Genomic DNA, 55,879 nt, shown 5'->3' with positions numbered 1-55,879 from the left:
ACCATCCGGCCGAGCCTGAGGGTCACGTGGACGGCGAACGCGGCGATGAACACCCAGGCTCCGTAGAAGTGCAGGGTGTAGAAGGATCCGGGGAAGACGTAGAAGAGCTGGGCGTTGAAGATCCCGGTCACGAACTCGAAGATGACCCCGCCCACCAGCAGGAGCAGCGACAGGCGCTCCAGCGCGTGGGCGACCGACACCAGCGGCGGCCACGTGAAGAGCTTCGGAATGACCGACCACAGTTTGGCCAGCACCACCGGCACGAGGACCACGCCCAGCGTCACGTGGATGCCCTGGGTCAGCCGGTACAGCCAGGAGGGGTGGGTCGGCCAGTCGAAGAGATAGAACCCCAGCAGGCCCTTGTCCGGCGTCTGGTCGTTGATCGGCCCCAGGCCCGGGTTGTAAGCGGCATAGGAGAGCAGGCCGGTCACGAACATCACCGGAATGCCCAACAGGAGTACGAGACCGAAGGCCGATGTCAGCCACGGCCCTCGGATCGGACTGCGCCAGAATCCGGGCCGGAAGGGGCCCGGCGGCGCGGGGGCCGAACCGATCCGGTGCGCGGCCTCACCGACACGGACGGATGCCGAACCGATCCGGCGCGCGGCCTCACCGACACGGACGGATACAGCCGCCATGAAGTCTTTGCGGCGCTGCCGTGGCGGTGCCTGGGGTTCCCCGGGACGATCCGGCCCTCCAGCCGGGCCGCCCGGTGTCGCCTGTCCGCTGCCGCTCATGAACCGACCCTCCGCAGCCAGGGCGCGCCACGCATGGCGGCGGCCGTGATCCAGCCGTCCACACATATCCCGAGCTCGGCCGCAGGGCGCCTCGCCACCACCGCAGACAGCGAAATACCGACCGAAAAGGCGTGTGATCAGGCCGGCACAGTCGCGGCACCCGGAATATCCGGATTCCCCGTCGGGCCCCGACGCCGGGGCGCAGGACCTCGGGTGGCAGTGCTCTCAGGCCTGCTTCCCGACTTCGGTGTGGCTGCCGACGGGCCGCTGGTAGATGTCGGGGATGCCGTCACCGTCGGCGTCGGCGTTCTCCTCGGCGCACAGGCGCCGGTAGAGCCGGTTACGACGGTGCAGGAGCAGTGCGGCGAGGCAGGCCGATGCAAGGGAGGCGACGAGGACGGCGGCCTTGACGTGCTCGCCCTGCGCCGGGGTGAAGGCGAGGTCGCCGATCAGCAGGGCGACGGTGAAGCCGATCCCGCCCAGGGTGGCGAGGCTGAAGACGTCGGCCCAGCCCAGGTCGGGGTTGAGGCGGGCGCGTGTGAAGCGGGCGGCCAGGTAGGTCCCGGCGAAGATGCCGATGATCTTGCCGCAGAACAGGGCCATGACGACACCGAGCGGCTCGGGACGGGTGAACACCTCGCTGAGGGCGCCGGGAGAGACGGTGACTCCGGCCGCGAAGAGGGCGAACAGCGGGACGGCGACGCCGGCGGACAGCGGGTGCAGCAGGAACCCGGTGCGCTCGGCGGGGGAGGCGGTCTCGTCGTCGTCCCGGGTCGTACGCAGGATCAGGCCCATGGCGACACCGGCGACGGTCGCGTGCACGCCGCCGTCGTACATCAGCACCCAGATCACCAGTCCCAGCGGGAGATACCACCACCAGCCGGCCACCCGCAGCCGCTGCAACGCGTAGAAGACCGCGAGACCGGCCACCGCGCCCACCAGTGCCCAGGGGTTGAGGTCGGAGGTGAAGAACACGGCGATCACCAGGATCGCGCCCAGGTCGTCCACCACCGCGAGGGTGAGGAGGAAGGCCCGCAGGGCCGCGGGCAGATGGGTGGAGATGACGGCCAGCACCGCCAGCGCGAAGGCGATGTCGGTCGCCATCGGCACCGCCCAGCCCTGCAGGCTCCCACCCCCGAGCGCGGCGACCGTCACGTACAGCCCGGCCGGGACCACCATCCCGCACACGGCCGCGATGACCGGCAGCGCGGCGGTCGCCGGCGTCCGTAGCTCCCCGGCGACGAGTTCACGCTTCAACTCGATCCCCGCGACCAGGAAGAACACGGTCAGCAGCCCGTCCGCGGCCCAGTGCCCGACCGACAGGTCCAGTCCGAGGGCGGAAATGCCGAAGTGGAAGTCGCGTATCGCCTCGTACGCCCCGCGCCACGGACTGTTCGCCCACAGCAGCGCCACCACCGCGGCGGCCACAAGGACGAGGCCGCCGACCGTCTCCGTCCGCAAGGCGCGGGCGACGGCCCGTCGCTCCGGCCAGGGAAGCACGCCGAGGAACAGGGGGCGGGAACGAGGGGCAGCGGCCATGGAGCCGGACCTCCGGGACATCGGCGAACGGGCGCGCAGCCCCTGACAACGCCGACCAGACTTCCCGGCACACCCTGCGCCAACGTTTTGACGCATTGCTGACACCCTAATGGCGCAGCCTTGACGGGCCCAAGGGCATCCCCCCACGGGCGCTGAACCGACGGCGCCGTCCTGCCTCCCACCCGGCCCCGGACGCGGCGTTCCGCGCGGCCCGCGCGGCCCGCGCGACCAGTCGGCGCGGTGTGCTCGTGCTCGTCCACCGACCGGCGGACATGTCCTTGCTTCGGCAAATAGCCCGCTATACTTGCATCCGCAATCAGTTCCGGGTCCAGGGCAAGCACCGGACCGGGGAGTCGCGCCGCGACGACGATCCGCCCCACGGCGGCCGCGCCACGTGGCACAAGCACACAGGTGATCTCGATACCCATGCGCGTCCTCATGTTCAACACCCCCCTGACCGGCCACTTCCTGCCCCTTCTGCCGCTCGCCCGGGCGTTGCGGAAGCAGGGGCACACCGTTGCCTTCGTCTCCGCCGCCACCATGGCCGGCCCCGTCGGGGCGGAGGGCTTCGAGCTCATCCCCGCCGGTCCCACCGTCGACGTGGCGGTCGCCGAGGTGTCCCGCCGCAGCGGTGTCGACATGATGACCAATCCCTCGCCGGCGCTGGTCGCCGAGTTCTTCGCCGGGGCGCGGGTCGATCTCGCCGTGGACGAGGCGCTCGCCGGGGCCCGCGCCTGGGAGCCGGACCTGGTCGTGTCGGAGCACTGCGACTTCGTGGGGCCGCTCGTCGCCACCGTGCTCAAGGTGCCGTCCGCGGTGATGGGCATCGACCCGGCGCTGGAGCCCGAGGTGCTGGACGCCCTGGCCGCCACGGCGCACTCCCGTTACCTCGACCGCGGTCTGCAGGCGCCGCGCCACGCGCCGTCCGGCCGCTGGCTACTGGACATCTGCCCGCCCGGCCTGCAGCGCGACGGTGTTCTGCCGCCCCTGGAGCGCATCGCGCTGCGGCCCGAGCCCCACCAAGGCCCGGAGGGAACGCCCCGCGCGGCCAGGGTGCCCGGTACCGGCCGCCCCCGCGTGCTCGTCAGCCTCAGCACCGCCCGCGGCGCGGTACCCACACTCGGTCCGCTGCTGCGGTCACTGAGCGCGCTGGACGTCGACCTGGTCGCCACGTCCGGAGGCGTCCCGGTCGGGGACCTCGGGCTGGAGCCGGGCCGGGTCGAGCTGGTCACCTTCGTCCCGGCGGCGGAGCTGCTGGAGGGCGTGTCGGTCGTCGTGCACCACGGTGGTTCCGGCACCACGTTCGGGGCGGCGGCACGCGGGATCCCGGCCGCGGTCGTGCCGGACGCGCCGGGGCAGCAGCGCCAGGCGTTCCGGCTGCAGGCCGCGGGCGCGGGCCTGGCACTGCCGATCGGTGACCAGGCTCCGGAGTCGGTCACGGCCGCCGTCCGCCGGCTGCTCGCCGAGCCCGGGTTCACCACGGCGGCACAGCGCCTCCGTGACGAGATCGCCGCCATGCCGTCGGCCCCGGAGGTCGCCGAGCGCCTCACCGCCTCCGTGGCGGGATAGCCGGGAACGCGCGAAGGCCCGCCGGACGGCGGGCCCTCACCCCCTTGAGGCCACGAAGTGGTCAGCCGCGGAACAGCAGCACGATCGCGCCCAGCAGTACACCCAGGACGACCGCGGCGACGCCGTTGCCCACCCGGTGCGTCCGCACACCCGGAAGGTGCGGATCCAGCGCGAGGCGGCCGGGCCCGGCGACGGCCAGCGTGACGGCCACCGCGGCGATGAGGAGTTCGTACTCCACCCCCGCCGGGGCGAAGAACCCGCCGCCCCACTTCAGGGCGACGGCGTTGACCATGACGCCGACCACCGCCGCCGCGGCGAGCGGGGTCAGCAGCCCGAGAGCCAGGCCCACGCCCCCGAGGACTTCGCTGAGCCCGGCCAGCACGGCCATCGCCTTCCCCGCCGGATATCCGACGGAGGTGAAGACGCGTCCGGCGCCGTCGAGGCCCACCCCGGAGAACCAGCCGAAGAGCTTCTGCGCCCCGTGGCTCGCCATGGTCAGTCCGAGCAACAGCCGGAGGAGCAGCAGGCCGGCGTCATGGACGTACGGCGGAACGGCGTGCTCGTCGATGGCGTGGGAGCCGGAGCGGGACAGTGTGCCGGGAGGGGAAGCGGACATGTCTGAGGCCCTTCGTGGGGATGCCGGGTGCGGCCTGCGAGCCGGACCTCGCGACGGGCGGCTCACCGCACGCCGATCACGGCAGCAGCGTGACGTCATGCGGTGCCGTCCTGCGCGCGGCACGCCGGACATTAGGTCCATGGGGGTCGGATGCCCTGCCACCGATGGCCCCGTCCCTTTCCTGGCAGGATCTCCGGGTGACTTCTTTGTTCCTGATGGCCGGCCTGCCCGGGGCCGGGAAGACCACCGTGGCCCGGCGCCCCGCCGAGGAACACGGCGCGCTGCGCCCGAACCGGACGAGCGGATGATCCCGCCGTTCGGCGCGTCGGAGGCGGACGGGAAGCTTGACGTGCCGGTAGGCTGCTGCTGCGCCTCGCGCTGCAATCGCCGGCGCTCGGGACCGATGTGGTCCTGGACTTCGGATGCTGGCCGCGCGACGAGGGGTCGGCGATCCGCCGCCTGCCGCAATCCGCGGGCGGGTCCTGTCACCTCGTGTACGTACCGGTGGACCACGCGACAGCGGGCCCGTGTCGCCCGGCGCCAGGCCACCACCCCGGAACGGACCTTCCCGATGAGCGAGGCGGACCTCCTGCGCCGGTGGGCCCTGTTCGAAGAGCCCGCCGCCGAACTCGCCGGGAAGGACGTCGGTGCCTCTCCCGCCCGGTGGCCGGGATGGCGGGAGTGGGGCGTTGACCGGTGGCCGTCGTTCGAGTGACGGTCGCAGTGGGCTGCGCGACGGCGATCCCACGGGGACGCCCTCCACCGCGCCCCTGCCGCCGGGGACCGAACGGCGCCTGCTCGCGGCCGCCATGGACTGCGCGGGGCCCTCGCCGGGCTCGGCGGCGAAACCGCCGACCCTGCTGGGCCGAGGCCCGCGCCGCGTACGCCGCGGGCCGGACCGCGGGCGCCGAGGAGGCCGTCGCCGTCACCTGGTCCCGGCGTTCCGCGGAGTTCCCCCGCCTGATCCACCTGACGGGGCCCGCGGGGAGTCCCGCGACGGTCACCGTGGAAGGGCCGCGTCCTCACCCACCGCGGCCAGCAACTGGACCGGCCACTCGGGGTCGGCCTGGCCGACGGCCAGCCCGAGCCAGCGGCCGGTTGAGGGTAGCCTCCACACCCGTACGCTGCCGGCGACCCCGCACAGGAAGCTCATGGGCTCGGGTGCCACGACATCGGGACCGGCGTCGTCGAGCCCCAGGTAGGGCCAGAGGTCGACGACCTCGGGCTCGCCCCAGCGGTCCGTCAGAGCGGCGTCCAGCGCCAGCCGGGCATCCTCGATGTCCCGCTCGGCCGCCTCGACGATTTCCTCACCGCGGTCCTCCCAGAAGTCCTGACTCTCCTGGAGCACGGCAAGGTGATATCCGGGGCCGCTCCACTCCTTCCCCTTTCCCGGTGGTCGCGTCCGGTCGGGGAAGGCCGCCACGGTCAGGCGGTCGACGACGGCAAGGTGCGCGGCGGAGGAGGGCGTTTCACGGCTCGGCATGGCAGAGGCCCGGGCGCGGTCAGGCCAGGGCGGGCATGAAGCCGCCGCGGGCCACGCCGGAGGACAGCAGGACCGGCCAGTCGAGCACCTCGGGCAGCTGATCCAGCGACAGGACGACCGCCCCGCCGACCCGTTCGACGTCCAGGCACCAGTCGGCCATCCCGCTCGGTGCCGCACCACCGTCGGCACCGCCCAGCACCGGTGCGGCCAGGGCTGGGACGACGCATCCGTGGTCGCCGGGTCCGTCCACGACGCACAGGGTGAGCCGGGGGACGAGACTCCAGCCCTCGCACGGAGGCACCGCCCCGTCGGGCGCGACCAGGGGCGGCAGGGCGAGGTGGACGGGTGCGTCGGCCAGCACGAGCACAGGCGTGGCGCCACGGACGAACAGCGTCTTCTCGGGATCCAGGAGCACGGGCCCACTCTCGCAGGCCGGTTCGCCCGAGCGGCGGGCGGGTCCCGGCACATCCCCGACGGGTCGTGCACGACCTCACGAGATCTTTGACCCGGCAAGGATTCACTACGTACACACTCCAGCTCTGACTTCGGCAATGCCAGTCGGGTTCGTGGCGAGGCGCGCCACACGCAGGAGGAATTGACGTTGGCCTTCCCGTTCGACCCGGAACTGGCCCCGAGGATGGCCCGACACGCCGAGGCCGACGCACACGCGGAAGTCTCGCGGATGCGGGCGGAAGCGGCGCTGATGGAGGCCGGTCCTTACACCCCGCCGGTACCGGTGGACTTCCGCGAGGTCACCGTACCGGGCCCGCAGGGCGCTCCGGACGTCCGCGTGCACGTCTACCGGCCCGCGGGCCGGGACGGGAGGCTGCCCGGCCTGCTGTACCTGCACGGCGGCGGCTTCGTCGTCGGCCTGGTGGACTTCTTCCGCGACGAGACGACCCGCATCGCCGCCGAGGTGGGCGCGGTGGTGGTGCCGGTGGACTACCGCCTCGCGCCGGAACACCCCTACCCGGCGGCCCTGGAGGACTCGTACGCCGCGCTGCGGTGGCTGGCGGGGCACGCCGGCGAGCTTGGGGGCGACCCGGACCGGATCGGCGTGGCCGGGGAGAGCGCCGGCGGGAACCTCGCGGCCGCGGTCGCCCTGTACACACGCGACCACGGCGGCCCCGCCCTGAGCATGCAGTGCCTCGGCGTCCCGATCCAGGACGACCGACTGGCCACCGCCTCCATGCAGGCCTTCGCCGACACCTCCGGATTCAACCGCCGCAGCGCCCAGCGGAGCTGGGACCACTACCTCGGCGGCAAGGGGCTGCGCGGTGGCGGCGAGGTCAGCCCGTAAGCCGCCCCGGCCCGTGCGCAGAACCTGGCAGGACTGCCGCCCACGTACCTCGCGGCCGCCGAGTTCGACCCGCTGCGCGACGAGGACCTGGCCTACGCCCAGCGGCTGATCACCGCGAGCGTGCCCAGCGAGATGCACCACTTCCCGGGCGCCTTCCACGGCGCGGCCCAGCTGGCCCCGCGGACCGAGGTCAGCCGGCGCATGATCGCCGAGCAGCTCGACGCGCTCCGCCGCGGTCTGCGAGCGGGCGGAGCCGACGGCACGGGCGAACCCGACGACACGGCCTGAGAGCCGCCCGCAGCCGCGCGCCCTACCAGGCCCCGACGGTTTCCAGCAGACGGTGAAGGTCGTGGGCGGCTTCGGCGGTGGACAGGGTCGTGGCGGCGAGCACGGCCGTGGTGGCGGCGGCGAGCACCGGGTGCCCTCCGAGCGGTGGAGCAAGGAGGGCGGCGACGCGCCGGGGTACGGGGCCCGCTCCGGCCGGCCTGGGCCGGTGGCCGGCGCGACGGCCGGGACGCCTGCCGAGGATGCCCATGGCGGCACCCCGGATGCGGGCCGGGCTGCGGCGGGCGGCCAGGGCGGCCTTGCCCACGGATCGGGCGACCCGGGTGCGGTCGCCGGTGGCGGCGGCGGCGTTCTCGTCGGCCCAGCGCTCGATGGTGTAGGTGACGGCGGTGGCGAGCGGCCGCAGCAGGGGGTTGGCCGCGGCCCCGATCTGGGCCAGGGCGACGAACGCGTAGTGGTGGCCGGTCAGGTGGGCGCGCTCATGGGCCAGCAGTACGTCGTGCTCGGCCTCGTCCAGCGTGCGGAGCATGCCGGTGGAGACCACGACGCGACCGGGCATACCGGGGATCGCGAAGGCGTCGGGGGCCTCGTCCTCGACCACGACCAGCCCGTCGCGGGCGGGCATACAGGCGGCTTCCAGGGCGGCGGCCGCCAACGTGCGGGCACGCCGCCAGAGCATGCGGGCGGCCATGACGACGGCACTGCCGAGCAGCAGCCCAGCGATCAGCGAGACGGACAGTTCGGCGGGGTCGTCGCGCTGCGCGGCCTGGGCCGACCAGTGGCCGAGGCCGGCCAGTTGCGGGACACGGATCAGGCCGACGACGGTGAGCAGGCCCAGCGAGATCGTGCTCGCGACACCCAGGACGACCGCCGAGGCGGCGAGCAGCCAGGTCGCCAGGCGGGGTTCGCACCGCTCGGACAAGGGACGCGCGCCGAGCGGGGCGAGCAGCGGCAGCAGCAGCGGAAGGTAGACGGCGATGTGCATGCGGCGGCGCCTTCCTACTGGTCGGGGCCGAGCAGCTGGCGCAGGAGATCGGCGTCGGCGTCCGAGAGCCCGTCGGCGAAGCGGGCGAGGACGGCCTCGCGGTCGGGCCGCTCCTCCAGGACCGAACGCATCCGCCGGGCGGCGAACCCGGGGTCGTCGGTCACCGGGGCGTAGGCGTAGGCCCGGCCGCGCGGGGTGCGGGTGAGCAGCTGCTTGGCGTGCATGCGGGTGAGGATCGTCACCACGGTGCTGTAGGTCAGCTCGCCGCCGAGGCGTTCGGCGACCTCACCGGGGGTCAGCGCGCCGTCGGCCTGCTGGAGCAGGCCGAGGATCTCGGCTTCGCGCGCACCGTTGGCGCGCTTGGGACCGCGTCCGTGGGCGGGATCGCCCGTTGGGTTTGTCGTTCGCTCGCTCATCTTCTACATTCGTGTAGAACTTCTACGGCGGTGTAAAAGCCGTCCGCCCGAGTGTGCCATGCCCTCGCACCCGGGGACAGCCCTGCCCCGGTCAGGGCACGACAGGAAAGGACCCTCAGGTGCCTGTGGCCCTCAATCCCCTGGACGCCACGTCGCTGCTGACGGCGTTCGGCACGGCGGGCATCTTCCTGGTGCTGTTCGCCGAGACCGGGCTCCTGATCGGCTTCTTCCTGCCCGGCGACTCGCTGCTGTTCACGGCCGGGCTCCTCTGCACCACCGGGACGGACGGCCTGCACCTGTCGCTCCCCCGGGTGCTGGTGGCGGCCGCCGCCGGGGCGCTCCTCGGCGCACAGGCCGGCTACCTGATCGGCCGCCGCGCCGGACGGACCCTCCTGGGCCGCGCCCGCAACCGGCACCTGATCGACGGCACGGCCCGCGCCGAGGACCTGCTCGCCCGGTACGGCCACGGCAAGGCGATCGTCCTCGCCCGTTTCATCCCCGTCGTACGGACCGTGCTCAACCCGCTGGCCGGCATCGTTCGCGTACCCGCCAACACCTTCGCGCTCTGGCAGGTCACGGGCGGCCTCGTGTGGACGGTCGCCCTGGTGCTCGGCGGCTACGCCCTCGGGGCGAGCATCCCCCACGTCGACCGCTACCTGCTCCCCCTCGTCGGCGTGATCGTCGCGCTCTCCCTCCTGCCCCTGGCGCTGGAACTGCTGCGTTCGCGCCGCCGCGGCGACCGCACCGGCACGGAGACGAGCCGGGAACCCACCGCATGAAGATCACCTGCCTGATCCACAACCCGGCACCATCCGCATCACGCTCAACCTCGCCACGGCCCTGGCCGACGAGCACCACGCGGTGACGGTGGCCTCGATGCTGCGCCACCGCGCCCGCCCCCGCTTCACCATCGGCCCCCGGATCGCCGTCGTGCCCCTGGTCGACATCCGCCCGGACGCCGCCGACGCGGCCGATCCGCTGCTGCACGAACCGGCCCCGGCCTTCCCCGTGCCGGATCAGGCACCGCCCCGCCCGCGCCACCCGCACCGCGTCACAGAAATAGGACCCAGATGAGCGCCATCAGCATCGGCCAGGCCGCAGTCCTGGGAGTGGTCGAAGGAATCACGGAATTCCTCCCGGTCTCCTCCACCGGCCACTTGAAGATCACCGAAGGGCTGATGGGCATCCCCGTCGACGACACCTCCGTCGTCGGCTTCACCGCCGTCATCCAGGTCGGCGCGATCGCCGCGGTGCTCGTGTACTTCTTCAAGGACATCGTGCGCATCGTCTCCGCCTGGGGCCGCGGCATCCTCGACCGCGAGGAGCGCAACCACCACGACTACAAGTTCGCCTGGTGGGTCATCTACGCGACCGTCCCGATCGTCGCCGTCGGCCTGGCCGCCAAACCGCTCGTCGAAGGCCCGCTCGCCTCGCTGTGGGTGGTGGCCGGCTCCCTGATCGTGGGCAGCGGCGTGATGTGGGCGGCGGACCAGATGGGCCGTCACAAGCGCGGCGAGGACGACACCAGCCTCAAGGACGCCATGCTGGTGGGCAGTTCGCAGATCCTGGCGCTGCTCTTCCCCGGCTTCTCCCGCTCCGGCGCCACCATGTCCACCGCGCTCGTCCTCGACCTGGACCGGGTGGCCGCGACCCGGCTCTCCTTCTTCCTCGGCATCCCCGCCCTGACCGGCGCAGGCCTGTACGAACTGAAGGACGCCGTCGGCGCGGGGGTCGGCGCCGCGCCGCTCCTGGTCGGCACCGCGGTCTCCTTCGTCGTCGCCTATGCCTCGATTGCGTGGCTGCTGAAGTTCGTCGCCAGGCACTCCTTCAACGCCTTCGTGGTCTACCGCATCGCCGTCGGCCTGCTGCTCTTCGGTCTCCTCGCCACAGGAGTGCTCACCGCGTGACCGCACGGACGGCACGATCCCGCGGCGACGGCTGTACGTTCTCCGATGTGCCCTACACAGTGGACGACGTGCGACGCGGCCTGCGCGCCGCCCCGCACGGGACACCAAAGGTGCCGCGATGACCCCGCCGGCGGCGAAGGCCGGGGCGGCGGCGCCACGTCGGCAGATGTGGCCGCTGTACGCGGCCGGGTTCACCACCGCCTTCGGCGCGCACGGCATCGCCGCCAGCCTGGGCGGCCTCTCCGGGGACGCCGTCACCTCCCTCATCGTGCTCGGCGGACTGCTCGCCCTGTACGACGGCGCCGAGGTGGTCCTCAAGCCGTTGTTCGGCACCCTCGCCGACCGCGTCGGAGCCCGCCCGGTACTGCTGGGCGGGCTCGTCGCCTTCGCCGCAGCCTCCGCCCTGTACGCCATCGCGGGCAGCCCGGGCTGGCTGTGGGCGGCCCGGCTGGGCCAGGGAGCGGCCGCTTCCGCCTTCTCCCCCTCCGCCTCCGCGCTCGTCGCGCGTCTCAACCCGGCGGCGGGGCAAGGGCGGGCGTTCGGCTCGTACGGCATCTACAAATCGATCGGCTACACCCTCGGGCCACTGCTCGGCGGCGTCCTGGTGTGGGCGGGCGGCCTGCGCCTGCTCTTCGCCGTACTGACGGTCCTGGGGGCGGCCGTCGCCGTCTGGGCGGCGGTCGCGGTCCCGGTCGTACCGCCGCTGCCCAAGGCCCGGCAGACGCTGCTCGACCTGGCCCGCCGCCTGGCGGACCCCGTCTTCCTCGCCCCGACCGCCGCCCTGGCCGGGGCGACCGCCGCCCTGTCGGTCGGCGTTGGCTTCCTGCCGGTCTCCGGTCGCGCGGCCGGCCTGGGCACCGTCGCCACCGGCGCCGCCGTGTCGGTCCTCGCCGCGTGCGCGGCACTCGTGCAGCCCCGCGCCGGGCGCGCGCTGGACAGCGGGCGCCTGACCATACCGGGCGGCATCACCGCCGGGCTGCTGCTCGCCGCGGGCGGCCTGGGCTGCGCCATGCTGCCGGGTCTGACCGGGGTGCTGTGCGGCGCCGCCCTCATCGGCATCGGCACCGGCCTGATCACCCCGCTCGGCTTCGCCGCGCTCGCCACCACCACACCCCGAGAGCGCCTCGGCCAGACCATGGGCGCGGCCGAACTGGGCCGCGAACTGGGAGACGCCGGCGGCCCGCTGCTGGTCGGCGGCCTCGCCGCCGCGTTCGCCCTCCCCTACGGCTACGCGGCCCTCGCCGCCCTCCTGGTCGCGGGCGCGGCCCTCGCGATCGCGCGGCGGGCACCGGACGGAGGATGACCCCTCACTCATGCGGGATGTTCCGCACGGCCGTACCCAGGAGCATGGCATGCGCTCATCTCGGACCGTACCGTCGACGGCATCCGGTACGCCGTGGTGGCGCTCGACCCGGGTGTGAACGCGATCGGCCGGCGCCGGCGTGATGGCTCACCGTGGCTGCCGCCGAGCAACGGGGCACCACGCCCGCTGAACTCCGGCCCCGAAGCGTTTGCCGCGTTCACCCGGGCCTACGAGCAGGCCGCACAGGAGGCGGATCAGTACGAGGGGCCGGAAGACGACTCCGACGAAGGCCCGGACCATGCCATGAGGGCCGCCGACGCGCTGACCGGTGCCCTGCTCGAACGGTTCCGCGGGCGCGATGCGGCGGCCGTCGCCGACGGGAACTCCTTCAGACACATAGCCGCAGAGGAGCTCGGCTGCGACATGGACGCCTGACGCGGCACCGGCGGCCCCGGACTTGATAGGCAAGTCGTTACTTGCCTATTCTCCCGGTCATGGCAGAGGATGTCTTCAAGGCGCTGGCCGACCCCACCCGTCGGCGCATCCTCGACGAGCTGGTGGAAAGGGACGGTCAGACCCTGTTCGAGATCTGCGGGCGGCTGGCGATGAAGCACGGCCTGGGGCTGTCCCGGCAGGCCGTCAGCCAGCACCTGGCCGTACTCGAATCCGCGGGCCTGGTGCTCACGCGGCGCCAGGGCCGCTACAAGTACCACGACCTGAACACCGAACCCCTTGAGCGCATCGTGACCCGGTGGCTCAGGCCCGACACACCGGAGAGCGCCCCATGAGGATCCACCTGTCCAGCGTCTTCGTCGACGATCAGGAGAAGGCGCTGCGCTTCTACACCGACGTGCTGGGCTTCGTGAAGAAGCACGACGTCCCGATCGGTACGGACCGCTGGCTGACCGTCGTCTCGCCGGAGGATCCCGACGGGACGGAACTGCTGCTCGAGCCCTCCGGCCATCCCGCGGTGAAGCCGTACAAGTCGGCGCTGGTCGAGGACGGCATCCCGGCCACCTCCTTCGCCGTGGACGACGTCCACGCGGAGTTCGAGCGACTGCGCGGGCTCGGGGTGTACTTCACGCAGGAACCGGTGCGGATGGGCCCGGTCACGACCGCCGTCCTGGACGACACCTGCGGCAACCTCATCCAGATCGTCCACAGCGAAAGCGCAGCGGCATCGACCTGACCGGAAGGTTCGCGATTCGCTCGACGCGGGCGCGCAGCCCCGTCGATCTCCCCCGCGCGCGCCGCGACGTGCCGTCAGTCCAGCCGGAGGGACCACCGGGCGTACGGCGTCACGCTCCTCACGGAGTGTCAGGCGAACGGCCGCGCGGATGTATCCGATCCTCGTGAACGGCCGACCTGTACGGCCACGGCCGGGGCATGTCACCATGATCCGCCGATCGCGGTCCACACACGGGGGGTCTTCGCCTGCTGGCCCTCGAGATCGAGTAAGTGAGCGTGACCATGTGTGAGTGAGTGTCGTTGTCAGAGTGTGAATCTGACGGAATGGGCGAAGACGCAGGGTGTGCATCCGCAGACCGCGTATCGCTGGTTCCGTGAGGGGACGTTGCCGGTGCCGGCTCAGCGAGTCGGGCCGCGCACGATCCTGGTGAACATCGAGACGAACACCGCTCCGGAAGCGGTGGTCGGCCTGGGTCTGCCCGCGTCTGCTCGCACGGCCAGAAGGGCGATGCTGGCGCTGCCCGCGAAGTCCGCGGGCGGGACGGTCTACGTGGCCACGCAGTGCCAGGGCGAGGGCACGCTCACCGTCGACGCGGGCCGCTACGGCACGTCCACGGAGTACTGCTCCGCCGTGCCGGAGGGCAGCATGAACGGCACTGCGGTACGGACCCCCGAGGCCGCGACCCGGCTCAAGGTGACCGCGGGGCCCGGGGTCACCTGGGCGGTGGCGGTGGCATGGGACCGCCATGCCCAGGGGCCGTCGGAGTAGTCGCCGGGACGTCCACCGGTGCGGGACAGCTCCGCTGCCTGCGCATCGGTCGGATAGAAGCGGTACTTCAACGCCCGCTTCACATGGGCGGCCTCCACGGCTCACGCACTACATCATCAGTTTGTGGGCGGAGTGCGGGTTGTCGGGGGCAGACACCGGTCCGCCCTGGCGGCCAACCGGCTATCCCTGCCCCGCTCCGCAGGAGCTTCGCTTCCTCCCCCGGCTGAAGCCAGGGGTATCCACGAACGAGAGCCCCGATGGATCGAGGGCAACTGCGGCCTCCGGTGGTACAGGTGATCGCGGCGAACGTGATGTCCCGCCCGATGCTAGGCGCCACCACCGACACCGACCGCTCCGCCGCGGTGCCCCGGGCGGTCCGCGCCGGATCAATCTCGTCGTCCGGCGAGGGACCCGTCGTCCGGCGAGGAACCCCGTCGCACGGCGACGACCAGGACCACCACCAGCGTCAGGACGACCAGCACCGCGACAAGGCCCCAGATCCCGGAGCCCCAGCCGCTGCCGTCGTGCCTGTCATGCGACAGACGGCCGGGCCCGGCGGCCGCATGCCGAACCCCGTATCCCCCGTTCCATGCGGGAGCGCAACAAGCCACGCATACCCCGCCCGGTCGACAGGCGGCCACGTGGCATTGCGCGGCTGACGGAAACCGGGCGTGAAGGCGACGGGATGGACCGGGGCTCGTCAGCCGCAGCCCGCGGTCTTCTCCCGCAGGCCGGCGGCGGGCGCGGTAAGGCGGACGCCGAGGAGGCGTCCGGCGCGGTTCACCGTCACCTGCAGCGACGTCACGGCCGGCATGCGGTCGTCGCGGTAGTCGTAGGTGACCGTCCAGGACTCGCCCGTGCCGACGTCGGCCCGGTCCACCGCGGGCTGCTTCGTGTCGGCGGTCGGGTAGTGCACGGCGACGTACCGACCGGCAGCCCGCTCGGCCGCCGCCGAGTCGCGCACCGGCCCGGAGGAACCCGGGATGGGTCTCCCGGCCGCGGCGGCCTCGGTCTGGGGGCCCACCGACACGTTCACCTCGAACCGGTCCGCGGGCGGCCAGCTCATGGAGGCGATCCCGTGCGGTTCCAGCAGAGCCCACACCTCCTCGTGCAGGCCGTCGATACCGCACGGCGTGCTGTCCTCGACGCGGCCGATCCTGACGTCGTCGCCCAGCGCCTTGCGGATCGCCTGCCCGAACACCGCCTGCTGTTCCGCCGATGCCTGCCTGTTCGGCTCGGCGTGGTCGACGACCCGCACGTCGACGACGGTCGCCAGAACGCAGGCCACGGCCAGGAACCCCGCACCGGTCACGGTCGGGAACCAGCGGTGACGCGTGGGCCAGGGAGAAAGCCGCGAACCGGCGAAGCGGAGGGACAGGACCCCCACGGCCGCGCCCGCGAAGGCGCCCGCGACGTTGGTGGTGAAGTCGCTGGTGTCGCAGTAACGGCCGATGACGGGAAGGCAGGCCTGGACCGTCTCGATCCCGCAGGCCAGGAGGACGGACAGCAGCAAAGGAGGCAGCGGACGCCTGGCCGCGCGCACCCCGAAGAAGCCGATCGGCACGAACAGGGCGACGTTCATCCAGCCCTGGGTCGTCCCGAACGACTCCCATACGTCCTTGCTCACCGTGCACCTCACCCAGCCCGTACCGGTGGGTCTGAGCCAGAGTGTCAGGAACAGGGCGGCCGTCGTCGTGGCCGCCCAGGCCGCATAGGCCCAGGGGCGGTCGGAACGGCCACGCAGGGCGAACGTGACGCCCCCCAGCACCGCCGCCGAGACGAGGGCGACGAGAAGGAGGTACAACAGGTGCCCTCCGAAGACGAGAGCGAACAATGCCGTGCCTTTCGAAAGCGCGAGGAGATCAGTCGACGGCGCACGGAATCCGGCGCGTCGGCGACCACCCTGGCGCCCACACGTCATGGGCCCTGGCTCAGCTCATGACCAAGGTGTAACAGCCCGTCCCCGCGGGTTCGGAAGATCACGACCGAGTGATCGCCGACGGGCCCGGGCTCCACCGCAAGGCCCACGCTTCCGCGCCGACGAGCGCCTCAGCACAGCCGGCGAGGGTTGTCAGCCGTGGTCCGCCACGGCGGCGGTGAAGCGCGCCACCAGCGCCGCGACGGCCGCGCGCAGTTCCTCCCCGCCGTCTACGCGGAAGGGGAACGGCAGCCTCGCCAGCCATTCCTGGGCGTACATGTCCGGGTTGCGGGTGCTGCCGACCAGCACGCATCCGTCCCCCGCGGGCTCAAGACGCCCCATGGGCGGCCGGATCCACGGGGCCACCTCGGCAAGGGGGGTGTCGAACACCACGCGGGTGGCGAACTCCCACCCCAGACCAAGGTTCTCCTCGAGCACCGCCACCGGGTCGAGGCCCCTGGGCGGCTCGAATCCGTGCTCCGTCGGCCGGACCGCGCGGACCCGGTCGAGCCGGTAGGTGCGGATCGCGTCCGCGCGATGGGAGTGGCACAGCAAGTACCAGCGCCGGTAGCGGACGACGATGGACCAGGGATCCACCTCCGCGTCCCACTCGTTGCCGGCCTCGCTGCGGTACGTCACCAGCACGCGGCGCCGGTCCGCGACGGCGTCGACGAGTTCGCTGGTGATGGCCGGATCGGGGCGGGCCGAGTACGGGTCCGGGGCGGCCGACGCGTACTCCCGCAGCATGGCCGCCTGTTGGCCGATGCCCTCCGGGAGCGCCTTGACGACCTTGCCCAGGGCGGTGCCGACCAGATCGTCGGTGTCGGCCGCGGCCGGCCGGCCGCTGAGTACCGCCATCACCAGCCCCAGGGCCTCGGACTGTGTGAAGTGCACAGGGGGCAGTCTCGTCCCACGCCCCAGCCGGTAACCGCCGTGCGGCCCACGGGCCGACTCCACGGGGATGCCGGCCTCTCGCAGGATCCCGACGTACCGGCGAGCCGCTCGCTCCGTGACTCCCAGCCGCACGGCGAGTTCGCCGGCCGTCGTTCCGGGGCGCGTCCGGAGGATTTCCAGGGCGCGCAACGCACGCGCGGTGGGACTGAGGTCGTTCGGCACAGGAGCAGGCTAATCCGCTCCTTGAGGGGTCGCCGGACATACCGGCACCGGATCGTCCGGATCTCGGCCTACGGTGACGTCCACGAAGCTGAAGAAGGGGAACTGACCATGGACATCCTGCTCATCGGCGGCCTGTGGCTCAACGGATCCGTATGGGGCCGAGTCACGTCCGCGCTGGAGGCGCTCGGCCATCGCCCCGTGCCGCTCACTCTCCCGGGGCAAGGGGACGGCTCCGTGACCGCCACGCTCGACGACCAGTTGGAGGCGGTGCTCGCCGCGGTGGACGCGGCGCCCGGCAAGCCCATGGTGGTGGGGCACTCCGCCGCCTGCACACTGGCCTGGCTGGCCGCCGACCGGCGGCCGGGGCGGCTGGCCAAGGTCGCCCTCATCGGCGGCTTCCCGACCGCCGACGGTCAGCCGTACGCCGACTTCTTCGAGGTGCGGGACGACGCCATGCCCTTCCCTGGCTGGGGCCCGTTCGAGGGGCCGGACGCCGCCGACCTCGACGACGGGGCCAGGCGGGAATTGGCGGCTGCCGCGATCCCCGTGCCCGCGGGCGTGTCCAGGGCAGTGGTGCGGCTGACGGGCGAAGGAAGGTTCGACGTCCCGGTCGTGGTCGTGTGCCCGGAGTTCACGCCCGCGCAGGCGCAGCAGTGGATCAACGCCGGCGACGTCCCGGAGCTCGCCCGGGCCAAGCACGTCGACTTCGCCGACATCGACTCAGGCCACTGGCCCATGGTGACCCAGCCCGCGGAACTGGCCCGGATCCTCGCCGCGGCGGCCGACGCGGCCTGACGGGACGGCCACGCGCGGTGGCATGTCGGCAGGGCGCGCCGGGGCGCCGGGGCGCAAAGCTTCTGCGAACCGACCGCGGCGATGTGCCACCGCATTCCGCGCCACCCCACCACGCGTGGCACTCCGCTACCGCGAACGACGACGAACCCCTGGCCGGATCGGCGGACGGTCGCGTGCGGCGCCCCTGCGACTTCTGCGGGCCCGCTGCTGTGAGCGCCGGCACCGGCGCGACGGCGTGTTGACGGACCGCGCTGACCAGGGGCTGCGCCCAGGAACCGCCCTACCGCCTGCGCTGACCGCGATGAACTCCCCGGACCGCCTGTCCGTGCGGTGCCATAGTCTGCGCTCATGACCAGCGCGGCGGTCGAGGAATACCTGTCACTGACCGAAACGATGATCGCCCAGCCCTTCCCGGAGGCGGACGTCCAGGATGCCGGCGGCTACGGCGGTCCGGGGTACCGGGTGCGGATCCTGCGGGCGAGCCAAGACTTCTGGGACGACCCGGACGGGCAGGCCTGGGAAAGGGCCGAGCGGGAGTTGCGGGCCGATCTCGAGGCCCTGGGCGCGACGTTCACGGAGCGCTGGGGCGAGCCGCGCGAAGTGGATCTGTGGCCGTGTCTGAGGGCCGGCTGCGAAGGCGAGGCGGTGCCCGAGCCGTACGCCTCACTCAGCGGGCACGTCGTGGGCGTGCGGGTGTGGCCCCTCCCGGAGAGGGGCCGGTGGCTCGGGCTCGCCGTCGGCCAGGAGGACAAGGAACTGCCGCTCGAACTGGTCGCGGTGGTCGCCGCGGGCTCGCCGCTCGATCGGCCCGGTCCGGTCGGCTGACCCAGGGCGGCGCTCGTCGTCACCTGCCGGGAAACACACGCGGCGGTGATACGCCAGTAGGTCCCCGCATGCTGCTTTTCCATTTCACGCGGCCGGGGCTGTGGCCGCTGATCTTGGCGGACGCGAAGATCAGGGCGACCTGGCCGCAGGAGATGGACGACCTGCCGTAACTGGCGCGGACGCACGGTGCGGATCACGGTGGAGGTGCCGGCGCCGCAGGCGCAGCGGTGGCGTGCCTGGGCGGGGATGAGGCTGCCCGCCGGATCCGCTGAGGCGCCGACGGGCAGCCGCTTCGACGGGCGTCCGGACGAGTGGTTCGTGGTGGAGCGGGCGATCCCTTCGGCGGAGTGGGTGTCGGTGATCGACCTGGGCGTGATGACGCACCTCTGGCCGCGTCCGTAGCCTCGTCGGCGCGCCGGTCACCAGGTCGTGGGGCCGGCGCCGCGCCATTCGACGAGGTCGCTGTCGTACAGGTCGCCCAGGCGCATGCGGAGCCCGGCGCGGCGTACCAAGGCGAGGACGTCACGGGGTCCGTAGGCGAGGCCGAGGATCCTGCCGTCGCACCGCACGCGGCGGCCGCCGCTGCCCGACGGCGGGTACACGATCACTCGGCATCGCACCGGCTCAGCCTGGCCCCGTCGGGGGGCTGACGCATCCTGGCGGAGTATCCGGACGCGCGCCCGGAGCCCGCGGGGCTTATCAATGGAGGGACACCAACAGGCCGGAGAGAGTGGCTGGGCATGCGCGTTGTCGTGGATCTCACCCGTTGCCAAGGCTATGCGCAGTGCGTGTTCCTTGCGCCGGACGTGTTCGAACTGCACGGTGAGGAGGCACTGCTGTACCACCCGGCGTTTCCGGACGACCAGTACGAACGCGTGCGGCAGGCCGCCGCGGCGTGCCCGGTCCAGGCGATCCTGGTCGGCGAGGAGGTGAGCGCCGGTGTCCGGTGACCTCAAGAAGGGCCGGATCGTCATCGTCGGCGCGTCCCTGGCCGGCCTGCGGGCCGCGGAGACGCTGCGCGACGAGGGCTTCACCGGTTCGCTGACCGTCGTCGGGGACGAGCCTCACCCGCCGTACGACCGGCCCCCGCTGTCCAAGCACGTGCTGCTCGGCAAGGTGCCGGCGGACGCCACCGGGCTGCCGATGCGCCGTGATCCGGACGCGGAGTGGCGGCTGGGGGTGCCTGCCACCGGGCTGGACCCGCTCGAGAAGCGGGTGCTGCTGGGGGACGGCACGTCGCTGCCGTTCGACCGGCTGCTGATCGCGACCGGGACGCGGGCGCGGCCCTGGCCGGTTCCCGAGGAGGCCGCCCTCGACGGGGTGTTCACCCTGCGGACCAGCGACGACGCCGCCGGCCTGGCCGAGCGGCTGGCCGCCGGGCCGCGCCGCGTCCTGGTGATCGGCGCGGGCTTCACCGGTTCGGAGATCGCCTCCGTGTGCCGCGAGCGCGGTCTGGAGGTCACGGTCACCGAGCGCGGCCCCGCGCCGCTGGTGGGCGCGCTCGGCGGGACGCTGTCCAAGCTCGCGGCCGCCATGCAGCGGGCACACGGTGTGGATCTGCGCTGCGGCGTGACCGTCACCTCGTTGCGCGGCAACGGCAGGTTCACCGGCGCGGACCTCTCGGACGGCACCCGCGTCGACGCGGACGTGTGCGTCGTCGCCATGGGCGCGGTCCGCAACGTCGAATGGCTGGCGGACTCGGGGCTGGCCGCGGGTCCGCGCGGGATCGCCTGCGACGCCGGGTGCCGGGCGTTCAACATGTACGGGATCGTCACGGACGACGTCTTCGTGGCCGGTGACGTCTCGCGCTTCCCGCACCCGCTGTACGAGTACCAGCTGCTCTCCCTGGAGCACTGGCGCAACGCGGTGGACCAGGCCGAGGTGGCCGCCCACAACATGATCAGTCCGGGGCCGTTGCGGCGTCCGCACCTCAGCGTCCCGACGTTCTGGTCGAGCCAGTTCGGCCACAACATCAAGTCGGTGGGTGTCCCCACCTTCTCCGACCAGGTGGTCATCGCCCAGGGCTCGCTGGAGGCGCGCCGTCTGGTGGTGGCCTACGGCTACCGCGGCCGGGTGACCGCGGCGGTCACGGTCAACATGGCCAAGTCGCTGGAGTACTACGAGCGCCTCATCGAGACCGCGGCCCCGTTCCCGCCCCCGCCGGGGGCGGCGGACCGGCGTGCGGCGGCCGAAGTCCCGGTCCCCTCCGATGTGCCGGACCCGAGCAGGCTCTCGCACGGTCCCACGGTCGCGCTCACCGGGTACCTGCCGGACCGGCGGCTGGTCCTGGCGAGGCCCACCGGGTGACCCACCCCCGCCCATCCACGAGGAGCCACCACGCATGACCGCCGAGACCCTGCTGGAACGGATCACCGACTACGCCAGCCGCCCCGACCCGTACCCGCTGTACGCGGAGCTCCGTGAGGCCGGGCCCGTGGTGCGGCAGACGGACGGCAGCTACCTGGTCGGCACCTACCACGAGGTCGTGGGCCTGCTCCACGACCCACGGCTCAGCGCGGACCCCCGCAACCGCACCACACCGGCCCCGCCGGCGTCGGACGAGACGCGGCACCTGCCGTTCCTGCGGCTGGACGACCCCGAGCACCACCGGCTGCGCACACTGGCCATGCGGCCGTTCGGCCCGCCCCACAGTCCCGGCCGGGTCGACGCCATGCGCGGCGAGATCGCCGGGATCACCCGGGAACTGGTCGACGGGCTCCGCGGCCGTGAGCACATCGACATCGTCGACGACCTCGCCTATCCCCTGCCGGTCACGGTCATCTGCCGGCTGCTCGGTGTCCCGCGCGAGGACGAGCCACGGTTCCGGGAGTGGACCGACCTGCTCGTCGCCTCCGCCGACATCAGCCCCGGCGAGGACAGTGCCGCCCGGGCCGAGGCGGGCCGCAAGGCCCGGATGGAGCTGGGCGCGTATCTGCTCGGCCTCGCGGACCAGCGCCGCGGCCGGCCCACCGGCGACCTGCTCTCGGATTTCGTCAACGAACCGGATCCGGAGCTGCGGCTCACCGATCAGGAGTTGACGCAGACCGCGATCCTGCTCCTCATCGCGGGGCACGAGACCACGGTCAACCTCATCACCAACGGCGTGCTCACCCTGCTGCGCCACCCGGACCAGTTGGAGCGGCTGCGTCAGGAACCGGAACTCATGCCGGAGGCGGTGGAGGAACTGCTGCGGTACGAGCCGCCGGTGCATCTGCGTGAGCGCATCCCGCTGGCCGACGTGGAGATCGCGGGCACCGTCGTCCCGAAGGGGACGTCCGTGATCCTCGGGCTCGCCTCGGGAAGCCGTGACCCCCTGCGGTTCCGGGACCCCGAAAGGTTCGACCCCACCCGCAAGGACAACGAGCACATCGGCTTCGGCAGCGGCATCCACTTCTGCTACGGTGCGCCGCTCGCCCGCATCGAGGCTCAGACGGCCCTCGGCGCGCTGCTCCCCGGCCTCGGCACCGCGACCTTGCTGCAGGACCCGCCTCCCTACCGCCGCAACGCCATGCTCCGCGGCCCCCGCCACCTCACCGTCGCGTTCTGAGGCGTTCGCCGACGCGGACGCGTACGCGTCGGCCTGGCCCCGAAGGGACGGGGGGTGACGCGCCGCTCCGCGTCCCGAACGCCGTGCGGCTGAAGGCCACGCGACTCGGCCGCGCCGCGGCGGGAACGGCGGTGGCGCGACCGCTGTCTGGTGACCGGAGTCTGCCCGCGTCGCCGGAGGCGGTGGCCTCAGGCCGTCGTGGTGCGGTGGCGGGCGCGGAAGGCGGCGGCCTTGACACGGTTGCCGCAGGTCCGCATCGCGCACCACTCGCGTCGGCGGCCGCGGGAGCGGTCGAGGTAGACCTGGGTGCACTCGGGGCGGGCGCATTCGCGCAGCAGTGCCCCGTCGACGCCGCCGATGATCTCGACCGCCTCGCGGGCGAGGGCGGCGAGGCCCTGTGAGGCCGAGCCGGAGCGGGTCGTGCCGTCGGGGGCGAGCTGCGTCACGACGGGAGCCCGTGCCGCGTGGCGGTTCACCGCGGCGACCGCTTCGGCGGGCAGCGGGCTGCCGTCGAGCCGCGCCTCGACCAGGGCGTAGATCGACTCCCGCAGTTCCAGGGCCGCCGCGACGTCCGACGCGTCGGAGCCGGGCTCGCGGTCGAGCATCCGGGACTCGACGAACCAGGAGTCGAGGTCCGCGGGCGCCGCGAGCATCTCCGTGGGCACCGCATTGCGTCGTGCGCGCAGCGTGCCCAGGAAGTCGAGGGCGAGTGTCCCGCAGGGAAAGGCATGCTTCACATCACCATCCTAACCGGTGATTCTGGATTCGTCACTGGCTTGACAGGTGATTTCACTCCGTGCGACCGTCGTCACCGTTCAGAACGGTTACTTACTGATGTGGGGGACGCCGCAATGGCCGTCGTACGTTTTCACCTGATCTCCTCGCTCAGCCCGTCCGAGGCCCTGGCGGTCCTCACCGACTTCGGTCCCGCCCGGGCCCGGAACTGGCCCACCATCGACGCCGAGCACCTCACCGTCCACTCGATCGGCGACACCTGGGCCGAGGTGACCGAGGGCACCGCGTCCGCCTGGGAGCGGGCGCGCTACGACTGGGACGCCGAGGAGGGGAGGGTCACCATCGTCACGCACGACTCGAAGGTGTTCGGGCCCGGTGGCGGATGGATCTTCCAGCTCACCCCCGAGGGGGACCGCACCCGGATCGACGTCGAACTCACCCGCACCCCCGGCACGCTCAAGGGCAAGCTCCTCGCGACGCTGCTCCCCGTCGCCGCCGGGTCCCTGCGCAAGTCCTACCGGCAGCCCTTCAAGGCCGTGTGACCCTTCGGCGCCGGCCCGGGCGGCGTTGACCCCGGCGCCGTCAGTCCGAACCCCCGCCGCCTCCGCCGCCGCAGCCGAGGCCGCCGCCGAAGTGGTCGGCGAAGTGGCCGGTGTGGTCCGCGCCGCCGTCGAAGCCGTGGCTCGCGCCGTCGTCGGGGTGGTCGGCGCGCCGGCGCAGGAACTCGTGCCGGCCGAACGGGAACAGGCCCTCGTCCGCGACCGCTCCCCGGCCGATCAGCCCGGCCTCACCGGTGAAGGCCGGGACGAGCGCGGTCAGCGCCGGGTCGCCGTGGAGCGCGATCGCGAGCAGGATGTCCTCCTCCGCGAGCCCCGCGCGGTCCTGGGGCATCGGTGTGTTCCGCCGCAGGTCCGCGACATACCGGCGGGCGGCCCGGGTCGGGCTGAGGCGCACCAGGCGCAGCAGCCCGGCCCCGGCCAGCTCGGCGCGCATCCGGGACAGCGCCTTGCGCACGACCGCGCGGTCGAGCAGCTCCCTGATCCCCGCCGGCCGGTAGAGCCCGACGCGTATCGCCTTCTCCAGCGGGTGGCGGTGCGGCGGCGGGTCCGTCTGCTCCGGGGAGACCTCCCGGCGCAGGGTGCCCGGCCGGCCGGACTCCACGGCTCCGCGCAGGTGCAGCGCCACCACGGCGACCGTCACGGCGGCTCTCGGGCCACCGCGCAGCAGCGCGATCTCGTGCGGTTCCAGCCGGACCGCCGTTGCCTCGTCCATGACGTCTCCCCCCACTGCCTGTGCCGGGCACGTGCCCATCACCGGGGGTGGTCGAAGCCTGCCGGAGCCGGGTTCAGAGGGGGATTTGAGGGTGTCGTAGCGGCCGTACGGCCGGTGATGCAGGTGCGTCACCGGCCGTACGGGGGCGACCGGGACCGGCCAGCCGGGTGCGGAGGGTGGCAGCGAAGTCCTCGGCGCGGGACAGTTGCACGCGCAGCTCCTCGATCTTGCCGGCGGCGGCCTCTTCATAAGCGCGCACACGGTCCAGGAGCGCCTCGCGCTCCTCGCCGTGGGGCGGGTCCGCGGCGTCGAGACGGTCGATGGCCTCGAGCAGGTCGCGCATCTGGTCCAGGGTGAAGCCGAGCGGCTTCATGCGGCGGACGACCATGAGCCGGGCGACGTCGGTCTCGGTGTAGAGGCGGAAACCGCCCTGCGAGCGCGCGGACGGGGCGACCAGGCCGGTCTCCTCGTAGTGGCGGATGGTGCGCAGCGACAGTTCGGTCCGTGCGGCGACCTCGCCGATCTGCATGTGCCTGCCGTCCACTGCCGTGGCCTGCCCTTCCTTCACCGGCCGGCGCGGCGTCGACCGCGCACGCCCTCCCCGATCCCTACCCTAACGTTAGGGTAGAGTCGCCGGAGCGGGCCACGTCGGCCCGCGCGCTGCCGTGTCGGGGCCGATGAAGCCCCCGGCGGAGACCTCGAACCGTGCGGGGGACGTACGCCCGCGTGCCGCTCGTCCATGGTCCCGGCCGCCCGCGGGTGCCGTCCCGGCCCCCGCGCCCTTCCCGCGCTCCCCCACCCGTCCACGGGGGCGTGCCCGAACACGACAGGTTCCCGTTCCCTTGTCCTCTTCCGCCGATTCCGCCGATACCGCCGATACCGCCGTGTCCGCCGTGGCCTCGCCCGCCGCACTGATGCGCGCCCTGCGCCCCGACTGGCTCACCGACCCCAAGGTGTGGCGCACCGAGGTGCTGGCCGGTCTGGTGGTCGCCCTGGCGCTGATCCCCGAGGCCATCTCGTTCTCGGTCATCGCCGGCGTCGAACCGGCGATCGGCCTGTTCGCCTCCTTCACCATGGCGGTGACCATCTCCGTCGTCGGCGGACGCCGCGCCATGATCTCGGCCGCGACCGGTGCCGTGGCCCTGGTCATCGGCCCGCTCAACCGCGAGCACGGGCTGGGTTACCTCGTCGCGGCCGTCATCCTGGCCGGTGTCTTCCAGATCGTCCTCGGCGCGCTCGGGGTCGCGAAGCTCATGCGCTTCGTGCCGCGCTCGGTCATGGTCGGCTTCGTCAACGCGCTCGCCGTCCTGATCTTCGTGGCACAGGTCCCGGAGATGCACGACGTGCCGTGGGCGGTCTATCCGCTCATCGCGGCGGGCCTGGCGCTCATGGTCTTCTTCCCGAAGGTCACCAGGGTGGTCCCCGCCCCTCTGGTCTCCATCGTGATCCTGACCGTCATCACGGTCGCCGCCGGGATCGCCGTGCCGACCGTGGGCGACAAGGGCGCCCTGCCCTCCTCACTGCCCGTGCCGGGCCTGCCCGACGTGCCGTTCACCGTGGACACCCTCACCACCGTCGCCCCCTACGCGCTGGCGATGGCCCTGGTCGGCCTGATGGAGTCGCTGATGACGGCGCAGCTCGTCGACGACATCACCGACACCCGCTCCTCCAAGACCCGCGAGTCCATCGGGCAGGGCGTCGCCAACATCGTCACCGGCCTCTTCGGCGGCATGGGCGGCTGCGCCATGATCGGCCAGACGATGATCAACGTGAAGGTCTCCGGCGCCCGCACCCGCCTGTCCACCTTCCTCGCCGGCACGTTCCTGATGGTGCTCTGCATCGTCTTCGGTCCGGTCGTCTCCGACATCCCCATGGCCGCCCTGGTCGCGGTGATGGTGATGGTCTCCTTCGCGACGTTCGACTGGCACTCCGTCGCGCCGAAAACGCTGCGGCGGATGCCCGCCGGGGAGATCGCCGTCATGGCCATCACCGTCGTGGTCGTGGTCGCCACCTCCAACCTGGCCATCGGCGTCGTCGTCGGCTCCCTGACCGCGATGGTCGTCTTCGCCAGGCGGGTCGCCCACCTCGCGGACGTCACCGCCGTCACCGGCCCCGACGGCACGAGCGTCGTCTACTCCGTGACCGGCGAGCTGTTCTTCGCCTCCTCCAACGACCTGATCGGCCGGTTCCGGTACGCCAGCGACCCGGACAAGGTCGTCATCGACCTGTCCGCCGCCCACATCTGGGACGCCTCCTCCGTCGCCGTCCTCGACGCCATCGAGACCAAGTACGCCCAGCGCGGCAAGACGGTCGAGATCACCGGCCTCAACCAGCCCAGCGCCGCGCTCCACGGCAAGCTCACCGGCGAACTCACCAGCCACTGACCGCCCTCGGCCGTCTCGACCGGTACGGGAGAGACCCCCGGGGCCGGTGATGCGCGGGTAAGGAAATGTGCCGGGGGAATTGCCTTGGGGCGTTCCCTTAAGGCAGGCTGTCGGCCCAGTCAGGCCCCGTCCTCCGCACACCCGTACGTACGCGCGTACGGGCACCGGAGTGGGCGGCGGGCACGATCGCGTCCGGGAGGTCACCGAACGGGCCACGCTGGAAGGAAACCGTGTGAGCCGGATCTCGGTCCGGGGGATCGCGGTGGCTTCGGCCACGGCGGTCACCTCCGTGGGCGCCGTCGTCGGTGTCGCCTCGAGCAGCCAGGCGAGCGTGCAGCCCGTCGCCGCCACCGACTCCACGGTCCTCGGGGACATACCCGCCGGCCAGCGGGTCCAGCAGGCCTCCCTGACGCAGCAGGTGCAGGCGCAGTCCGACGCCGCCGACGCCGGCGCCAGGAAGTCCGCGGAGCAGGCCGCGCGCAGGCAGGCCGCCAAGGACGCCGCCGACCGCAAGGAGGCGGCGTCGAAGGCCGAGGCCGACCGCAAGGCCAAGGCCGCCGCCCGCGCCGCGCTGGTCGTGAAGGCCTCGTACACCGTGGCCGAAGTCCAGGCGATGGCGCAGGGGATCATCGGTGACGCCTCGCAGTACCAGTGCTTCTCCAACATCGTGACCCGTGAGAGCGGCTGGAACTACACCGCGACGAACGCCTCTTCCGGCGCCTACGGCCTCGTCCAGGCCCTGCCCGGCTCCAAGATGGCCTCCGCGGGCGCCGACTGGCGCACCAACCCCGGCACCCAGATCAAGTGGGGCCTCAACTACATGAACAGCCGGTACGGCAGCCCCTGCGGTGCCTGGTCGTTCTGGCAGGCCAACCACTGGTACTAGCCTCGTCCGGGCGGCCGTTCCGCTCGGGCTCACCGCGCCGCCGGCCCGCGCCCGTCCGGTCACCGCCGGATGGACCCCGCCAGGTCCGTGACCGCGCGAAGCCGGCTTTCGGTGCGGCGACGCACGTCCCGGACGAGTTCAGCGACACCGGCGACGCACCGCCTCGCGGTCGGGGCCGCACCGGGCCCGGACGGCGTGCCAGGCGCCTGGGCAGGGCGCCAGGGCGTGCGGGTACCGCTCGTCAGCCGGCGCTGCGGTGCACGCGGCCCGGGCAGGGGCGCGAGCCGTCGTGGCGCACTCCGGCGCGCACGGTGACGGGATCGGCGCCGAGGCCGGCCGCCGCGTGCTCCGGGGCTGCCGGCAGGCCGCCCGCGGCGGCAAGGCCAGGATCGAGGTCGCGGTTGACGCGCCCAGTGTGGCGCCACGGCACCGCGTGGGAAACACCGGGACGGCCCCCGACGGCCCCGGCCCGTCCGTGCCGGGGCCGTCGGGTCGGGCCGGCCGCCCGTCAGCGCAGCGACTCGGGCAGGTCCTCACGGTGGACGATGCCCAGGCGCTGCGTGGCGCGGGTCAGGGCCACGTACAGGTCGCTGGTCCCGAACGCCGCCGGTTCCACCACCAGGACGTGGTCGAATTCGAGCCCCTTGGCCTCGCGGGGGCCGAGCAGCACCACGGGCCGGGTGAGGTCGGGCTCGGCGCCGGCCGTGACGCCGTCGAGCGGGGCGGCGATCTCCTCGTGCAACGCGCGCGGCGCGATCACCGCGAGGCGCCCCTCGTCGGGGGTCAGCTCCGCGACGGCCTGCGCGACCGCGCCGGCCAGATCGGCGCCGCAGTGCCGCGTCCACGGCTTCTCGCCGGTGGAGCGCACTGACCGGGGCGGCTCGAAGGCGGGGTCCTCGCCGCGTACGACCTGCGCGGCCAGGTCCATGATCTCCGCGGGCGTACGGTAGTTGACGCCGAGCCGCACATGCTCGAAGCGGTCGCCGACGTACGGCCGGAGGATCTTGTCCCAGGACCCGACGCCCGCCTCCTCCGAGGTCTGCGCCGGATCGCCGACCAGGGTCAGTGAGCGCGTCGGGGACCGGCGCATGAGCAGGCGCCACGCCATCGGCGACAGCTCCTGCGCCTCGTCGACGATGATGTGCCCGAACGCCCAGGTCCGGTCGGCGGCGGCCCGCTCGGCCGCGCTGCGGTGGTCGGCCTCCTCCTGCCGGTCGGCCATCCGCTCGGCGTCGATGATGTCGTGGGCGGCCAGGACCTCGGACTCCGCGTCCTCGAACTCGAAGGACTCCGAGCCGCGGGACACCTCCAGGACGCCCTGCGCGTAGGCGATCTGCTCCTGGCGCTCGGCCTCGGCGGCGGCCCGCGCGGCGCTGTCGTCGACGCCCAGCAGTTCGGCCGCCTCGTCGAGGAGCGGCACGTCGGCCGGGGTCCATTCGCCGTCGCCGGGGGCGCGGCGGATGGCCTCGGCGTCCTCGTCCGGCAGGTACACCGGCTCGGCCAGGTAGTCGGCGAGGAACTCCTGCGGGGTGAGCATCGGCCACAGCTCCGCCACGGCCGCCCGCACCTCGCCGCTGGCGGCGATGCCCTTGCCGAGCTGCGCGATGTCGTCCGGGCCGAGGAAGTTGGGACCGCCGTACGGGTCCGCGCCGATGCGGTCGGCGAGCTGCGCGGTGAGGGTGTCGATGACGTGGAACGCGAAGTACGGCCGGGCGAGGTTGTGCGGCAGGCGCGTCTCGCGGGCGGCCTCCCGGGCCTGGTAGGCGATCTCCCAGTCCAGGACGAGTTCGCCGTCGTCGTGCGGGATGATCATCGGCGCGCCGGGCTCGGGCAGTGCCTGGCGGTCGCGCAGGGCGAGGGCCAGCGCCTCGGCCATGCCCGCGGCGCCCTTGACGGCCGCTGCGCGCGTGGTGTCGGTGCCGCGTGCGTGGACGCCGGGGAAGAGCTCGGCCTGCGTGGCGAGCATGACGCCGGTCTCGCCGAGGGCGGGCAGCACCTCGCCGATGTAGCGCAGGAAGGCCGGGTTGGGGCCCACGATCAGGACCGCGCGCTTGGCCAGCAACTCACGGTGCTCGTACAGCAGGAAGGCCGCCCGGTGCAGCGCGACCGCGGTCTTGCCGGTGCCGGGTCCGCCCTCGACGACGAGGACGCCGCGGTGCGGGGCGCGGATGATGCGGTCCTGGTCGGCCTGGATGGTCCGCACGATGTCGGCCATGCGGCCGGTGCGCGCCGAGTTGAGGGCGGCGAGCAGCACGGCGTCGCCGGTGCGGTCCTCGAAGCCGCTGCGGTCGTCGTCCTCGAGGTCGAGGATCTCGTCGTGCAGTTCGGTGACCCGGCGGCCCTCGGTGGTGATGTGCCTGCGCCGGCGCAGACCCATGGGCGTGTGCCCGGTGGCGAGGTAGAACGGCCGGGCGACCGGTGCGCGCCAGTCGATGAGGAGGGGCGTGTGGTCGATGTCGTCCTCACGGATCCCGATGCGGCCGATGTGGTGCGCGGCACCGTCCCGCAGGTCGATCCGGCCGAAGCACAGCGAGCCGTCGACCGCGTTGAGGGCCGCCAGCAGCCCGGATCGCTCGGCGACGAGGACGTCGCGTTCGAGCCGGGCCTGCATGCCGGTGCCGACCGGGGACAGCGCGTCGTCGACGCGCTGGGCGGCGACCCCGCGCAGCGTGTCGACCCGCCCGTAGAGCCGGTCGATGAATTCCTGCTCCTTCTGCAGTTCGACGCTTTCGCGAGTTGACACATTCGCTCCCTGTCGGATATGCTGTTTCTAGTGGCCCCCATTGAGGGGCCGTTTCTGTGCGCGCACAGAAACACTCAATATACGTGAGGGAATCCTCGCTCCGCAATTGCGGAACGGGGATTTTCTGCGTCTCGCGGCGGGACGTGGGCCTCGGCGCTGCGCCGGGGCGGGCGGGACGCCCCTCCGGCGGGCGAGGGCGGCAAAAAGAAAAGGAAAGGGGCTCGTCCGGCCCCAATCCGTTCCCGACGTACAGCGCCCCGGGGGTCTTGCGGCAAGGCCCCGGGAGTACCGAGGAATCGCCCACCGCAACCGGAATTCGGGGCGCGGGGAGAAACGAAGTGCGTGTGCTGTCGTCGACGTACGGGACACCGGAGGCCGTCGCACCGCTGGTGGCGACCGGGACGCCGCCGGCCGCGGCCGGAGCGATGGCCGGCACCAGGGGACTGCGGGACCCGAAGCGGCAGGCCCGCCCCGTCCAAGGGCCGGGACGGTGTTCGCCTATGATCAACGCCCGCTGGACGGACGATCGAAGCGGGGGTGGCAGATGACGTACCGGCGCGCGGCGATACCGGTCCTGACCGGGGGGCTGCTGCTCACGGCGCTGCTGTGGTGGGCGGGGGCGAGCGCGCACGCGCTGAACCTGCCGGGCGCCGTCGACATGCTCGGCGGGCGGGCGGCCGCGGAACTCGGGACGTGGCTGACCCCCTGGTCGTAGGGAGGAACGCCGTCTCGCGCTGGACGACCCCGATCTGCCCGAGGAGGCCCTGAGGGCACTGGCCCGCGACCCGGACCTGCGATGGGCGGCGGCCCGGCATCCGCGGCTCCCCGTACCGCTGCTCCGGGAGCTGCTCGACGACCCCGGCACGACCCGCTTCGCCGCTTGCAACCCCGGTCTGCCCGCCGAGGACATGCGCCGGCTCCTCGACGGCGCCGGCGTCCCCGCCTTCCAGCCGCTGCTGCCGCGGCCCCTGCCACCGCCCGCGTCGCGCCCACTGTCAGGGGTGTCACTCCACTGCCGGGGCCTGATGTCCGCGGTGTTGGAGCAGGCGGACAAGCTCGTGGCGGGTGGCCGCCAGAACCACGCGGTCATCAGGCTGGAGAACGTATCAGGGGTGCAGGTCCCAGGCCAGTTCCGGCTCACGGGAAGGAAAATCATGGTAGTTGCCGGCCGCGAGGTCCGGGCGTCGGTCGGGCGGAGCCGCCAGGTCGAGTGCGAGTACCCGCCATTCGCCGGGGTGGAAGGCATCACGGATGGTGTGTCCCTCCAGCTCGACGTGACCGCGCACTTCCACAGCGGCAAAGAGGAGAACCTGGCGTTCCACCGGGATGGCGCCGAGGATCTGACGCCCCATCATGGCGTCGGCGAACGCGGGCGCCACCAGGGTGGAGACGCTGCGGCTGCGCGTCGTGGCTTCGGGATAGGAGTCCCGCAGCGCACGGTAGACGGTGGAGGCGAAGTCATCGTCGAACAGGCGCATCGCTACGCGCAGCGCTGGGGCGGCCTCGCGTGCGTACAGGGCGGCTTCGAGGTTGGTGGTGTCGTCGCTGGTGAGCGCCATCAGCGCACGACTGCCGGCGATGCGGGCGGCTTCCATGACGCCTTCTTGCGTGGCGTCCCCGATGACGACCGGCACGCGGCGTGCACGGGCCGTGGCCACACCTCGGGCCTCGGGGTCCCGCTCGATGCAGACGACGTCGATGCCGAGCGCATACAGCTGGTCCAGGACCCGGCTGCCGACCTTGCCCAGGCCGACCAGTACGACGTGTCCGGACAAGCCGCGGGGCGGCAGCCTCAGGGCTGAGGCGGTACGGAAGGCCCCCAGCGTCTCCAGCACGATCGCGAAGAGCACCGGCAACAGCGCCATGCCGGCGAGTCCGGACAGTAACTGGAGGACCTGACGGGCGGGGCGCTCGTCCACGGCTGGATCGTTGATGTTGAGGACATCCAGCAGCGAAAGATACGCCGCGTGCGGAGGGGAGCCGCCGATGACATGCCAGGTCATGGCGGCGAAGATCACCTGCAGGGCGACGAGTCCGGCAGCGGCGTGCCACAGCCGCGGGGAGAACAGTTCACGCAGCGGCGGAGCCGCCTGCCGGCGTCGCCGGGCGGCCGGCTCCTCCGCTTGCCTGCTGATGGCTTCGAGCACCACGCGGCCGTGCACTCCGGTCGCCGCCTGGACGGTTTGATCGTCGGGCAGCAGTTGCGCGCCGCCGGTGCCGAGGCTGCCGGCTTCTCCGTCCGGATCAGACCGGGAGTCAGACAGCACAGCCAGGGTGCACAGCGCAGGTGGGCGGCGCAAGCCATCGTTTTCACTGTTCAAGGGCCGCTCGGCAGCACGCAGGAGCAGTCCGTCGGCCTGGACGACCTTACTGCTCCCCACCACGGCGGCCGCCACCAGCGCCGGGGCAGCGGTGTCGACATCGGACAGGACGGTGGTGGAGGCGTCGAGCTCCGAAGGCCTCAGGTGGGGAGAGCGCGCCGCGGCGGCACGCTCCAGCAACTCCTCCAGATGGCGCCCCAGCTTGCGGTTGTACATGCGGATCACCAGGCGGACGTCCGGGTTCATGCGCCGGGCTCGTAAGGCAGCGTGGATGTTGGTCTGGTCGTCCTCGTACGCCAGCGCCAGCGCCACCGCGAAATGCACCCCCGCCTCATGCAAGGCGGCCTCGACCGGGTCGGCGGCCTCCATCACACGCACCCCGTGACGAGGCGTCAACTCGACGATCTGCGGTCCGTGGTTGCGGCGCAACGACGGCAGGACCACGGTGACGTGCGCACCGTAGAGGCGGCCAGTTCGTGGGCGAGCCGGTGTACGAGCGCGTCGTCGCCGCAGATGACCATGTGTCCTGGAGACGGATGCTGAGCCTGGCTGGGGAAGATGTGCACGCCCGTACCTTCCCTGATCTCCGCTCGTGGGGTCCAGCTGCTGCCTGACATCTGCCCTGTATCGCGCGCGAGCCAGAAACGGGAGAAACCATGGGTGCCGCATGCGTCTTCGCCACGCGCTGAGCTGGTCGAACCGGCGCCGCGGACGCCAAGCAGTCAGCCGCCGCCGCACCTTCCTGCCTGCGGCCTGGTGGCACGATCGGGGGCGGTCTCCGTGAGACCGCCCCCCGTACGACCGACGTCCCGCTCCACTCCCGCCACCCGGCGAAGGACAAGGCCGGACAGCGGGTTCCTGGTGGAGTGCCGGCCGGACAACGCCCCTGGCGACCGGGCGATGCACCCGGTCGCCACAAGGGACTTCACTGCGGCGGCGTGGAAGGCGGGGCTAGAGCGAGCCGCGCTTCACGTGACGGAGCAGGAGGAATCCCGCGATCGCGAGGACCGCTCCGAGGCCGGCCGGCCACAGGTTGGTCCCGGTGTCGGCCAGCCCGCCGTTGATCGCTTGCTGGCCCGCCTGTCCCGCGGGGCTCGGGGCGAACCCGCCGGGGGCGGGGGTCTGCCCGGGCGCCGCCGACTGCTCTTGGCCCTGCTGCCCGCCCTGTTGCTGGCCCTGCTGCTCGCCGTGGTGCTCGTGGCCGCCGGCGGGCGGGGTGGCGGTGTCGCCCTGGTCCGCCGGAGGTGTGGAGTCGGCCTTGGGCGTCACCGTGACGGGAGCGTCGGGGGTGTCACCGCCTCCGTTCTGGTCGTCGTCCGGGGTGTCCGCCGGGGGCTGCTCGGCACCGCCGTTGTCGTCGCCGTTGCCGGGCTGCTCGGTGCCGCCGTTGTCGTCGCCGTTGCCGGGCTGCTCGGTGCCGCCGTTGTCGTTGCCGTTGCCGGGCTGCTCGGTGCCGCCGTTGTCGTCGCCGTTGCCGGGCTGCTCCGCACCGCCGTTGTCGTCGCCGTTGCCGGGCTCCTCCGCGCCGTCGTCGCCGGCGCCGCAGGTGCGACCCTGGTTGATGCAGTCGGCCACCTGCTGCATCAGGCCCTCGTCGAAGATGTTGATGAAGTCGCCGTGGTCGGTGATCGGCTTGTGCAGGTTCTCGGGGAAGGAGTCCACCGCGAACAGCGGCACAGTCTTCCCGCCGTCCTGGAGGCTCGGCGCCTTGACGTCGTACACGATGCGCTGGACCAGCTGCGGGATGGCCTTGAAGCCTTGCGGGCAGTTGCCGCCCGCGTCGGCGAACGCGACGTGGGTTCGGTGGTTGGCGCTGTCGACGTTCTGCCCGTCCCAGCAGCTCTGGAAGCGGAAGGTGCGGACCACGTCGCTGCCGTCGGGGCAGAGCGGGTACTTGTCCTTCAGCTGCCGGTCCTCGAGACCGGTACAGCTCCAGGACGCGTTGGCGTTGGCCGGCCCGTTGACGAACGCCTTGGCGTCGCCGGTGATGATCCGCAGCAGGCGCGGCATAGGCGTGACCTTGCTGACGCGGTTGCCGACGAAGGTGAGCGTGACCTGCTTGGGGGTCACGATCTTCCCGGCGTTGCCCTCGGTGCCGCCGCCGGGCGCCTGGGCGTCCCGCTCCACGGTGCCGTCCTGCACGCGCAGCACGGGCCAGTAGTACGAGGACTTGTCGCCCTGGTCCTTGCAACTGGTCTCCGCCTTGGCCAGGTCGTCGATGGTGGCGAGCCCGTTGTTGGACTGGTTGCCGATGTAGTCGTGGAAGTGATGGGCGCCGTTGGTCACGCCGGGCGCGACGATGATGTTGTCGGAGTTGAACAGGCCGTTGGCGTTGACACCGCATTCGGAGGAGAACGTGCCGGAGGAGGCGTCCGACGGCTGCGGGCCGCGCGGGGCGTTCGGGCTCACGCTCATGATGTCGGCGAAGTCCGCCGCGACGGGGCCGTTGCCGCCCTGCCCGGCATTGGCCTGACCGCCGCCCTGGTCGCCGGGGGCGCCCTGGCCGGCCTGGCCGTTCTGGCCGCCGTCGCCCGTGGACGGCTGCGGACTGCCCTGCTGCCCCTCCTGGCCCTGCCGGCCCTCCTGGGCGTCGGCGGCGCGGACCGTGCACCCCGCGAGGCCCTCGACACCCTGCGGGGGGTCCCCCACCCGGTCGATGGCCTGCAGGATGCGCGCGATCGTCGCGGCGCGCTTGTCCTTCAGCGGGCCCAGTATCGCGTTGTCGACGAAGCCGGGGTCCTGCTGCTGGGCTGCCGACGTCTCCTTCAGCCGTTGGTAGGCCTCCGCTATCTGGCTGTCCAGCAGGGCGAGTTCCTTGTCGACGTCCTCCTTCGCCTGTTCGGGCACGGAGGTCAGTTGCGTGCCGACGTCGGGGCAGTCGACCGTGAGCGCCTGGCCCGCGGAGGTCGTCCGGGCGGTCTGGCCCGACGAGTCACCCTCGGTCGCCGAGGCGAAAACGTTCGCCGTGACAAGGACTCCGCCTCCCAGCATCAGGGCGACGGCCACAAAGGTGCCGCTACGTGTACCGGTAGCACGTCTGCGCGAATTGCGTACCAAGGAAACCCTCCTGCGCGCCTGATGATTGGCGGCCTGAACACGACAAGCCGCCGATACATACGGAGCCCACCCCCGGAGTGTTCAACCGCCCCGGGAATGCACAGGAGTTACGGGTCAAGGCCGGTTCCGCCCAGGCCGGGTCCGGTGGCCCCCACGCCACCGGGCGCGGCCGGCGCGCGCCTCACCAGGTGTGGGCCACGTCGACCACCAGGCGGTCGGACAGCTGGAACACCCGGAACGGCAGCCGGGCCCGGACCCCCAGACCCACCTGCGTGTCACCCTCGAAACTCGACGCGAACCTGGCGTCCCGGAAGGTCCGGTAGCCGGTCAGGTCGACCCCCGGCAGCGTCCGCCCCGCCCGGCCCGGGTAGGTCGCGGCACCGGTCTGCGGGTCGTACGAGGGGGCGGCGACCCTGATCTCGATGATCGCTCCGCCGGAGACCGGTATGACCCGGCCCGAGCCGTCCTGGTGGACGGCGGCGACGTACCGCACGGTGTAGCCGATGGTGTCCGTGCCCGCGGTGGGCACGTCGAACACCACGCGGTCGTAGCACTCGTGGCGGCCGGTCCTGATGTCGGTCAGCGGCCCGAAGTCGGCGTCGGTGGCGGACTTCGGGAGGCTGCCCCAGCCCGTCGGGCACGCCGCCGCGGGCGCCGCGGCCACGGTGGGCGCCGCCACGGCCATCCCCGCACCCGTCATCACCAGGGCGGCCAGCACCGCCCCGTATCGTTTCGCACGCATGGTTCCCCCTTGCATCGCGGCTCCTGCTTTCTCGTCATGTACGACATGCCGGGCAAGGGTTTGGTTGTGTGGAGCCGCCCCGAAAATATCCGCCGGCACTCGCCGCGTGGGTCGCGCTCGCGTCAGCCGGCGACACGGGGGAACGCCGTTCCCAGGACCTGCGTGACCGTGGCGAGGGTGGCCTCCGACGGTTCGCGCAGGCACACGTTGACGCGTACCTCGAAGGGCTTGCCGTACGGGGCTGCGCGACCGCTCCCCCAGGCGACGATCTCCGTGTCGCCCCTCAGGATCCGGCAGTTCTTCCCGGCGCGTACCGGCTCGCCCATCCGCAGCGGCGTCGCCAGGCCGGCCTTACCCGTCACGGCGGGCCGGAACGACAGCAGCACCCCGCCTTCCTCCAGAGCCTTCAGTGGCACGCAGGCGGGGAGCGCGTCATCGGCCAGGTCGGGGCAGAAGCCGCGTGACGGGCGGCTCAGGGGCTGTGAGGAGACGAAACCCGTCGCCGTGGCGCGGTCGTCGACGGACAGACTGTGCCAGCTTCGCGGTACCTGCAGGATCAGTCCGGCCCCGTGCAGGAGACGGACCGTCTTGAGGAGCCGCGTGGTGCCGGCCGGGGGCGTCGCGGTGGGGAGGGCACGCTGCCGCTCGGGGGCCGCGGCCGCCGGCTGTACGTCACCCGGTGGCCGCAGCCCCGGTACGAGGGCCACGCAGGCCACGACGGCGGCCACCGCCGTGGCCGCCCCGGCCGCTGCCGCACGGCGCCTCCGGCGACGCTGCACACGCCGCCGGATCTGCCTCATGCGGTCGGCGGGCGTCGCGGGCTGCGGCACCCCGTCGCGCAGGAGGCGGCGCAGCGCCTGTTCCGTCTCGTGCCACTGCTCGTCAGGCGCGGCGCGCATGTTCCTCACTCCCAATCCACCCGCCGAGACGTCCCCGCGTCGACCGGCGCCTCACGTACGTGCACCCCGGGCTCTCCCCGGAGTTTCTGTGCCGCCCGGTCCGGACCTCCGCGAACCGCGTACGACGGGCCCCTGCCATCGCGCTCCTGTCCCGGTTGAACTCCTCACCCCTGTTCCAACCAGGTGGGGCGCCGTTCGGTTGCCCGCGGAACCGGAGCCGTCCCACCGGCTCCCCCCCGATGGACAGGCGCGACCCGTGGTCGGGGCCGCCGTCCGCCGCCTCGCCGGCCGCGTGTGGAGGGAGACCGCCGACCTGTGGGTCTGCTGCTCTTCCCGCGCGGCAGATGCAGACGCCGTACGGCTCGTGCGTCACGGGTGCACGAAGGCCGTGATCCGCTCCGGAACGCAGAAGCCCGCGGCGCAGGCCGGGCACGTGGTGCGGCCGAACAGGTGGGTCGGCCGCCGGCAATGATCGCAGCCGCCCTCGTCTGAAGGGCGGGCGGACGCCGCCATGACGAGCCGGCCCGGCCGGCGGCGCCGCCCCGCCGTCCGGGGTACCGGGACGGCGGGGCGGGGCGGCGGGGCGGCGGGGCTCAGGCCTCGGTCACTCCTCGCTCACTCCTCGGTCGGGCCGAGGTCGGGGGTGTCGCGCAGGTCGGCCGTCGCGCGGGCGGTCGCGTGGAGTTCCAGCACCACGAGTTCGTTGGTGCCGGCGCGCAGGACCGGTCCGGGGACGTAGAGGCGGCGCTGGGGGCCTCGGGACCAGTGGCGGCCGAGGGCGAAGCCGTTGATCCAGGCGTTGCCCTTGGTCCAGCCGGTGAGGTCCAGGTACGTGTCGGCGGGCTGCTCCACCTCGAACTCCCCGCGGTGGAAGGCGGGTCCCACGGGCTGCGGGCCGCCGGTGGTGAAGGTCAGGCCCGACAGGTCGTCCAGGGGCAGGGGCCTGCTGCTCCAGCCGGTCAGTTCAATGCCGCCCGCGGTGACGGTCCCGGTGAGGCCCTTGCGGTCGTGGATGCCCTGCCCGTAGTTGACGCGGCCCTGGTTCTCGACGAGGACGGTCAGAGTGGCTCCGCCGGCGGGCACGGTGACGGCCAGGGCGCTCTCGTGCAGTTCGCGTTCGAGGACGCCCGCCGGGGCGCCGTCGAGGAAGACCTGCGCCCGGTCCGCGATCCCGGCGAAATGCAGCAGGGCCGGGCCCGGCTCGCGCAGCGCGGTCTCGTACAGCACAAAGCCGAAGTCCTGGCCGAGTTCCTCCATGGTCAGCGGGCGCGGCCCGGTCACCGCCTCGCCGAGGCGGTCGGCGGAGCCGAGCAGCGGGGCGCTGCCGGTGAGCGGGACGCCGAGGAGGTTCAGCTTCTTGGACGGCTCGGGCAGGGGCTCGCCGGGGACGGTGGTGTGCCGGGCGAGCACGTCGCGGAAGGCCAGGTACTTGGGGGTGATGTCGCCGGCCTCGTCCAGGGGCGCGTCGTAGTCGTAGGAGGTGATGGTGGGCCGGTAGGTGTGCTTGTCGTTGGCGCCGTTGGTGAAGCCGAAGTTGGTCCCGCCGTGGAACATGTACAGGTTGACGCTGGCGCCGGCCGACAGCATTTCGTCGAGGTCGGCGGCGGCGGACGCGGCGTCGCGGACGACGTGCACGCCGCCCCAGCGGTCGAACCAGCCGTTCCAGAACTCCGTGCACATCAGCGGCCCGTCGCCCTGGTGCTCGCGCAGCGCGGCCAGGCCCTGCGCGGGGCGACTGCCGAAGTTGACGGTGCCGAGGACGCCCGGGAGGCTGCCGCGGGCGAGGTCGGCGGGCTGGTCACAGGTGAACAGGGGGACGTCCACGCCGCCGTCACGCAGCTTGTCCTGAAGGTGCGTCAGGTAGACGGGGTCCTCACCGTAGGCGCCGTACTCGTTCTCCACCTGCACCGCCAGGACGGGCCCTTGGTTGGTGGACAGGTAGGGCACGACCAGCGGCAGCAGCCGGTCCAGGTAGTCGTCCACCGCCGCCAGGTAGCGCGGGTCTACGGTACGCAACCGGATGCCGGGCGTGGCGAGCAGCCAGGACGGCAGTCCACCGCCCTCCCACTCGGCGCAGACGTACGGGCCGGGGCGTAGCAGGACGTGCAGGCCCTCCTGCTGCGCGAGTTCCAGGAAGGCCGGCAGGTCCAGGCCTTCGTCGGCACGGAAGGTCCCCGGTCGCGGCTGGTGCAGGTTCCACGGCACATAGGTGTCGATGGTGTTGAGTCCGAGCAGCCGTGCCTTGCGCAGCCGGTCGCGCCACTGGGCGGGGTGGACGCGGAAGTAGTGCAGGCCACCGGAGATGATGCGGAACGGTTCGCCGCCGAGGCGGAATTCGTTCCCTTCGATCCGCAGTACGGGCATGGGCCGTGCTCCTCCAGTGGAGTCGAGTTCTGGTGCGTGCGGTGCGGTCACGGGGCGTTCGCCGGTGTGCGGCGGGGACGCCCCGTGACGGGATGTTTGCGTTGCCATCGCGATGGTGCGGTGACCGCGGGAAACTTCCGGGGCAAGGTCAGCGGCCGTGTGGCGGCGGGGCGGTACTGGCGCGCACGACCAGACTGGTGGGCACCAGCGTGGTGCCCCGCTCCGCCTCGTCGTTGCGGATCTGCCGCAGCACCCCGTCGACGCAGCGCCGGCCGACCTCGGCGAAGTCCTGGTGGATCGTCGTCAGCGGCGGCATGTACGAGGCGGCCTCGGGGATGTCGTCGAAGCCCACGACGCTGACGTCCTCCGGCACCCGCCGGCCGTGCTCGCGCAGGGCTCGCAGCAGCCCGAGTGCCATCTGGTCGTTGGCGACGAACACCGCGGTGCAGCCGGGGTCCCCGGCGATCCGCAGCCCGGCCTCGTAGCCGGACTCCGCGGACCAGTCGCCGCGCAGCAGCGGCGGCACCTCGCGCCCCGCCGCCTCCAGGGCCGCCCGCCAGGCACCCACGCGGCGCTCGGCGGCGAACGACTCCTCCGGGCCGGCGATGTGCCGCACCGTGCCGTGGCCGAGGCCCAGCAGATGCTCCACGGCCGCCCGCGCGCCGCTGGCCTGGTCGGTGTCGACCACGCAGTACCGGTCGCCGGCGTCGGAGTCCACCACGACCACCGGAGCGGTCGGCGGCAGCGCCACCGTCATCGCGTCCAGCAGGTGGACCTCCATGATCATCACGACGCCGTCCACCGCCAGCTCACCGAGCCGGGTGAACGCGCCCCGGACCCCGTCCTGCGTGGGCGCGGTGACCGGCAGCAGCGTCGTGGCGTAACCCTCACGGGCCGCGGAGGAGGCCACCGCCTCCAGTGTGCGCATGTTTCCGGTGCTGGAGAGGTTGAACAGGATGACGCCGATGGTGCGGAACTCACCGCGCTTGAGGGCGCGGGCGGCGCTGTTGGGCCGGTAACCGAGCTCCTTCATCGCGGCCAGCACCTGCCGCCGGGTCTCCTCCAGCACCCCGGGGAAGCCGTTGGAGACCCGGGAGACGGTCTGCGCCGAGACGCCCGCCAGCTTGGCCACGTCGGCCATCGACGCACCGCGCCGCCGCCGCTGCGCGCCCGCCGCAGAGCTCTGTCCGGTCCCGTCCACGTGCGTCGTACACCTCATACGTTTCACAGCCGTTGGTGGTCAGAAGTCTAGGGGGGCGCAGCTGCGCGGACCGGCCGTCCGCGGGCCCCCGGGCCGGCACCGGCGCTCCCCCGTGGGGGAGCCGCGGGCACCGGCCGCGGATCTCGACGGGGCGTCAGCCACCGACGCTGAAGCCCTGGTCCTTGCCGTACTTGACCGAGGCGTCCTGCCAGGTGCCCAGGGCGTCCGACAGCGGCGTGGAGGACACATAGGCCTTGCCGACGGTGTCGTTGAAGATCGAGTTGGCGTACACCTGGTACGGAAGGTACGACCAGCCCTTGACGACGTCCGCCGCCGACTTCGCGAAGATCTCGTTGGCCTTCTGGCCGCCGAAGTAGGGGAACTCGGTGTCCAGGAACGCCCGGGAGTTCAGGTCCGCGGTCGTGGCCGGGAAGGCGCCGCCCTTGATGCGGGCCTGGACGCCGGCGTCCTTGTTCGCGTACTTCACGAAGGCGTAGGCCAGCGGCTTGTCCTTGGCGGCCTCCATCACCGCCAGCGAACTGCCGCCGTTCTCGGCGCTGGCGCTCTGGCCCGCCTGCCACTGCGGCAGCGGCGCGGCACGCCAGTCACCGGACGCCGAGGGCACGCCGGAGACGAAGTTGGCGGGCATCCAGGCGCCGGTCGACAGCGTGGCGATCGTGCCGTCGGCCAGGCCCTTGTACCACTGGTCGCTCCAGGACGCGATGGGCGCGAGGAGCTTCTCGGAGATCAGCTTCTGCCAGACCTCGGTGACCTTCTTCGTGCCCGCGTCGCCGAAGTCGACGTTCACCTTGGTGCCGTCCACCGTGTACGGATGGCCCCCGGCCTGCCAGATCAGGCTGGTGACGAACCCGGCGTCACCGGTGTCGTTGGTGATGTACGCCTTCGGGTCGGCCTTGTGCAGGGCGCGGGCCGCCGTCAGGTACTCGTCCCAGGTCGTGGGAACCGCGATCTTGTACTTGTCGAGGACCTTCTTGTTGTAGAACATCGCCATCGGCCCGGAGTCCATGGGCAGCGCGTACACACCGCCGCCCACGGCGACGGAGTTCCACGGGCCGGGCGAGTACGCCTTGGACAGGTCCTTGGCACCGTACGGGCCGAGGTCGGTGACGGACTTGCCCAGCGCGAACTGGCTCAGCGCGTAGTACTCGATCTGCGCCACGTCCGGCGCCCCGGAACCGGCCTGCACCGCGTTCTGCAGCGCCGTGTACTGGTCGTTGCCCGTGCCCGCGTTGACCAGCTTCACCTTGACCTTCGGGTACGTGGCCTGGAAGTCGGTCACCACCTGCTTCAGCGTCGGCTCCCACGCCCACACCGTCACCGTGCCGCCCTTGTTCAGCGCGGCCTCGACGCTGCCCGCGTCCGCGGCCTTGGCACCCGAGCCGGAGTCGTCAGAGGAACCGCACGCGGTCAGGGCCAGCGCCGCGGCGCAGAGCACCGCGATCCCCTGCGCCGAACGGCGCAATGGCTTGTTCGTCATCGCATCTCACTTCGTTGTGGTGATGGTCTGCGGCACCACCCGTCGCCAGGGCACGGTGTGCCGGGCGCGGGACCGCAGGGGGAGGGTGGGTACGGCGCCGCCGCGGCGCCGGTGATCATTCCTTGACGCTGCCGGCGGCGAGCCCGGACTGCCAGAAGCGCTGCAGGAGGAGGAAGGCCGCGATCAGCGGCACGATGGTCAGCAGCGAGCCGGTGACCACCAGGTTGAACACCGGCTGCCCGCCCGCGGTGGCGGCCTGGGCGTTCCAGGCGTTGAGCCCCAGGGTGAGGGGGTACCAGTCCGGGTCCTTGATCATGATCAGTGGCAGGAAGTAGTTGTTCCACGTCGCGACCACGGTGAAGAGCAGCACGGTGACGATGCCGGGTCCCAGCAGCGGCAGGCTGATCCGGAAGAAGGTGCGGATCTCCCCCGAGCCGTCGACCCGGGCGGCCTCCAGCAGCTCGTCGGGGATCGCCTCGGAGGCGAAGACCCACATCAGGTAGAGGCCGAACGGCGAGATCAGCGAGGGCACGATCACTGCCCACGGCGTGTTGGTCAGGCCCATCTTGCTGAACATCAGGAACGTCGGCACGGCCAGGGCGGCGCCCGGCACGGCCACCGCGCCGATCACCACCGCGAACACCGCGCGCTTGCCCGGGAAGTCGAACTTCGCCAGGCCGTAGCCGCCCAGTACGGCCAGGCAGGTCGCACCGCCCGCGCCCAGCGCCACGTACAGCAGGGTGTTGAGCAGCCAGCGCACGAAGATGTGGTCGTCGTAGGTGAGGGTCTGCGAGATGTTGTCCCACAGCGCGAAGTCACCGCTGAACCACAGCCCGAAGGAGTCCAGCAGGCTCTTCTGGGTCTTGGTCGCGCTGATCACCAGCCAGGCCAGCGGGACCAGGGTGTAGACCGCGACGAGCGCGGTCAGGACGGTGAGCAGGACACTGCGCCGGGGCCGGTCCGCGGAGTGCCGCCGGCCCGCCGGACGCCCGGACGGTGCGGCGCCGCCGCTCTCGCGCCGCGGGGCCGGGACGCCGGCTTGGGTGCTCGCCTGGGCCATCGTCAGGCCTCCTTGCGCATGCCGCGCAGCTGCACGACGTAGGCGGTGATCATCGTGACGACCCCCATGACGATCGCGACGGTCGCCGCGTAGTTGTGCTGCTGCCCGGAGAAGGACAGCGAGTAGGTGTAGAGGTTCGGTGTGAAGTACGTCGTGATGGCATTGGGCGCCAGCGGCTTGAGGATGCTCGGCTCGTTGAACAGCTGGAAGCTGCCGATGACGGAGAAGATCGTCGCGATGACCAGCGCCCCGCGGATCGCCGGGATCTTGATGGAGGTGACGATCCGCAGCTGGCTCGCGCCGTCGATCTCGGCCGCCTCGTACAGGGACCGCGGCACGACGTGCAGCGCCGAGTAGAAGATCAGCATGTTGTAGCCGACGAACTCCCAGGTCACGATGTTGCCGATGCTCGCCAGCACCAGGCTGGGCGAGAGCGGGTTCGGCAGCGAGGCACCGAAGGTGTCGTTGATGTCGGCGACCAGGCCGAAGCGGTCGCCGTACATGAAGCCCCACATCAGCGTCGCCACGACGGCCGGGACCGCGTACGGCAGGAAGATCGTGATCCGGAAGAACTTCCGGCCGTGCAGCCGCCCGCTGTCCAGGGCGATGGCGACCAGCAGCGCGATGAACAGCATGATCGGCACCTGGACGGCGAGGATCAGCGCGACGCGGCCGAGACCGGACCAGAACTGGCCGTCCTGGAAGGCCTGGACGTAGTTGTCCAGGCCGACGAAGGAGGTCCCGCCGATCAGGCGGTCGCGGAAAAGGCTCAGGTAGATCGAGTAACCGATCGGCGCCAGGAAGACCAGCGCGAAGACGATCATGAACGGTGCCACGAAGCCCCATCCCAGCCAGCGCCGGCCCCGGCGTCCTCGGGGAGGAGCGGTCCGGCCGGTGCCCGGTGGCGGCGGTACGGCAGCCATGATCCCATCCTTCACATCGTCGTGCGGGGCCCTGCCGCAACGGGCGGGACTGGGATGGTTGCGCAAACATCAGCGACCGCGGTCGGCGCACGTTTACGCAAACATTGATGGACGCGATGTTGGCACCGCCCATCAGGACACGTCAAGAGGCCGACGCGGTTCCCCCCGGCGCGCACCCGCAAGACCGTCCCCACACGCCAACGGCCCTTCCAAGAGCCGAAGCCGACTGCCGCCGGCCCGCGAAGCGGACCGGCGGCACCACGGTCACTCCGTACGCAGCCCGTCCGCCCGCATCATCCGCCACAACGCCGGAAGGCTCAGCACCGCCACCGCCAGGACCGCCGCCCCACCGATCCCGGCGTACGGCAGGAACACCCACCAGTCCCGCACCGGCTTCACCACGACCCCCAGCAACACCCGGCCCAGAACCAGCCCACCCGCGATCGCCACGACCGTACCCGCCACCACCGGCACCGCCGTCTGCCACAACACCGACCACGCCAGCGTCCCGCGCCGCGTACCGAAGGCCACCAGCACCGACAGCAAACGCCTGCGCTCCCGCAACTGCTCGATCTGCGCCACCAGCAACCCCGCCGCGATCAGCACCACCGTCAGCGTCCCACCGATCCGCAGACCCGTCTGCACACTGGAGTACTGCCGGTCACGCTGCACATTCACCAGCCCGTGGACCCGCAACGTCGGATCCAGCCGCGCCGCGGCGTTGCGCAAGTGCTCCGCCGCGTCCGGAACACCGCGGTCGACCGCCACCCACGCGGAGGTCGACGCCCGCGGCAACCGGTGCCCGGCCAGCGCCCCCGGGGTGGCCAGGATGCCGTCGTGCACGTCACCCACCGGATCCCGCACCGCCACCACCGCGCGGGCCGACACCGGCAGCGTCCACAACTCACCCTCCGGGACGCCCTCCGGTACACCGTCGGACACGGCGTCGAGATCCATCCGCGCACCCGGCCCGGCGACCTCGTCGGTGAGGAGATTCTCCTGCCGGGCCCGCCGCGACGTCCCCGGCTGATGAGCCACGAAGGTGTCACCGTCACGGCACGAGGGCAACGAGGCCAGGGACCGCAGCGTCGCACAACCGGCCACCGTGAGCGTGGTGACCGACCCGGGCCCCCCACCCCCATCCAGGCGGCTCACATACGTCGAAACCGTGGCGACCACCCGCCGCACACCCTCGACCTGCCGCAACTCCCCGGCCAGCCGCTCCGCCAGCGCCGGGGAACCCACACTCCCCGAAGCAGTGGCCACACCGAAGTCCGCGCGGACGGCACCGGCACGAGCGGACCCCGACCCGGCGGCCCTCGGAGCCGACGACGTCGCGAAGTCCTCCTGCATACCCCCGAACACCATCTGCAGCGCGATCGCCCCGGCCACCGCAACGGTGATACCGCTCACCGCCCGTGACGCCGTCCCGCTGCTCAACTGCAACCGGCGCACCGCCAGTTGCCACGCCACCGGCCCCCCGCGCAGCCGCCTCACCACGGCCTCCACCAGCCATGGCAACAGCCCGGTCAGCCCCACCAGGACCAACACCGCGCCCACCACGATCGGATACACACCGCCCGACCCCAGCTCCTCGTCCGCCGACCCCGTCACCGTCAGCACACCGACCCCCACGACAGGAGCGACCAGCCGCCACCACAACCGGCGGGGCCGCAGCCCGGCATGCCGCACGACCCCCAACGGCTCGATCACCACCGACCGCAACGCGGACTGCGTGACCGCGACCGACCCCACCACGATCGCCACCACGATCAGCCCCGCCGGCACCGGATCAGGAACCACATCAGCCGGAAACGCACTCACGCCCCACAACCGCACCGAACCCGCCAGCCGCCGCGCCCCCAGGAACAGCCCGGTCCCCACCAGCAGCCCGAGCCCGGCACCGAACAGCGCCTCACCCGCCGCGATACGACGGGTCATCGCGACATCCGCGCCCACCAGCCGCAACGCGGCCAGCCGCCGGTCCCTGCGGTCACCGCCGAACCGGACGGCGGTGGCGACGAAGACACCCACCGGCACCAGCAGGACCACGCAGATCAACGCGACCAGCACCACCAGCCGCGGATCGAAACGCCCGGAGCCGGGGTCATGGCCGTACCCCGCGGACCTGATCGCGCCCCCGTCCCTGGTGAGCGCCGCGCTCCCGGCGTAGAAGCGCAACTCCCCCGGTTCGAGTAGCCCCCGGTCCGCGATGGTCCCCGTGATCCGGTAGCCGAGCCGCTCCCTGAGCAGGGCCCCGGACGGCGAACCCAGCAGCTCGCGCAGAGCGGGCGACACCACCATCTCCCCCGGCCCGGGAATGCGCGCCACACCCGGCGGCGGCGGAGCACCCGGACCGTCCGGACGCAGCAACCGCCCCCCGACGGCCTCGCCACGGAATTCGGTGTCGGCGTCGTACCAGAGGAACGTCGTGTCCCCGCGCCGCACCGAGACCTCGCTCTCGAAGTTCGGCGTCTCCCGCGCGTGGCCGCGCTCTTCGCGGGCGTCCAGTACGTTCGGCACCGCGGCGGCGAGGAACAGCAGGGCCACACCGAGGCCGACTCCCACCGCGGTCAGGGCCGTTCTGATCCACCCCTCGCGGCCTCCGGAGCCCGCCAGGCGCATCCCGAGCCCCAGGTCCCGCAGCGCCGAGCGGATGCGCCCCGGCGCGTCCCCAGTGCCGTGACGGCTCATGCGGGGCCCCCTGGGCACGGCATGCCGTCGTGCGACACGGATCGGCGGTTGCGGGTCGCGGCCTGGGGCGGCGCGAGCGGATGGCGGAACGGGTCGAAGAACATGCAGCGAATATACACGCCGTCTATACACTCAATGTCTACACACAAGGTGTCAGCGCAGTGTGCTCGCAGTTCCACCCCATCTCCTCCAAAGGATGGACATAACGCCTGATCAAGGCGACCTGATGCGGCGTGCGGAGGGGGCGGGTACACAGTGGCAGGAGTGTCGACGCTGGTAATGGTGGAGACGACTGAACCGCCGGGCCCGCGCGTGAACCCGCGGCCACCCCGGGCGCCGCGGACCTCCGGGCGAAGCTTCTCGACCCTCGCATTACTTGCGCCCAGCGGGCCGCGGCCTCGATGGACCGGCTCGTGGACCTGCTGTCGGCGGGGCTTTTCGGCACCCGTCGTCTCCCCGGTGGAAACCGGCGGGCGGGAGGCCCGTTCCTGCGCGCAGGGCATCGTGACCGGGCCGAAGGCGGCGATCACGCGTCAATGATGTGGACTCGCCAAGATCTTCTGCCGTAATGTCCTCGTGCCCGCCGCTCGGCGAGCGCGTCTCCATGCTCTGTCCCTGGGGGGGATCCCATGTCGCTCAACCCTGTCGGGCCGCCGCCCGGCGCCCCGTACCCCACGCCTGCCGGGCTCCCGGCGAACACCTCCGTGCTCCGTTCCCCGCTGGGTCTGGCGACCGCGGTGGTGGTGCTCCTGTCGCTGGTGATCGTGGTCGACGTGCTCGCGATCGCCGCGGAGGCCGGTCGCTACGCCCTCATGGGCACGGCGGTCGCCGACGAACTCGCCACCGTCGACCAGTCCGCGCTGAGCCGCTCCGACCTGTGGACGGGCAACGCCGCGGCCCTGCAACTCCTCGCCCTGGTGGCGACGGGCGTCGTCTTCATCGTCTGGTTCCACCGGGTCCGCTCCAACGGCGAGGTGTTCGCCCCCAAGGGGTTCGAGAAGAGTCGCGGGTGGGCGATCGGCGGCTGGTTCATCCCGATCGCCTTCTTCTGGATCCCGTCCAGGATCGCCCGGGAGACCTGGGTCGCCAGTTCCCAGACCACGCAGGACGGCCGCCTGCGGCCCGCCGACTCGGGCCCCGTCGCGTACTGGTGGGGGGCATGGGTGGCCGTCCAACTGCTGCACCTGCTGTCGGCACTCGTCACCAACGAGAACTCCGTGTACGCCGACGACCTCCGCGACGCCGCCGGCTTCGCCATCGCCGCGGACGCCGTGGACATCCTGGCCGCGGTCCTCGCCATCCTGTTCGTCCGCAAGCTCACGGCCATGCAGCACCGCAAGGCCACGGAAGGCCCGTTCGCCCTGTCCTGACCGTGGAACCGTCCACGGTCGGCTGATGTCAGTGGCGGGCCCCACGCTCCCCGGTCGTGGACATCGACGATCTTGCGCAGCGGGCGAAGTCCTACGCTGTTCGACCCCTACGGCTGGGACCCGGATCAGGGTCTGGACGCGGCCATCGCCCTGCTCGGCGTGCGCTGCGCGCGTACGGCCGGCGGTACCGCGGAGGAGGCGGAAGAGCGGCTGCGTGAGGCCTCCGCCCGCGGTCCGGTGCTGGTCGGTCCCGTCGACATGGGGCTACTGCTCCACCAGCCGGACACACCCACCGCCGACGGTGGCGACCACTTCGTGGTCGTGCTGGAGGTCGACGGCGGTGGTCTTCCACGACCCGCACGGTCATCCCTACGCGACGCTCCGGTCGCGGACCTCCTTGCCGCGTGGGAGGCGAAGAGGGTCGGCTATACCGATGACCCGTACGTGATGCGCGCCGGCTTCGTCCAGGAACGGAAGGTCTCGGCGAAGGAGGCGCTGCGGAGGGCGTTGCCCGACGCTGAGCGTTGGCTGGCAGGTCGCCACGACCGTGCCGGCGCGCGGTCAGCGCGCTGTCGGCGGAACCGGCCAGTCTTCCCGGCCGCGTTCGTGCGCTTCGCCGTGTGCGGCGGCGGGGTGGGGCTGGTGTCCTCCGGGGTGCTGATGGCGCTGTCGGGGCGGGTGCCGGTCGCCCTGGCGAACGCGGTGGTGACGGTGGCCAGGGCGGTGCTGGCCACCGAGCTGCACGCGCGCTCCACCTTCGGGGGGGCCGCGCCGGGTGGCGGGCGCACCTGGAGTCGGCGCTGACCGTGGTGGTCTGCTACCTGTTCACCACGGCCGCCGTGCTGATCCTCCCGGCGGTGTGCGCCGCCCCCGGCATGCTGCTGCGGCAGTCGGTCTACTGGGCGGCCTCCGCGCTGGCCGGCGTGGGCCGCTTCTTGGTGCTGCGCGCGGTGGTCCTCGCCCGGCGGGGTGGCTCCGCCACGTCGGTGTGGCGCAGCGAAGCGGCGTACATCTCGTCGGGGTCGAGCCGGCGCAGTTCCTCGGCGATGAGCTCGGCGGTCGGCCGGACCTTCAGCGCGAGGTGCCGGTTGGGCTGCCCGGGGATGGTGAGGGTGGCCAGCGGGCCCTCGGGGCGGTCGATGTCGATGTCGCCGTCCGGGGTGCGCAGCCGTACCGCGGTGACGACGGGACCGTCGGTGACGACGCGGTCGACGGGCACGCGCAGGCGGTTGCCGAGCCAGCGGGCGAGGAGTTCGGCGCTGGGGTTGTCGGCCTCGCTCTCGACGACGGCCGAGGTGACCGTGGCCCGGGCCTGGTCGAGCGCGGCGGCGAGCATGGACCGCCAGGGCGTGAGCCGGGTCCAGGCGAGGTCGGTGTCGCCGGGGGTGTAGCCGGCGGCGCGGGTCGACAGTTCCTCCATGGGCTGCTCGACGGCGTACGCGTCGGTGATCCGTCGCTGCGCCAGCGCGCCGAGGGGGTCGGCGGCGGGGTTGGGGGGCGCGTCGACCGGCCACCACACCACCACGGGGGCGTCGGGCAGCAGCAGCGGCAGGACCACGCTGTGGGCGTGGTCGGCGAGTTCGCCGTGCAGGCGGAGCAGCACCGTCTCGCCGGTGCCGGACTCGCCGCCGACGCGGACCTCGGCGTCGAGGCGGGCGCCGCGGCGGTCGCGGGGGGAGCGGCCGGGCCGCTTGATGACGACCAGGATGCGCGAGGGGTGCTCGCGCGAGGCGTCGGAGGCGGCCTTGAGGGCGTCGTAGTGGTTGCCCTCGTCGGTGACGATGACCAGGGTCAGCACCATGCCGACGGCCGGGCTGCCGACGGCCCTGCGTGCCTTGATCAGCGCGGAGTTGATCTTGCTTGAGGTGGTCTCGGTCAGGTCGATGTTCATGGCCGGCGCCAGCTCCTGCCGTCTCGTGCGAGCATCTCGTCCGCCGCCTTCGGACCCCAGGTACCGGCGGTGTACTGCTCCGGTTCGCCGTGCCGGTCCCAGTACTCCTCGATCGGGTCCAGGATCCGCCAGGACTCCTCCACTTCCTGGTGCCGGGGGAAGAGGTTGGCGTCGCCGAGCAGCACGTCGAGGATCAGCCGCTCGTAGGCCTCCGGGCTGGACTCGGTGAAGGACTCGCCGTAGGCGAAGTCCATCGTCACGTCCCGGATCTCCATCGACGTCCCCGGCACCTTCGAGCCGAAGCGCACGGTGACGCCCTCGTCCGGCTGGACGCGGATGACCAGGGCGTTCTCCCCCAGCTCCTGGGTGTCGCTGTGGCTGAAGGGAAGATGGGGGGCGCGCTGGAAGACGACCGCGATCTCGGTGACGCGGCGGCCCAGGCGCTTGCCGGTGCGCAGGTAGAAGGGGACGCCCGCCCAGCGGCGGTTGTCGATGCCCAACCTGATCGCGGCATAGGTGTCGGTCCTGGACTCGGGGTCGATGCCGTCCTCCTCCAGATAGCCGGGCACCTCCTGGCCGCCCTGCCAGCCGTGCGCGTACTGGCCGCGGACCGTGTGCGCCCCCAGGTCGTCGGAGTACCGGACGTCCTGGAGGACCTTGAGCTTCTCCTGGACGAGGGACTTGGCGTCGAAGCCCGCGGGCTCCTCCATCGCGGTCAGCGCGAGCAGCTGCAGCAGGTGGTTCTGGATGACGTCGCGTGCGGCGCCGATCCCGTCGTAGTAGCCCGCGCGGCCACCGATGCCGATGTCCTCGGCCATCGTGATCTGCACGTGGTCCACGTAGGAGCGGTTCCACAGCGGCTCGAACATCGTGTTCGCGAAGCGCAGCGCCAGGATGTTCTGGACCGTCTCCTTGCCCAGGTAGTGGTCGATCCGGAAGACCTCTGCGGGCGGGAAGACCTGGTGGACCACCCGGTTGAGCTCCTGGGCGCTGGCCAGGTCGTGGCCGAAGGGCTTCTCGATGACGGCCCGCCGCCAGGACCCCGCGGGAGGGTCGGACAGCCCGTGCTTCTTCAACTGCTGCACGACCAGGGGGAAGAACTTGGGCGGCACCGAGAGATAGAAGGCGAAGTTGCCGCTGGTGCCCCGGGCCTTGTCCAGTTCCTCCACGGTCGTGCGGAGGGCGTCGAAGGCGTGGTCGTCGCCGAAGTCGCCGGGCACGAAGCGCATTCCGGTTGCCAGTTCCGTCCAGACCTCATCGCGGAAGGGGGTGCGCGCGTGCTCCTTGACGGCGTCGTGGACGACCTGCGCGAAGTCCTCGTCCGCCCAGTCGCGGCGCGCGAAGCCGACGAGCGAGAAGCCCGGCGGCAGCAGCCCGCGGTTGGCCAGGTCGTACACGGCGGGCATCAGCTTCTTGCGGGACAGGTCGCCCGTCACACCGAAGATCACCAGGCCGGACGGGCCCGCGATGCGTGGCAGCCGCCGGTCGGATGGATCGCGCAGCGGATTGTTCCAGCTGTCGGTTTCCGTCATGGTCCACTTCTCTTCATCGTGGGTGCGGCGGTCGTCGTGGCGCGCCCGGGGTCATGCGGCGCCGAAGAGTTCGAGGAGTGCGTCCTTGCCGAACATGCGGGCGGTGTCGATGGCCGAGGGGGTGCCCGCGGCAGGGTCGGCGCCGCCCTCGAGGAGGACGCGGACCACCTCGTCCTCGCCCTTGAAGACGGCACCGGCCAGCGGCGTCTGACCGCGGTCGTTGGCGCGGTCGGGGTCCGCGCCGTGCTGCAGGAGTGCGGCCACGGTGCCGGCGTGGCCGTGGTAGGCGGCGAGCATGATGAGCGTGTCGCCCTTGTCGTTGGTGAGGTCGGCCGGCACACCGGCGTCCACGTAGGCCGCCAGGGTCTCCGTGCCGCCCCGGCGGGCCAGGTCGAAGATCTTGGCGGCGAGTCGCAGGACGCCGGGGTCCTGCGCCAGGTCGTTCTGCGGGGTCGGCTCGCTCATCGTTCCTCACTGGGAGAGGCTGGTCGCCATGCGCGGCCGGGACCGTTCGTGATCCACCCTATGCGGCCTCGACCGCCCCGGCCTCGCCGGGCGTGTCCCGGTGCGCGACGGCACGGATGCGGGGACCACGCAGAAGCCATGGCCGAAGCTTAACGATTTTGATCACTCGAACGGGCGACTTCGCTGCTCCATCGGCGGGGCCTGCCACATGGCACGCCGGACGACCGGCGAGGATCGCGCCGGAAGAAACAGTTCGGCAGAGCCGAAAGGGTGAACTTCCCTATGAATCACCCATTTGCCTCTTTTCAGAACATATTACTATCTGTAATTCTGGAACAACTCATGGTGACAGTCCCCATCACACAGGAGTAGCCCCCATGATCCTGTCCATCTCAGGCGTCGTCCTGCTCGGAATCATCGTCTTCCTGTTCTTCCGCAAGGACGGACTCAAGGCCTCCCACGCGCTCGTGTGCGCCCTCTTCGGCTTCTACCTCGCGGGCACCGCCATCGCCCCGAGCATCAAGGCCGGCGGGGCGAGCCTGGCTAGCCTCCTGGGCGGGATCAAGTTCTAGCGCGGCCGTTCCGCACGGCCGATCCACCGGGCCCGGCGCCGCTCCGCACCGGGCCCTTCCCGTTCCGTTCCGTCGTACCTCCCCGCAACGATCCTCTGGAGCTCCCCGTGGTCCGGCGCCCCCTTTCCGCCCTCCTGAGCAGCCGCCCCTCGCTCTCCCGCGGCCGTGAGCTCGCGCGGGCCGCCGTCGACAGCACCACGGACGTCCTCCACCCGCTCTTCGTCATCGCGCGCGGACTGCGCCGTCAGGCCGGCTGGGCGCGCGACTGGTGGGGCAACACGCCCAAGGACCGGCGCGGACCGGCGCTGCTGGCCTCCGTGGGGGCCGCCTTCCTCGTCCTGGTCCTGCTGCCCTACGGGGCCTACCTGATGGTCGCCGCCTGGATGGGTTCCGCCGGCTGGATGGGGCGGGACCGCACTCCCGCGCCGACCGGGCCGAGCGGCGCCGAGGGCGACCGGCTGACCGCGCTGTACGAGGCTTTGGTGCCGTATTTGTCCGTCGCCGACGACCCCAACCCGCTCTACGCCCACGACGGCAGCTGGGAGAACGCCTTCGGCGCCTACACCTTCGAGGACGGGCGGCTGGTCAGCCTGAACCTCAGGTACCCCGCCTACTTCACCGACGGCGAGGCCACGGCCAGGGCCCGCGTCGAGCACGTGCTGCACGCCAAGGTGGGGCGCGGCCGCGAGTACCGCTTCGAGTGGAACGAGGAGGAGAACCACCTCACCCTCACCGCACTCCCCCCGCTGCCCACGGGCATCGCCGCGCAGCGCTTCGTCACCTCCCCCGGCGAGACGGTGCTCGGCTTCACCGACCCCGAGGCGGTGCAGCGCACCGTCCCGGTCGAGGACGGCGAGGGGCTCAGGGACGCGCCCCCGGTGATCTGGCGCACCGGCCCGCGCTCCACCGAGCCGCACCTGCTCGCCCTCGGACAGCCCGGCACGGGCACCACCACGCTGCTGCGCTCCATCGCGCTCCAGGCACTGCCGGACGGCGACGTCCTGGTCGTCGACGGCAGCGGGACCGGCGAATACGCGTGCCTGACCGGCCGGCCCGGCGTGATGGCCGTCGAGAGCGGCCTCGCGGGCACGCTGGCCACCCTGGAGTGGGCCGCGCACGAGACCGAGCGCCGCCTGATCGCCGTCAACCGGGCACGGCAGGCGGGCCGCACCGCACCCGACGACGTGCGGCGCCCGCTGTGGATCCTCGTCGACCGGCCGACGGTGCTCAGCCAGCTCGCGCACGCCGAGGGCCGCCCCGACCCGCAGGATCTCCTCGAGATCCCGCTGCGGCACGGCCGCGCGGCCGGCGTGACCGTCGCCGTCGCCGACCACCTCGACGGCGCCGAGGCGCTCTCCCAGGTGGTCATCGCCCAGACCAGGGCCCGGGTGCTGCTGGGCGCGGTCACCGCGGAGCAGACCCATGCGGTGCTCGGCGCGCCCCAGTGCTCCACGTCGGCCACGGAGGTGCCGCCGGGCCGCGGTTACGTGCGGCTGGGCTCGGGGCCGGTGCTCCGGGTGCAGGTTCCGGCGACCCCCGACCCCTACGACGAGGACGCCAGCGACGGGCACCGCCAGGCGGTCATGGCGCTGCTGCCGCCCGCGGACGTCGCACCCGGGACGGAGGCCGGGGAGCGGGAGGTGGAGACCGCCGAGGCCCCTGGGCCGGTCAGGGTCTCCGAGCCCTCGGGCGCGGTCCGGCCGGCCGGCGACCCGGCGCTGGAGCAGTGATCCGGACCGCCGCCGCGCGGGTCAGCGCCGCGGCAGTTCGTGCAGCCGCACCTCGGTCAGCGCGCCTCCGGCCGCCTCGGCGGTGAGGTAGGTGCAGTACGGCTGACGCCTGCGGTCGGTCGGCGAACCGGGGTTGAGCAGCCGCAGCCCGCCCGGCGCCATGCTGTCCCAGGGGATGTGGCTGTGCCCGAAGACCAGGACGTCCAGATCCGGGAAGCGCTCCGCGCAGCGGCGCTCGCGCCCCTGCGCCGGGCCGCTGTCGTGGACGACCCCGAAGCGCAGCCCGCCCAGCTCCGCCCGCGCGACCTCGGGGAGCCGCTCCCGCAGCTCGGGTCCGTCGTTGTTGCCGTACACGCCGATCACCCGGCGGGACCTCGCCTGGAGCAGGTCGAGGGTCGCGGTGTCGGCCCAGTCGCCGGCGTGGAGGACGACGTCGGCCTCGGGAATCCGGTCCAGTAGTTCGGCCGGAAGCTCTTTGGCACGTTTGGGCAGGTGTGTATCGGACATCACAAGAAGACGCACACGTTCACGCTATCCGCGCGGGGGGACGGGAGCGGTGCCGGGCACGGCGGCCGGAAGGGAGGCCGACGTCGCGGCGTGCCGCGCGGGGCGGCGTGGCCGGTGGGGCGACCCCGCGGTCGCCGGGACCGCGGGCCTCATCGATGAAGGGCCCACACGTCATGTGCGGTGACACCACCCCCACCCGTTCGGCCGAACTCGTTCAGCCCGCCGAGCCCGCCTACGTGGGCGCCGCGCGGCACTTCGCGTCCGAGCTGCTGGGGCTGTGGGGACTGGCCGCGGAGGACCGCATCGCCGCCGAGCTGATCGTCGACGAGCTCGCCGCGAACGCCGCGCGCCACGGCCGGGCCCAGATGTCGATCCGCCTGTGCATGCACGACGACGGCCTGGTCATCACCGTCACCGACAGCGGCGAGGCCCGGCACCACGACGGGGCCTCCTCCGACAGCACCCCGCCGGACGAGCACGGCCGCGGGCTGGAGATCGTACGCCGGCTGGCCGGGTCCACCTGCATCCACGACGACGAGCGCGGCCGCCGGGTGGTGACCACGCGCCCACTCGCGCCGCTCCAGCGGCCCGTCGCGGGGGTCACCAGCCCGGCGTCGTAGGCGCACGGGACATGGGCGACAGCGGCGGCCCGGACAGGGCCGCGCGGACCCGGCTTCAGCGGGCCGCGGGCCACATGGGTGCCACGCCGGTTCCGTGGAACGCCGGCCCGCACCA

The 55,879-nt window shown here is 72.4% G+C and carries 52 protein-coding genes and 4 pseudogenes (1 of these 56 cut by a window edge); 27 read left to right on the top strand and 29 right to left on the bottom strand.

Features of this window, described 5'->3' with window-relative positions:
• Together ACRWNP_RS15075 and nhaA are read right to left on the bottom strand one after the other, a co-directional pair.
• A protein-coding gene (locus ACRWNP_RS15075) for a molybdopterin-dependent oxidoreductase (protein WP_431961791.1) crosses the window boundary here: on the bottom strand, positions 1 to 554 show its 5' portion. It extends 721 nt beyond the left edge of the window; only the first 554 of its 1,275 coding nucleotides appear in the window; the start codon lies at positions 552 to 554; the stop codon falls past the left edge of the window.
• 408 nt (positions 555 to 962) lie between these two features.
• Entirely contained in the window at positions 963 to 2,276 is a 1,314-nt protein-coding gene (gene nhaA / locus ACRWNP_RS15070; RefSeq protein ID WP_431961713.1) for a Na+/H+ antiporter NhaA, read from the bottom strand.
• A gap of 411 nt (positions 2,277 to 2,687) precedes the next feature.
• On the opposite strand from nhaA, the gene ACRWNP_RS15065 reads away from it, so the two are divergent.
• Positions 2,688 to 3,845: a glycosyltransferase gene (locus ACRWNP_RS15065; RefSeq protein WP_431961712.1), complete on the top strand. Its 1,158-nt coding sequence runs from the start codon at positions 2,688 to 2,690 to the stop codon at positions 3,843 to 3,845.
• Positions 3,846 to 3,906: 61 nt separating this feature from the next.
• On the opposite strand, the gene ACRWNP_RS15060 is transcribed toward ACRWNP_RS15065, so the two are convergent.
• On the bottom strand, positions 3,907 to 4,461 hold the full coding sequence (locus ACRWNP_RS15060; RefSeq protein ID WP_431961711.1) for a DoxX family membrane protein: 555 nt from the start codon (positions 4,459 to 4,461) through the stop codon (positions 3,907 to 3,909).
• 197 nt (positions 4,462 to 4,658) lie between these two features.
• On the opposite strand from ACRWNP_RS15060, the gene ACRWNP_RS15055 reads away from it, so the two are divergent.
• Both ACRWNP_RS15055 and ACRWNP_RS15050 read left to right on the top strand, forming a co-directional pair.
• The gene (locus tag ACRWNP_RS15055) at positions 4,659 to 4,769 is read left to right on the top strand and encodes an AAA family ATPase (RefSeq protein ID WP_431961710.1); all 111 of its coding nucleotides are present in this window, start codon (positions 4,659 to 4,661) and stop codon (positions 4,767 to 4,769) included.
• A gap of 263 nt (positions 4,770 to 5,032) precedes the next feature.
• Positions 5,033 to 5,176 (top strand): hypothetical protein, encoded by a 144-nt coding sequence (locus tag ACRWNP_RS15050; RefSeq protein WP_431961709.1) that lies wholly within the window; start codon positions 5,033 to 5,035, stop codon positions 5,174 to 5,176.
• 285 nt (positions 5,177 to 5,461) lie between these two features.
• On the opposite strand, the gene ACRWNP_RS15045 is transcribed toward ACRWNP_RS15050, so the two are convergent.
• Together ACRWNP_RS15045 and ACRWNP_RS15040 are read right to left on the bottom strand one after the other, a co-directional pair.
• Positions 5,462 to 5,809, bottom strand: a complete 348-nt coding sequence (locus tag ACRWNP_RS15045; protein WP_431961708.1) for a hypothetical protein — start codon at positions 5,807 to 5,809, stop codon at positions 5,462 to 5,464.
• Positions 5,810 to 5,963: 154 nt separating this feature from the next.
• A complete protein-coding gene (locus tag ACRWNP_RS15040) occupies positions 5,964 to 6,359 on the bottom strand; it encodes a hypothetical protein (protein WP_431961707.1) in 396 nt (131 codons plus the stop codon).
• Between the two features lie 222 nt (positions 6,360 to 6,581).
• Here ACRWNP_RS15040 and ACRWNP_RS15035 point away from each other — a divergent pair.
• Positions 6,582 to 7,532: pseudogene (locus tag ACRWNP_RS15035) on the top strand (alpha/beta hydrolase).
• A 22-nt stretch (positions 7,533 to 7,554) separates the two neighbouring features.
• Here the strand turns inward: ACRWNP_RS15035 and ACRWNP_RS15030 are convergent.
• The gene (locus ACRWNP_RS15030) at positions 7,555 to 8,514 is read right to left on the bottom strand and encodes a M56 family metallopeptidase (protein WP_431961706.1); all 960 of its coding nucleotides are present in this window, start codon (positions 8,512 to 8,514) and stop codon (positions 7,555 to 7,557) included.
• Positions 8,515 to 8,528: 14 nt separating this feature from the next.
• Entirely contained in the window at positions 8,529 to 8,930 is a 402-nt protein-coding gene (locus tag ACRWNP_RS15025) for a BlaI/MecI/CopY family transcriptional regulator (protein ID WP_431961705.1), read from the bottom strand.
• A 119-nt stretch (positions 8,931 to 9,049) separates the two neighbouring features.
• On the opposite strand from ACRWNP_RS15025, the gene ACRWNP_RS15020 reads away from it, so the two are divergent.
• The 8 genes from ACRWNP_RS15020 (at position 9,050) to ACRWNP_RS14985 (ending at position 14,097) form a co-directional block, all read left to right on the top strand.
• Positions 9,050 to 9,709: a DedA family protein gene (locus tag ACRWNP_RS15020; RefSeq protein WP_431961704.1), complete on the top strand. Its 660-nt coding sequence runs from the start codon at positions 9,050 to 9,052 to the stop codon at positions 9,707 to 9,709.
• Positions 9,710 to 9,806: 97 nt separating this feature from the next.
• Positions 9,807 to 10,004 carry a hypothetical protein gene (locus tag ACRWNP_RS15015; protein ID WP_431961703.1) on the top strand — a complete coding sequence of 66 codons (198 nt, stop codon included), beginning with the start codon at positions 9,807 to 9,809 and terminating at the stop codon, positions 10,002 to 10,004.
• Positions 10,001 to 10,837: an undecaprenyl-diphosphate phosphatase gene (locus tag ACRWNP_RS15010; RefSeq protein ID WP_431961702.1), complete on the top strand. Its 837-nt coding sequence runs from the start codon at positions 10,001 to 10,003 to the stop codon at positions 10,835 to 10,837. The genes ACRWNP_RS15015 and ACRWNP_RS15010 overlap by 4 nt, the downstream gene beginning before the upstream one ends.
• 166 nt (positions 10,838 to 11,003) lie before the next feature.
• Positions 11,004 to 12,140 carry an MFS transporter gene (locus ACRWNP_RS15005; protein WP_431961790.1) on the top strand — a complete coding sequence of 379 codons (1,137 nt, stop codon included), beginning with the start codon at positions 11,004 to 11,006 and terminating at the stop codon, positions 12,138 to 12,140.
• Between the two features lie 93 nt (positions 12,141 to 12,233).
• A complete protein-coding gene (locus tag ACRWNP_RS15000) occupies positions 12,234 to 12,575 on the top strand; it encodes an SUKH-4 family immunity protein (protein ID WP_431961701.1) in 342 nt (113 codons plus the stop codon).
• 59 nt (positions 12,576 to 12,634) lie between these two features.
• Entirely contained in the window at positions 12,635 to 12,928 is a 294-nt protein-coding gene (locus ACRWNP_RS14995; protein WP_431961700.1) for an ArsR/SmtB family transcription factor, read from the top strand.
• Positions 12,925 to 13,329 carry a VOC family protein gene (locus ACRWNP_RS14990; protein WP_431961699.1) on the top strand — a complete coding sequence of 135 codons (405 nt, stop codon included), beginning with the start codon at positions 12,925 to 12,927 and terminating at the stop codon, positions 13,327 to 13,329. Before ACRWNP_RS14995 ends, ACRWNP_RS14990 begins: the two co-directional genes overlap by 4 nt.
• Positions 13,330 to 13,719: 390 nt before the next feature.
• Positions 13,720 to 14,097 carry a hypothetical protein gene (locus tag ACRWNP_RS14985; RefSeq protein ID WP_431961799.1) on the top strand — a complete coding sequence of 126 codons (378 nt, stop codon included), beginning with the start codon at positions 13,720 to 13,722 and terminating at the stop codon, positions 14,095 to 14,097.
• Positions 14,098 to 14,108: 11 nt separating this feature from the next.
• Here the strand turns inward: ACRWNP_RS14985 and ACRWNP_RS14980 are convergent.
• The 3 genes and pseudogenes from ACRWNP_RS14980 to ACRWNP_RS14970 form a co-directional block, all read right to left on the bottom strand.
• A pseudogene (locus ACRWNP_RS14980) lies at positions 14,109 to 14,195 on the bottom strand (helix-turn-helix domain-containing protein); the annotation flags it as partial.
• Between the two features lie 602 nt (positions 14,196 to 14,797).
• A complete protein-coding gene (locus ACRWNP_RS14975; RefSeq protein ID WP_431961698.1) occupies positions 14,798 to 15,901 on the bottom strand; it encodes a VanZ family protein in 1,104 nt (367 codons plus the stop codon).
• A gap of 267 nt (positions 15,902 to 16,168) precedes the next feature.
• Positions 16,169 to 17,131 carry a helix-turn-helix transcriptional regulator gene (locus ACRWNP_RS14970; RefSeq protein WP_431961697.1) on the bottom strand — a complete coding sequence of 321 codons (963 nt, stop codon included), beginning with the start codon at positions 17,129 to 17,131 and terminating at the stop codon, positions 16,169 to 16,171.
• 108 nt (positions 17,132 to 17,239) lie between these two features.
• On the opposite strand from ACRWNP_RS14970, the gene ACRWNP_RS14965 reads away from it, so the two are divergent.
• The 3 genes from ACRWNP_RS14965 to ACRWNP_RS14955 all read left to right on the top strand — a co-directional run bounded on the left by ACRWNP_RS14965 (position 17,240) and on the right by ACRWNP_RS14955 (position 19,153).
• Positions 17,240 to 17,926, top strand: a complete 687-nt coding sequence (locus tag ACRWNP_RS14965; protein WP_431961696.1) for an alpha/beta fold hydrolase — start codon at positions 17,240 to 17,242, stop codon at positions 17,924 to 17,926.
• Positions 17,927 to 18,274: 348 nt separating this feature from the next.
• On the top strand, positions 18,275 to 18,751 hold the full coding sequence (locus ACRWNP_RS14960) for a hypothetical protein (RefSeq protein WP_431961695.1): 477 nt from the start codon (positions 18,275 to 18,277) through the stop codon (positions 18,749 to 18,751).
• A gap of 186 nt (positions 18,752 to 18,937) precedes the next feature.
• Entirely contained in the window at positions 18,938 to 19,153 is a 216-nt protein-coding gene (locus ACRWNP_RS14955; protein WP_431961694.1) for a hypothetical protein, read from the top strand.
• Between the two features lie 17 nt (positions 19,154 to 19,170).
• Here the strand turns inward: ACRWNP_RS14955 and ACRWNP_RS14950 are convergent, their stop codons facing one another.
• Positions 19,171 to 19,371 carry a hypothetical protein gene (locus tag ACRWNP_RS14950; protein ID WP_431961693.1) on the bottom strand — a complete coding sequence of 67 codons (201 nt, stop codon included), beginning with the start codon at positions 19,369 to 19,371 and terminating at the stop codon, positions 19,171 to 19,173.
• Positions 19,372 to 19,491: 120 nt separating this feature from the next.
• Here ACRWNP_RS14950 and ACRWNP_RS14945 point away from each other — a divergent pair, with 120 nt between their 5' ends.
• From ACRWNP_RS14945 to ACRWNP_RS14935, 3 genes are read left to right on the top strand one after another with little or no spacing between them, the layout of a single operon-like run.
• The gene (locus tag ACRWNP_RS14945; RefSeq protein ID WP_431961692.1) at positions 19,492 to 19,701 is read left to right on the top strand and encodes a ferredoxin; all 210 of its coding nucleotides are present in this window, start codon (positions 19,492 to 19,494) and stop codon (positions 19,699 to 19,701) included.
• The gene (locus ACRWNP_RS14940) at positions 19,691 to 21,058 is read left to right on the top strand and encodes an NAD(P)/FAD-dependent oxidoreductase (RefSeq protein WP_431961691.1); all 1,368 of its coding nucleotides are present in this window, start codon (positions 19,691 to 19,693) and stop codon (positions 21,056 to 21,058) included. The genes ACRWNP_RS14945 and ACRWNP_RS14940 overlap by 11 nt, the downstream gene beginning before the upstream one ends.
• Positions 21,059 to 21,092: 34 nt before the next feature.
• The gene (locus ACRWNP_RS14935) at positions 21,093 to 22,298 is read left to right on the top strand and encodes a cytochrome P450 (RefSeq protein ID WP_431961690.1); all 1,206 of its coding nucleotides are present in this window, start codon (positions 21,093 to 21,095) and stop codon (positions 22,296 to 22,298) included.
• A gap of 188 nt (positions 22,299 to 22,486) precedes the next feature.
• Here the strand turns inward: ACRWNP_RS14935 and ACRWNP_RS14930 are convergent, their stop codons facing one another.
• Positions 22,487 to 23,035, bottom strand: coding sequence for a CGNR zinc finger domain-containing protein (locus tag ACRWNP_RS14930; RefSeq protein WP_431961689.1), 549 nt, complete (start codon positions 23,033 to 23,035; stop codon positions 22,487 to 22,489).
• 114 nt (positions 23,036 to 23,149) lie between these two features.
• Here ACRWNP_RS14930 and ACRWNP_RS14925 point away from each other — a divergent pair, with 114 nt between their 5' ends.
• Positions 23,150 to 23,575: a hypothetical protein gene (locus ACRWNP_RS14925; protein WP_431961688.1), complete on the top strand. Its 426-nt coding sequence runs from the start codon at positions 23,150 to 23,152 to the stop codon at positions 23,573 to 23,575.
• Between the two features lie 40 nt (positions 23,576 to 23,615).
• On the opposite strand, the gene ACRWNP_RS14920 is transcribed toward ACRWNP_RS14925, so the two are convergent.
• Both ACRWNP_RS14920 and ACRWNP_RS14915 read right to left on the bottom strand, forming a co-directional pair.
• On the bottom strand, positions 23,616 to 24,305 hold the full coding sequence (locus ACRWNP_RS14920) for a TIGR04222 domain-containing membrane protein (RefSeq protein WP_431961687.1): 690 nt from the start codon (positions 24,303 to 24,305) through the stop codon (positions 23,616 to 23,618).
• 73 nt (positions 24,306 to 24,378) lie between these two features.
• On the bottom strand, positions 24,379 to 24,849 hold the full coding sequence (locus tag ACRWNP_RS14915) for a MerR family transcriptional regulator (protein WP_431961686.1): 471 nt from the start codon (positions 24,847 to 24,849) through the stop codon (positions 24,379 to 24,381).
• Between the two features lie 370 nt (positions 24,850 to 25,219).
• Here ACRWNP_RS14915 and ACRWNP_RS14910 point away from each other — a divergent pair, with 370 nt between their 5' ends.
• Entirely contained in the window at positions 25,220 to 26,689 is a 1,470-nt protein-coding gene (locus tag ACRWNP_RS14910) for a SulP family inorganic anion transporter (RefSeq protein ID WP_431961789.1), read from the top strand.
• Positions 26,690 to 26,921: 232 nt separating this feature from the next.
• Positions 26,922 to 27,575: a transglycosylase SLT domain-containing protein gene (locus ACRWNP_RS14905; RefSeq protein WP_431961685.1), complete on the top strand. Its 654-nt coding sequence runs from the start codon at positions 26,922 to 26,924 to the stop codon at positions 27,573 to 27,575.
• 508 nt (positions 27,576 to 28,083) lie between these two features.
• Here ACRWNP_RS14905 and ACRWNP_RS14900 read toward each other — a convergent pair.
• Positions 28,084 to 30,294, bottom strand: coding sequence for a HelD family protein (locus ACRWNP_RS14900; RefSeq protein WP_431961788.1), 2,211 nt, complete (start codon positions 30,292 to 30,294; stop codon positions 28,084 to 28,086).
• Positions 30,295 to 30,862: 568 nt separating this feature from the next.
• Here ACRWNP_RS14900 and ACRWNP_RS14895 point away from each other — a divergent pair.
• On the top strand, positions 30,863 to 31,033 hold the full coding sequence (locus ACRWNP_RS14895) for a hypothetical protein (protein WP_431961798.1): 171 nt from the start codon (positions 30,863 to 30,865) through the stop codon (positions 31,031 to 31,033).
• A gap of 289 nt (positions 31,034 to 31,322) precedes the next feature.
• Here ACRWNP_RS14895 and ACRWNP_RS14890 read toward each other — a convergent pair.
• From ACRWNP_RS14890 to ACRWNP_RS14845, 10 genes and pseudogenes are all read right to left on the bottom strand, one after another.
• Positions 31,323 to 33,160: pseudogene (locus ACRWNP_RS14890) on the bottom strand (NAD-binding protein).
• 430 nt (positions 33,161 to 33,590) lie between these two features.
• Positions 33,591 to 35,630, bottom strand: coding sequence for a DUF1996 domain-containing protein (locus ACRWNP_RS14885; protein WP_431961787.1), 2,040 nt, complete (start codon positions 35,628 to 35,630; stop codon positions 33,591 to 33,593).
• Between the two features lie 247 nt (positions 35,631 to 35,877).
• On the bottom strand, positions 35,878 to 36,438 hold the full coding sequence (locus ACRWNP_RS14880; RefSeq protein ID WP_431961684.1) for an AMIN-like domain-containing (lipo)protein: 561 nt from the start codon (positions 36,436 to 36,438) through the stop codon (positions 35,878 to 35,880).
• A 122-nt stretch (positions 36,439 to 36,560) separates the two neighbouring features.
• A complete protein-coding gene (locus ACRWNP_RS14875) occupies positions 36,561 to 37,337 on the bottom strand; it encodes a hypothetical protein (RefSeq protein WP_431961683.1) in 777 nt (258 codons plus the stop codon).
• A gap of 615 nt (positions 37,338 to 37,952) precedes the next feature.
• Positions 37,953 to 39,701 carry a glycoside hydrolase family 35 protein gene (locus ACRWNP_RS14870; RefSeq protein ID WP_431961682.1) on the bottom strand — a complete coding sequence of 583 codons (1,749 nt, stop codon included), beginning with the start codon at positions 39,699 to 39,701 and terminating at the stop codon, positions 37,953 to 37,955.
• A 148-nt stretch (positions 39,702 to 39,849) separates the two neighbouring features.
• Positions 39,850 to 40,920 carry a LacI family DNA-binding transcriptional regulator gene (locus ACRWNP_RS14865; protein WP_431961681.1) on the bottom strand — a complete coding sequence of 357 codons (1,071 nt, stop codon included), beginning with the start codon at positions 40,918 to 40,920 and terminating at the stop codon, positions 39,850 to 39,852.
• 136 nt (positions 40,921 to 41,056) lie between these two features.
• Positions 41,057 to 42,400, bottom strand: a complete 1,344-nt coding sequence (locus ACRWNP_RS14860; protein ID WP_431961680.1) for an ABC transporter substrate-binding protein — start codon at positions 42,398 to 42,400, stop codon at positions 41,057 to 41,059.
• 115 nt (positions 42,401 to 42,515) lie between these two features.
• The gene (locus ACRWNP_RS14855; protein WP_431961679.1) at positions 42,516 to 43,460 is read right to left on the bottom strand and encodes a carbohydrate ABC transporter permease; all 945 of its coding nucleotides are present in this window, start codon (positions 43,458 to 43,460) and stop codon (positions 42,516 to 42,518) included.
• 2 nt (positions 43,461 to 43,462) lie between these two features.
• The gene (locus ACRWNP_RS14850) at positions 43,463 to 44,383 is read right to left on the bottom strand and encodes a carbohydrate ABC transporter permease (RefSeq protein WP_431961678.1); all 921 of its coding nucleotides are present in this window, start codon (positions 44,381 to 44,383) and stop codon (positions 43,463 to 43,465) included.
• A gap of 264 nt (positions 44,384 to 44,647) precedes the next feature.
• Positions 44,648 to 47,077, bottom strand: a complete 2,430-nt coding sequence (locus tag ACRWNP_RS14845; RefSeq protein WP_431961786.1) for an ABC transporter permease — start codon at positions 47,075 to 47,077, stop codon at positions 44,648 to 44,650.
• A gap of 629 nt (positions 47,078 to 47,706) precedes the next feature.
• Between ACRWNP_RS14845 and ACRWNP_RS14840 the strand changes: the two genes are divergently transcribed.
• The gene (locus tag ACRWNP_RS14840; protein ID WP_431961677.1) at positions 47,707 to 48,447 is read left to right on the top strand and encodes a DUF4328 domain-containing protein; all 741 of its coding nucleotides are present in this window, start codon (positions 47,707 to 47,709) and stop codon (positions 48,445 to 48,447) included.
• Between the two features lie 81 nt (positions 48,448 to 48,528).
• Positions 48,529 to 48,996: pseudogene (locus ACRWNP_RS14835) on the top strand (hypothetical protein); the annotation flags it as partial.
• A 346-nt stretch (positions 48,997 to 49,342) separates the two neighbouring features.
• Here the strand turns inward: ACRWNP_RS14835 and opcA are convergent.
• The 3 genes from opcA to ACRWNP_RS14820 are packed head-to-tail and all read right to left on the bottom strand — an operon-like array spanning position 49,343 to position 52,335.
• Complete coding sequence (gene opcA / locus ACRWNP_RS14830) at positions 49,343 to 50,338, bottom strand: glucose-6-phosphate dehydrogenase assembly protein OpcA (protein WP_431961676.1); 996 nt, start codon at positions 50,336 to 50,338, stop codon at positions 49,343 to 49,345.
• Positions 50,335 to 51,870, bottom strand: coding sequence for a glucose-6-phosphate dehydrogenase (gene zwf / locus ACRWNP_RS14825; RefSeq protein WP_431961675.1), 1,536 nt, complete (start codon positions 51,868 to 51,870; stop codon positions 50,335 to 50,337). Before zwf ends, opcA begins: the two co-directional genes overlap by 4 nt.
• Before the next feature lie 51 nt (positions 51,871 to 51,921).
• Positions 51,922 to 52,335, bottom strand: coding sequence for an ankyrin repeat domain-containing protein (locus tag ACRWNP_RS14820; protein WP_431961674.1), 414 nt, complete (start codon positions 52,333 to 52,335; stop codon positions 51,922 to 51,924).
• A gap of 377 nt (positions 52,336 to 52,712) precedes the next feature.
• On the opposite strand from ACRWNP_RS14820, the gene ACRWNP_RS14815 reads away from it, so the two are divergent.
• The gene (locus ACRWNP_RS14815) at positions 52,713 to 52,907 is read left to right on the top strand and encodes a hypothetical protein (protein WP_018534760.1); all 195 of its coding nucleotides are present in this window, start codon (positions 52,713 to 52,715) and stop codon (positions 52,905 to 52,907) included.
• Between the two features lie 107 nt (positions 52,908 to 53,014).
• Complete coding sequence (locus ACRWNP_RS14810) at positions 53,015 to 54,637, top strand: hypothetical protein (RefSeq protein WP_431961673.1); 1,623 nt, start codon at positions 53,015 to 53,017, stop codon at positions 54,635 to 54,637.
• 21 nt (positions 54,638 to 54,658) lie between these two features.
• On the opposite strand, the gene ACRWNP_RS14805 is transcribed toward ACRWNP_RS14810, so the two are convergent.
• On the bottom strand, positions 54,659 to 55,159 hold the full coding sequence (locus tag ACRWNP_RS14805) for a metallophosphoesterase family protein (protein WP_431961672.1): 501 nt from the start codon (positions 55,157 to 55,159) through the stop codon (positions 54,659 to 54,661).
• A gap of 158 nt (positions 55,160 to 55,317) precedes the next feature.
• Between ACRWNP_RS14805 and ACRWNP_RS14800 the strand changes: the two genes are divergently transcribed.
• A complete protein-coding gene (locus ACRWNP_RS14800) occupies positions 55,318 to 55,764 on the top strand; it encodes an ATP-binding protein (RefSeq protein ID WP_431961671.1) in 447 nt (148 codons plus the stop codon).
• The last annotated feature ends 115 nt before the right edge of the window (positions 55,765 to 55,879 follow it).

The sequence above is a fragment of the Actinacidiphila sp. bgisy160 genome (assembly GCF_965342435.1).
GTDB lineage: Bacteria > Actinomycetota > Actinomycetes > Streptomycetales > Streptomycetaceae > Actinacidiphila.
The sequence above is the reverse complement of the archived record's forward strand: the minus strand, read 5'-3'. Positions and strand labels throughout refer to the sequence as shown.

Bases quoted from the DNA above. Each gene is read 5' to 3' on its own strand.
- nhaA (WP_431961713.1), bottom strand. From the start codon at position 2,276: ATGGCCGCTGCCCCTCGTTCCCGCCCCCTGTTCCTCGGCGTGCTTCCC.
- ACRWNP_RS15060 (WP_431961711.1), bottom strand. From the start codon at position 4,461: ATGTCCGCTTCCCCTCCCGGCACACTGTCCCGCTCCGGCTCCCACGCC.
- ACRWNP_RS15050 (WP_431961709.1), top strand. From the start codon at position 5,033: ATGAGCGAGGCGGACCTCCTGCGCCGGTGGGCCCTGTTCGAAGAGCCC.
- ACRWNP_RS15030 (WP_431961706.1), bottom strand. From the start codon at position 8,514: ATGCACATCGCCGTCTACCTTCCGCTGCTGCTGCCGCTGCTCGCCCCG.
- ACRWNP_RS15025 (WP_431961705.1), bottom strand. From the start codon at position 8,930: ATGAGCGAGCGAACGACAAACCCAACGGGCGATCCCGCCCACGGACGC.
- ACRWNP_RS15015 (WP_431961703.1), top strand. From the start codon at position 9,807: ATGCTGCGCCACCGCGCCCGCCCCCGCTTCACCATCGGCCCCCGGATC.
- ACRWNP_RS15010 (WP_431961702.1), top strand. From the start codon at position 10,001: ATGAGCGCCATCAGCATCGGCCAGGCCGCAGTCCTGGGAGTGGTCGAA.
- ACRWNP_RS15005 (WP_431961790.1), top strand. From the start codon at position 11,004: ATGTGGCCGCTGTACGCGGCCGGGTTCACCACCGCCTTCGGCGCGCAC.
- ACRWNP_RS14995 (WP_431961700.1), top strand. From the start codon at position 12,635: ATGGCAGAGGATGTCTTCAAGGCGCTGGCCGACCCCACCCGTCGGCGC.
- ACRWNP_RS14990 (WP_431961699.1), top strand. From the start codon at position 12,925: ATGAGGATCCACCTGTCCAGCGTCTTCGTCGACGATCAGGAGAAGGCG.
- ACRWNP_RS14965 (WP_431961696.1), top strand. From the start codon at position 17,240: ATGGACATCCTGCTCATCGGCGGCCTGTGGCTCAACGGATCCGTATGG.
- ACRWNP_RS14960 (WP_431961695.1), top strand. From the start codon at position 18,275: ATGACCAGCGCGGCGGTCGAGGAATACCTGTCACTGACCGAAACGATG.
- ACRWNP_RS14945 (WP_431961692.1), top strand. From the start codon at position 19,492: ATGCGCGTTGTCGTGGATCTCACCCGTTGCCAAGGCTATGCGCAGTGC.
- ACRWNP_RS14935 (WP_431961690.1), top strand. From the start codon at position 21,093: ATGACCGCCGAGACCCTGCTGGAACGGATCACCGACTACGCCAGCCGC.
- ACRWNP_RS14925 (WP_431961688.1), top strand. From the start codon at position 23,150: ATGGCCGTCGTACGTTTTCACCTGATCTCCTCGCTCAGCCCGTCCGAG.
- ACRWNP_RS14920 (WP_431961687.1), bottom strand. From the start codon at position 24,305: ATGGACGAGGCAACGGCGGTCCGGCTGGAACCGCACGAGATCGCGCTG.
- ACRWNP_RS14910 (WP_431961789.1), top strand. From the start codon at position 25,220: ATGCGCGCCCTGCGCCCCGACTGGCTCACCGACCCCAAGGTGTGGCGC.
- ACRWNP_RS14895 (WP_431961798.1), top strand. From the start codon at position 30,863: ATGACGTACCGGCGCGCGGCGATACCGGTCCTGACCGGGGGGCTGCTG.
- ACRWNP_RS14885 (WP_431961787.1), bottom strand. From the start codon at position 35,630: ATGCTGGGAGGCGGAGTCCTTGTCACGGCGAACGTTTTCGCCTCGGCG.
- ACRWNP_RS14880 (WP_431961684.1), bottom strand. From the start codon at position 36,438: ATGCGTGCGAAACGATACGGGGCGGTGCTGGCCGCCCTGGTGATGACG.
- ACRWNP_RS14875 (WP_431961683.1), bottom strand. From the start codon at position 37,337: ATGCGCGCCGCGCCTGACGAGCAGTGGCACGAGACGGAACAGGCGCTG.
- ACRWNP_RS14870 (WP_431961682.1), bottom strand. From the start codon at position 39,701: ATGCCCGTACTGCGGATCGAAGGGAACGAATTCCGCCTCGGCGGCGAA.
- ACRWNP_RS14865 (WP_431961681.1), bottom strand. From the start codon at position 40,920: ATGAGGTGTACGACGCACGTGGACGGGACCGGACAGAGCTCTGCGGCG.
- ACRWNP_RS14860 (WP_431961680.1), bottom strand. From the start codon at position 42,400: ATGACGAACAAGCCATTGCGCCGTTCGGCGCAGGGGATCGCGGTGCTC.
- ACRWNP_RS14855 (WP_431961679.1), bottom strand. From the start codon at position 43,460: ATGGCCCAGGCGAGCACCCAAGCCGGCGTCCCGGCCCCGCGGCGCGAG.
- ACRWNP_RS14850 (WP_431961678.1), bottom strand. From the start codon at position 44,383: ATGGCTGCCGTACCGCCGCCACCGGGCACCGGCCGGACCGCTCCTCCC.
- ACRWNP_RS14845 (WP_431961786.1), bottom strand. From the start codon at position 47,077: ATGAGCCGTCACGGCACTGGGGACGCGCCGGGGCGCATCCGCTCGGCG.
- ACRWNP_RS14840 (WP_431961677.1), top strand. From the start codon at position 47,707: ATGTCGCTCAACCCTGTCGGGCCGCCGCCCGGCGCCCCGTACCCCACG.
- opcA (WP_431961676.1), bottom strand. From the start codon at position 50,338: ATGAACATCGACCTGACCGAGACCACCTCAAGCAAGATCAACTCCGCG.
- zwf (WP_431961675.1), bottom strand. From the start codon at position 51,870: ATGACGGAAACCGACAGCTGGAACAATCCGCTGCGCGATCCATCCGAC.
- ACRWNP_RS14820 (WP_431961674.1), bottom strand. From the start codon at position 52,335: ATGAGCGAGCCGACCCCGCAGAACGACCTGGCGCAGGACCCCGGCGTC.
- ACRWNP_RS14815 (WP_018534760.1), top strand. From the start codon at position 52,713: ATGATCCTGTCCATCTCAGGCGTCGTCCTGCTCGGAATCATCGTCTTC.
- ACRWNP_RS14800 (WP_431961671.1), top strand. From the start codon at position 55,318: ATGTGCGGTGACACCACCCCCACCCGTTCGGCCGAACTCGTTCAGCCC.